Annotated in this window: 55 protein-coding genes and 1 tRNA gene (1 of these 56 running past the window's edge); 34 read left to right on the top strand and 22 right to left on the bottom strand. The window is 68.7% G+C overall.

The features are described from left to right. The first annotated feature begins 32 nt into the window (after positions 1 to 32). Positions 33 to 941, top strand: coding sequence for a DMT family transporter (locus ACEOAB_RS30170; RefSeq protein ID WP_413749116.1), 909 nt, complete (start codon positions 33 to 35; stop codon positions 939 to 941). Next, entirely contained in the window at positions 938 to 1,882 is a 945-nt protein-coding gene (locus tag ACEOAB_RS30165) for a glutaminase (protein ID WP_056600293.1), read from the top strand. The genes ACEOAB_RS30170 and ACEOAB_RS30165 overlap by 4 nt, the downstream gene beginning before the upstream one ends. A 13-nt stretch (positions 1,883 to 1,895) precedes the next feature. On the opposite strand, the gene ACEOAB_RS30160 is transcribed toward ACEOAB_RS30165, so the two are convergent. After that, positions 1,896 to 2,882, bottom strand: coding sequence for an SDR family oxidoreductase (locus tag ACEOAB_RS30160; RefSeq protein WP_413749115.1), 987 nt, complete (start codon positions 2,880 to 2,882; stop codon positions 1,896 to 1,898). A gap of 95 nt (positions 2,883 to 2,977) precedes the next feature. Here ACEOAB_RS30160 and ACEOAB_RS30155 point away from each other — a divergent pair, with 95 nt between their 5' ends. From ACEOAB_RS30155 to ACEOAB_RS30145, 3 genes are all read left to right on the top strand, one after another. Next, positions 2,978 to 3,934: a LysR family transcriptional regulator gene (locus ACEOAB_RS30155; protein WP_495653334.1), complete on the top strand. Its 957-nt coding sequence runs from the start codon at positions 2,978 to 2,980 to the stop codon at positions 3,932 to 3,934. Continuing rightward, positions 3,931 to 4,431, top strand: a complete 501-nt coding sequence (locus ACEOAB_RS30150) for a hypothetical protein (protein ID WP_413749113.1) — start codon at positions 3,931 to 3,933, stop codon at positions 4,429 to 4,431. The genes ACEOAB_RS30155 and ACEOAB_RS30150 overlap by 4 nt, the downstream gene beginning before the upstream one ends. Positions 4,432 to 4,608: 177 nt before the next feature. Then, complete coding sequence (locus ACEOAB_RS30145; protein ID WP_495653333.1) at positions 4,609 to 5,646, top strand: aliphatic amidase; 1,038 nt, start codon at positions 4,609 to 4,611, stop codon at positions 5,644 to 5,646. Positions 5,647 to 5,653: 7 nt separating this feature from the next. On the opposite strand, the gene ACEOAB_RS30140 is transcribed toward ACEOAB_RS30145, so the two are convergent. Continuing rightward, positions 5,654 to 6,547, bottom strand: a complete 894-nt coding sequence (locus ACEOAB_RS30140; protein WP_495653332.1) for a LysR family transcriptional regulator — start codon at positions 6,545 to 6,547, stop codon at positions 5,654 to 5,656. A 100-nt stretch (positions 6,548 to 6,647) separates the two neighbouring features. Between ACEOAB_RS30140 and ACEOAB_RS30135 the strand changes: the two genes are divergently transcribed. The 3 genes from ACEOAB_RS30135 to ACEOAB_RS30125 are packed head-to-tail and all read left to right on the top strand — an operon-like array spanning position 6,648 to position 8,901. Further along, positions 6,648 to 6,842 (top strand): YjiS-like domain-containing protein, encoded by a 195-nt coding sequence (locus ACEOAB_RS30135; protein WP_007837912.1) that lies wholly within the window; start codon positions 6,648 to 6,650, stop codon positions 6,840 to 6,842. 31 nt (positions 6,843 to 6,873) lie between these two features. Then, on the top strand, positions 6,874 to 8,544 hold the full coding sequence (locus ACEOAB_RS30130) for a hypothetical protein (RefSeq protein ID WP_495653331.1): 1,671 nt from the start codon (positions 6,874 to 6,876) through the stop codon (positions 8,542 to 8,544). 15 nt (positions 8,545 to 8,559) lie between these two features. Beyond that, on the top strand, positions 8,560 to 8,901 hold the full coding sequence (locus tag ACEOAB_RS30125; RefSeq protein WP_495653330.1) for a hypothetical protein: 342 nt from the start codon (positions 8,560 to 8,562) through the stop codon (positions 8,899 to 8,901). A gap of 12 nt (positions 8,902 to 8,913) precedes the next feature. On the opposite strand, the gene ACEOAB_RS30120 is transcribed toward ACEOAB_RS30125, so the two are convergent. Beyond that, positions 8,914 to 9,948 (bottom strand): LacI family DNA-binding transcriptional regulator, encoded by a 1,035-nt coding sequence (locus ACEOAB_RS30120; protein WP_413748944.1) that lies wholly within the window; start codon positions 9,946 to 9,948, stop codon positions 8,914 to 8,916. Positions 9,949 to 10,081: 133 nt separating this feature from the next. Here ACEOAB_RS30120 and ACEOAB_RS30115 point away from each other — a divergent pair, with 133 nt between their 5' ends. The 7 genes from ACEOAB_RS30115 to ACEOAB_RS30085 all read left to right on the top strand — a co-directional run bounded on the left by ACEOAB_RS30115 (position 10,082) and on the right by ACEOAB_RS30085 (position 17,123). Beyond that, the gene (locus ACEOAB_RS30115) at positions 10,082 to 10,948 is read left to right on the top strand and encodes a dioxygenase family protein (RefSeq protein WP_413748943.1); all 867 of its coding nucleotides are present in this window, start codon (positions 10,082 to 10,084) and stop codon (positions 10,946 to 10,948) included. A gap of 23 nt (positions 10,949 to 10,971) precedes the next feature. After that, a complete protein-coding gene (locus tag ACEOAB_RS30110) occupies positions 10,972 to 11,736 on the top strand; it encodes an SDR family NAD(P)-dependent oxidoreductase (protein WP_413748942.1) in 765 nt (254 codons plus the stop codon). Further along, positions 11,733 to 12,623, top strand: coding sequence for a beta-keto acid cleavage family enzyme (locus ACEOAB_RS30105; protein WP_413748941.1), 891 nt, complete (start codon positions 11,733 to 11,735; stop codon positions 12,621 to 12,623). Before ACEOAB_RS30110 ends, ACEOAB_RS30105 begins: the two co-directional genes overlap by 4 nt. A 345-nt stretch (positions 12,624 to 12,968) precedes the next feature. Continuing rightward, complete coding sequence (locus ACEOAB_RS30100; RefSeq protein ID WP_413748940.1) at positions 12,969 to 13,976, top strand: quinone oxidoreductase family protein; 1,008 nt, start codon at positions 12,969 to 12,971, stop codon at positions 13,974 to 13,976. A gap of 18 nt (positions 13,977 to 13,994) precedes the next feature. After that, on the top strand, positions 13,995 to 14,351 hold the full coding sequence (locus tag ACEOAB_RS30095) for a cupin domain-containing protein (protein WP_007832571.1): 357 nt from the start codon (positions 13,995 to 13,997) through the stop codon (positions 14,349 to 14,351). Between the two features lie 59 nt (positions 14,352 to 14,410). Continuing rightward, positions 14,411 to 15,400, top strand: coding sequence for a tripartite tricarboxylate transporter substrate binding protein (locus ACEOAB_RS30090; RefSeq protein ID WP_413748939.1), 990 nt, complete (start codon positions 14,411 to 14,413; stop codon positions 15,398 to 15,400). 1 nt (position 15,401) lies between these two features. Continuing rightward, positions 15,402 to 17,123 (top strand): amidohydrolase, encoded by a 1,722-nt coding sequence (locus ACEOAB_RS30085; RefSeq protein ID WP_413748938.1) that lies wholly within the window; start codon positions 15,402 to 15,404, stop codon positions 17,121 to 17,123. Here the strand turns inward: ACEOAB_RS30085 and ACEOAB_RS30080 are convergent. Beyond that, on the bottom strand, positions 17,096 to 17,689 hold the full coding sequence (locus tag ACEOAB_RS30080) for a uracil-DNA glycosylase family protein (RefSeq protein ID WP_056600252.1): 594 nt from the start codon (positions 17,687 to 17,689) through the stop codon (positions 17,096 to 17,098). The genes ACEOAB_RS30085 and ACEOAB_RS30080 overlap by 28 nt on opposite strands. A 6-nt stretch (positions 17,690 to 17,695) precedes the next feature. Further along, positions 17,696 to 18,526 carry an isocitrate lyase/PEP mutase family protein gene (locus ACEOAB_RS30075; RefSeq protein ID WP_413748937.1) on the bottom strand — a complete coding sequence of 277 codons (831 nt, stop codon included), beginning with the start codon at positions 18,524 to 18,526 and terminating at the stop codon, positions 17,696 to 17,698. Positions 18,527 to 18,640: 114 nt separating this feature from the next. Here ACEOAB_RS30075 and ACEOAB_RS30070 point away from each other — a divergent pair, with 114 nt between their 5' ends. Then, positions 18,641 to 19,099 (top strand): CopD family protein, encoded by a 459-nt coding sequence (locus ACEOAB_RS30070; RefSeq protein ID WP_413748936.1) that lies wholly within the window; start codon positions 18,641 to 18,643, stop codon positions 19,097 to 19,099. A gap of 24 nt (positions 19,100 to 19,123) precedes the next feature. Here ACEOAB_RS30070 and ACEOAB_RS30065 read toward each other — a convergent pair whose 3' ends face one another. From ACEOAB_RS30065 to ACEOAB_RS30040, 6 genes are all read right to left on the bottom strand, one after another. After that, positions 19,124 to 19,759, bottom strand: a complete 636-nt coding sequence (locus tag ACEOAB_RS30065; protein WP_413748935.1) for a dihydrofolate reductase family protein — start codon at positions 19,757 to 19,759, stop codon at positions 19,124 to 19,126. A 109-nt stretch (positions 19,760 to 19,868) separates the two neighbouring features. Then, positions 19,869 to 20,282 carry an organic hydroperoxide resistance protein gene (locus tag ACEOAB_RS30060; RefSeq protein WP_056600239.1) on the bottom strand — a complete coding sequence of 138 codons (414 nt, stop codon included), beginning with the start codon at positions 20,280 to 20,282 and terminating at the stop codon, positions 19,869 to 19,871. A gap of 56 nt (positions 20,283 to 20,338) precedes the next feature. Beyond that, positions 20,339 to 20,719 (bottom strand): helicase SNF2, encoded by a 381-nt coding sequence (locus tag ACEOAB_RS30055; RefSeq protein WP_235508145.1) that lies wholly within the window; start codon positions 20,717 to 20,719, stop codon positions 20,339 to 20,341. 244 nt (positions 20,720 to 20,963) lie between these two features. Beyond that, on the bottom strand, positions 20,964 to 21,392 hold the full coding sequence (locus tag ACEOAB_RS30050) for a VOC family protein (protein WP_056600368.1): 429 nt from the start codon (positions 21,390 to 21,392) through the stop codon (positions 20,964 to 20,966). 13 nt (positions 21,393 to 21,405) lie between these two features. Then, positions 21,406 to 22,644, bottom strand: coding sequence for a CaiB/BaiF CoA transferase family protein (locus ACEOAB_RS30045; protein ID WP_495653329.1), 1,239 nt, complete (start codon positions 22,642 to 22,644; stop codon positions 21,406 to 21,408). 5 nt (positions 22,645 to 22,649) lie between these two features. Beyond that, on the bottom strand, positions 22,650 to 23,849 hold the full coding sequence (locus ACEOAB_RS30040; protein ID WP_413749429.1) for an acyl-CoA dehydrogenase: 1,200 nt from the start codon (positions 23,847 to 23,849) through the stop codon (positions 22,650 to 22,652). Positions 23,850 to 24,029: 180 nt separating this feature from the next. Between ACEOAB_RS30040 and ACEOAB_RS30035 the strand changes: the two genes are divergently transcribed. Then, positions 24,030 to 24,950 carry a LysR substrate-binding domain-containing protein gene (locus ACEOAB_RS30035; RefSeq protein ID WP_495653328.1) on the top strand — a complete coding sequence of 307 codons (921 nt, stop codon included), beginning with the start codon at positions 24,030 to 24,032 and terminating at the stop codon, positions 24,948 to 24,950. Here the strand turns inward: ACEOAB_RS30035 and ACEOAB_RS30030 are convergent. Further along, positions 24,895 to 25,692: a zeta toxin family protein gene (locus ACEOAB_RS30030; RefSeq protein ID WP_413749428.1), complete on the bottom strand. Its 798-nt coding sequence runs from the start codon at positions 25,690 to 25,692 to the stop codon at positions 24,895 to 24,897. The genes ACEOAB_RS30035 and ACEOAB_RS30030 overlap by 56 nt on opposite strands. Then, positions 25,689 to 26,036 (bottom strand): hypothetical protein, encoded by a 348-nt coding sequence (locus tag ACEOAB_RS30025; RefSeq protein ID WP_413749427.1) that lies wholly within the window; start codon positions 26,034 to 26,036, stop codon positions 25,689 to 25,691. Before ACEOAB_RS30025 ends, ACEOAB_RS30030 begins: the two co-directional genes overlap by 4 nt. 120 nt (positions 26,037 to 26,156) lie before the next feature. Here ACEOAB_RS30025 and ACEOAB_RS30020 point away from each other — a divergent pair, with 120 nt between their 5' ends. Both ACEOAB_RS30020 and ACEOAB_RS30015 read left to right on the top strand, forming a co-directional pair. Beyond that, entirely contained in the window at positions 26,157 to 26,870 is a 714-nt protein-coding gene (locus ACEOAB_RS30020; protein ID WP_413749426.1) for a 2OG-Fe(II) oxygenase, read from the top strand. Between the two features lie 184 nt (positions 26,871 to 27,054). Next, a complete protein-coding gene (locus ACEOAB_RS30015) occupies positions 27,055 to 28,986 on the top strand; it encodes an adenylate/guanylate cyclase domain-containing protein (protein ID WP_413749425.1) in 1,932 nt (643 codons plus the stop codon). Between the two features lie 32 nt (positions 28,987 to 29,018). Here ACEOAB_RS30015 and ACEOAB_RS30010 read toward each other — a convergent pair whose 3' ends face one another. After that, positions 29,019 to 31,013: an acetoacetate--CoA ligase gene (locus ACEOAB_RS30010; RefSeq protein ID WP_413749424.1), complete on the bottom strand. Its 1,995-nt coding sequence runs from the start codon at positions 31,011 to 31,013 to the stop codon at positions 29,019 to 29,021. A gap of 100 nt (positions 31,014 to 31,113) precedes the next feature. Between ACEOAB_RS30010 and ACEOAB_RS30005 the strand changes: the two genes are divergently transcribed. Genes ACEOAB_RS30005 through fahA form a run of 7 tightly spaced genes read left to right on the top strand, consistent with a single transcriptional unit; the run spans position 31,114 to position 37,407 of the window. Further along, a complete protein-coding gene (locus ACEOAB_RS30005) occupies positions 31,114 to 31,866 on the top strand; it encodes a TetR/AcrR family transcriptional regulator (RefSeq protein ID WP_413749423.1) in 753 nt (250 codons plus the stop codon). Next, complete coding sequence (locus ACEOAB_RS30000) at positions 31,863 to 32,807, top strand: ABC transporter substrate-binding protein (RefSeq protein ID WP_413749422.1); 945 nt, start codon at positions 31,863 to 31,865, stop codon at positions 32,805 to 32,807. Before ACEOAB_RS30005 ends, ACEOAB_RS30000 begins: the two co-directional genes overlap by 4 nt. Beyond that, positions 32,804 to 33,661, top strand: coding sequence for an ABC transporter ATP-binding protein (locus tag ACEOAB_RS29995; RefSeq protein ID WP_413749421.1), 858 nt, complete (start codon positions 32,804 to 32,806; stop codon positions 33,659 to 33,661). The genes ACEOAB_RS30000 and ACEOAB_RS29995 overlap by 4 nt, the downstream gene beginning before the upstream one ends. Then, entirely contained in the window at positions 33,654 to 34,424 is a 771-nt protein-coding gene (locus tag ACEOAB_RS29990; RefSeq protein ID WP_056600204.1) for an ABC transporter permease, read from the top strand. The genes ACEOAB_RS29995 and ACEOAB_RS29990 overlap by 8 nt, the downstream gene beginning before the upstream one ends. Next, positions 34,421 to 35,215 (top strand): ABC transporter permease, encoded by a 795-nt coding sequence (locus ACEOAB_RS29985; protein ID WP_082572484.1) that lies wholly within the window; start codon positions 34,421 to 34,423, stop codon positions 35,213 to 35,215. Before ACEOAB_RS29990 ends, ACEOAB_RS29985 begins: the two co-directional genes overlap by 4 nt. 52 nt (positions 35,216 to 35,267) lie before the next feature. Continuing rightward, positions 35,268 to 36,074: a cyclase family protein gene (locus ACEOAB_RS29980; protein ID WP_007832619.1), complete on the top strand. Its 807-nt coding sequence runs from the start codon at positions 35,268 to 35,270 to the stop codon at positions 36,072 to 36,074. Between the two features lie 10 nt (positions 36,075 to 36,084). Further along, positions 36,085 to 37,407, top strand: coding sequence for a fumarylacetoacetase (gene fahA, locus ACEOAB_RS29975; protein WP_413749420.1), 1,323 nt, complete (start codon positions 36,085 to 36,087; stop codon positions 37,405 to 37,407). A 52-nt stretch (positions 37,408 to 37,459) separates the two neighbouring features. Here the strand turns inward: fahA and ACEOAB_RS29970 are convergent. From ACEOAB_RS29970 to ACEOAB_RS29960, 3 genes are all read right to left on the bottom strand, one after another. Then, positions 37,460 to 37,535 (bottom strand) — tRNA-Gly (locus tag ACEOAB_RS29970). A gap of 63 nt (positions 37,536 to 37,598) precedes the next feature. Then, positions 37,599 to 38,501 carry an NAD(P)/FAD-dependent oxidoreductase gene (locus tag ACEOAB_RS29965; protein WP_413749419.1) on the bottom strand — a complete coding sequence of 301 codons (903 nt, stop codon included), beginning with the start codon at positions 38,499 to 38,501 and terminating at the stop codon, positions 37,599 to 37,601. Next, positions 38,491 to 38,952 carry an RrF2 family transcriptional regulator gene (locus ACEOAB_RS29960; protein ID WP_413749418.1) on the bottom strand — a complete coding sequence of 154 codons (462 nt, stop codon included), beginning with the start codon at positions 38,950 to 38,952 and terminating at the stop codon, positions 38,491 to 38,493. The genes ACEOAB_RS29965 and ACEOAB_RS29960 overlap by 11 nt, the downstream gene beginning before the upstream one ends. A 106-nt stretch (positions 38,953 to 39,058) precedes the next feature. Between ACEOAB_RS29960 and ACEOAB_RS29955 the strand changes: the two genes are divergently transcribed. From ACEOAB_RS29955 to ACEOAB_RS29945, 3 genes are all read left to right on the top strand, one after another. Next, positions 39,059 to 40,177: an AraC family transcriptional regulator gene (locus ACEOAB_RS29955; protein ID WP_413749417.1), complete on the top strand. Its 1,119-nt coding sequence runs from the start codon at positions 39,059 to 39,061 to the stop codon at positions 40,175 to 40,177. Positions 40,178 to 40,271: 94 nt separating this feature from the next. Continuing rightward, on the top strand, positions 40,272 to 41,312 hold the full coding sequence (locus tag ACEOAB_RS29950) for an alpha/beta hydrolase family protein (protein WP_495653327.1): 1,041 nt from the start codon (positions 40,272 to 40,274) through the stop codon (positions 41,310 to 41,312). Positions 41,313 to 41,489: 177 nt separating this feature from the next. Then, a complete protein-coding gene (locus ACEOAB_RS29945) occupies positions 41,490 to 41,954 on the top strand; it encodes an adhesin (protein WP_413751276.1) in 465 nt (154 codons plus the stop codon). Between the two features lie 78 nt (positions 41,955 to 42,032). Here ACEOAB_RS29945 and ACEOAB_RS29940 read toward each other — a convergent pair whose 3' ends face one another. From ACEOAB_RS29940 to ACEOAB_RS29920, 5 genes are all read right to left on the bottom strand, one after another. After that, the gene (locus tag ACEOAB_RS29940; RefSeq protein ID WP_413751275.1) at positions 42,033 to 42,476 is read right to left on the bottom strand and encodes a MaoC family dehydratase; all 444 of its coding nucleotides are present in this window, start codon (positions 42,474 to 42,476) and stop codon (positions 42,033 to 42,035) included. Between the two features lie 10 nt (positions 42,477 to 42,486). Further along, positions 42,487 to 43,773, bottom strand: coding sequence for a benzoyl-CoA 2,3-epoxidase subunit BoxA (gene boxA / locus ACEOAB_RS29935; protein WP_495653326.1), 1,287 nt, complete (start codon positions 43,771 to 43,773; stop codon positions 42,487 to 42,489). A gap of 135 nt (positions 43,774 to 43,908) precedes the next feature. Continuing rightward, on the bottom strand, positions 43,909 to 45,336 hold the full coding sequence (gene boxB / locus ACEOAB_RS29930; RefSeq protein ID WP_056600176.1) for a benzoyl-CoA 2,3-epoxidase subunit BoxB: 1,428 nt from the start codon (positions 45,334 to 45,336) through the stop codon (positions 43,909 to 43,911). Positions 45,337 to 45,367: 31 nt separating this feature from the next. Then, positions 45,368 to 47,044 (bottom strand): 2,3-epoxybenzoyl-CoA dihydrolase, encoded by a 1,677-nt coding sequence (gene boxC, locus ACEOAB_RS29925; RefSeq protein WP_056600174.1) that lies wholly within the window; start codon positions 47,042 to 47,044, stop codon positions 45,368 to 45,370. A gap of 420 nt (positions 47,045 to 47,464) precedes the next feature. Next, the gene (locus tag ACEOAB_RS29920; protein ID WP_413750812.1) at positions 47,465 to 48,412 is read right to left on the bottom strand and encodes a helix-turn-helix transcriptional regulator; all 948 of its coding nucleotides are present in this window, start codon (positions 48,410 to 48,412) and stop codon (positions 47,465 to 47,467) included. 163 nt (positions 48,413 to 48,575) lie between these two features. Here ACEOAB_RS29920 and ACEOAB_RS29915 point away from each other — a divergent pair, with 163 nt between their 5' ends. The 5 genes from ACEOAB_RS29915 to ACEOAB_RS29895 form a co-directional block, all read left to right on the top strand. Next, complete coding sequence (locus tag ACEOAB_RS29915) at positions 48,576 to 49,061, top strand: DUF4863 family protein (RefSeq protein ID WP_413750813.1); 486 nt, start codon at positions 48,576 to 48,578, stop codon at positions 49,059 to 49,061. Further along, positions 49,061 to 50,611, top strand: coding sequence for a 3,4-dehydroadipyl-CoA semialdehyde dehydrogenase (locus tag ACEOAB_RS29910; RefSeq protein WP_413750814.1), 1,551 nt, complete (start codon positions 49,061 to 49,063; stop codon positions 50,609 to 50,611). Before ACEOAB_RS29915 ends, ACEOAB_RS29910 begins: the two co-directional genes overlap by 1 nt. 31 nt (positions 50,612 to 50,642) lie before the next feature. Further along, entirely contained in the window at positions 50,643 to 52,190 is a 1,548-nt protein-coding gene (locus ACEOAB_RS29905; RefSeq protein WP_413750815.1) for a benzoate-CoA ligase family protein, read from the top strand. Positions 52,191 to 52,344: 154 nt separating this feature from the next. Then, on the top strand, positions 52,345 to 53,160 hold the full coding sequence (locus tag ACEOAB_RS29900) for an alpha/beta fold hydrolase (protein ID WP_056600162.1): 816 nt from the start codon (positions 52,345 to 52,347) through the stop codon (positions 53,158 to 53,160). A 125-nt stretch (positions 53,161 to 53,285) separates the two neighbouring features. Next, positions 53,286 to 54,378, top strand: the 5' portion of a protein-coding gene (locus ACEOAB_RS29895; protein WP_413751048.1) for an ABC transporter substrate-binding protein. The gene runs 77 nt beyond the window's last position; only the first 1,093 of its 1,170 coding nucleotides appear in the window; it begins with the start codon at positions 53,286 to 53,288; the stop codon falls past the right edge of the window.

Below are 54,378 nucleotides of genomic sequence, written 5' to 3'. Positions count from 1 at the left end.
GCGGGCAATCCGCCGTGACTGACCGACCGCCAATGATCCAGCGCAAGACCCATCTCGACAGCCTCGCCATCGGCCTGCTCATTGCCTGCTGCGCCTTCTGGGGCCTGCAGCAGATCCTCATCAAGACCACCGTGACCGAGGTGCCGCCGCTGTGGCAGGCCTCGATCCGCATGACCGGCGCGGTCGTGCTGCTGTGGCTGTGGTGCGTGTGGCGGCGCGTGCCGCTGTTCGAGCGCGACGGCACGCTGTGGCCGGGACTGCTGGCCGGCCTGCTGTTCTCGGGCGAGTTCGCCGGCATCTACCTGGGGCTGCAGCACACCAGCGCTTCGCGGCTCACGGTGTTTCTCTACACCGCGCCCTTCTGGGTGTCGCTGCTGCTGCCACGCTGGGTGCCCGCCGAACGGCTGCGCGGCTTCCAGTGGCTGGGGCTGTTCATCGCGTTCTCGGGCGTGGTGCTGGCTTTCAGCGAGGGCTTCGGCCACATGAGTTCGTCGCAGCTCGTCGGCGACGGCATGGCGCTGGCCGCCGGCATGCTCTGGGGCCTGACCACGCTGACGCTGCGCACCACGCGGCTGGCCACGGCCAGTGCGGAGAAGACGCTGTTCTACCAGGTGGCAGTGACGGCGGCGGTGTGCCCGGTGGTGTCGCTGGCGCTCGGCGAGCACTGGAGTTTTTCGTACTCCAGCTGGGCCTGGACCTCCATCGGCCTGCAGACCGTGATCGGCGCCTTCGCCAGCTACCTCACCTGGATGTGGCTGCTGCGGCACTACCCGGCCACGCAGATGTCGTCCTTCACCTTTCTCACGCCGCTGTTCGCGCTGGTGTTCGGCGTGGTGCTGCTGAAGGAGCCGCTCACGGCGCAGCTGATGGTGGCGCTGGTCGGCGTGGCGCTGGGCATCGTGCTGGTGAACCGGCGGCCTGCGGTACAACGCAGCGCATGAGCAAGACAACCACGAATTTCCAGCCGGTACTCGACGAGATCGTCGCCACCCTGCGCCCGCAGCTCGGCCAGGGCGGCACCGTCGCCAGCTACATCCCGGCGCTCGCGCGCATCGACGCGCGGCAGTTCGGCATCGCGCTGCGCACCTGCGCCGGCGAGGAAGCCGGCGCGGGCGACTTCGAGACGCCCTTCTCGATTCAGAGCGTGTCCAAGCTCTTCACGCTGACGCTCGCCATGCAGCGCATGGGCGATGCGCTGTGGGAGCGCATCGGCCGCGAGCCTTCGGGCAACCCGTTCAACTCGCTGGTGCAGCTTGAGAACGAACAGGGCAAGCCGCGCAACCCCTTCATCAATGCCGGCGCCATTGCGGTGGCCGACCGGCTGGTGAGCCACGCCAAGGCCAACGGCGGCAGCGCCAAGGCCGACATCCTGGCGCTCATGACGAGCCTGTGCGGCGAGCCCATCGGCTTCGACGACGAAGTCGCGCAATCGGAGGCCGACACGGGCTTTCGCAACATCGCGCTGGCCAACTTCATGAAGAGCTTCGGCAAGATCGACAATGACGTCGCGCCCGTGCTCGATACCTATTTCCACCAATGCGCGCTGCGCATGAGCTGCCGCCAGCTCGCGCGCGCCGCCGCCTTCCTGAGCCGCGACGGCGCCCACCCGATCGCCGGCGAGCCCGCGATCACCGGCGAGCGGCAGACCCGCCGCATCAACTCGCTGATGCTCACCTGTGGCACCTACGACGCGGCGGGCGACGTGGCCTTTTCCATCGGCCTGCCGTGCAAGAGCGGCGTGGGCGGCGGCATCGTGGCCGTCGTGCCTGACCGGCTCACGCTGTGCGTTTGGTCGCCGGCGCTCGATGCCACCGGCAATTCGCTGCTGGGCATGAAGGCGCTCGAGATGTTCGTGGCGCGCACGGGGCTGTCGGTGTTCTGAGCGGCGCCGCGAGTCACACGGCCGCGGCCACGGGCGCCGTGGCCAGGCAGCCCATGCCGTCGAGCGATGCTTCCACAGCCTCTTCGAGCGGCGTGTGGGGCTCGCGGCCGAGAAGGGCCACCAGCTTCGCGTTGTCCATGCCCACGGGCGTACGCCACAGGTAGCGCATCTCGCGCATTTCCCGGAACGTGACGACGAAAGGCGAGGCCAGCGTCAGCAGCCACCACGGGAAGGCCGACACGCCGACCCTGGCGCCGGTGCGGCGCGCCACCACCTTGCGGATGGCGTCGCTCATGCGCGTGCCGTCGGCGTCCCAGTGGCCGGCCATGTGGAAGCGGGCGAAGGGTTCGAGCCGGTCGCGCCGCGCCAGCAGCTCGACCATGGTGCGGGCCACGTCCGGCAGGTAGGACCACTGGTGGCCGATGCCGGCACTGCCGGGGTAGCTCACACCCTTGACGGGTTGTCCCGCCTTCACCAGCCCCTGCGAGAACCAGTTGTTGCCGGCCTTCGGGCCGAAGAAATCCCCGGCGCGCACGATCAGCACACGGGCGCCCTGGCGGCTCGCGTCTTCGAGGCGACGTTCCATCTCGACGCGGATCGCGCCCTTGCGGGTGAACGGGTGCTGCGGCGAGTCTTCGGCCAGCAGCGGGAAGGCGTCGGGGCCAAAGTTGTAGACCGTGCCGGGCAGCACGACGGTCGCGCCCTCGGCCTTCGCTGCGGCGATGGTGTTGTCGAGCATCGGCAGCACCAGCTCCGACCAGCGGCGGTAGCCCGGCGGATTGACCGCGTGCACGATCACCGCGCAGCCCTTCGCAGCCTGCCGCACGGCCTGCGCATCCATCGCGTCGCCGGCCAGCCAGGTGATGCCGTCGCTGCGGCCTTCGGTCGCGCCGCGCTTGAGTGCGCGCACCTGCCAGCCCGCGTCGCGCAACTGGCGCGCCACCTCGCTGCCAATGCCGCCCGTCGCGCCAAGGACCAGAACCGTGTCGTTGCGTGCCATGAAATGCCCCAGAACAGTTGTCGATGGACGAATTCTGGATCTGACGAGGTTCAAAAGGAATTGCCGAATGTGAGCTAGCAGCTATACATTTCTGTATGACTTCGAACATCGGCTGGGAGTTCTACCGCACCTTCCTCGGCGTGCTGCGCGAGGGCTCGCTCTCGGGCGCCGCGCGCGCCCTGGGCATCACCCAGCCCACGGCCGGGCGCCATGTGGCTGCGCTTGAGGAGGCATTGGGCGTGGTGCTCTTCACGCGCTCGCAGGTCGGCCTGCTGCCGACCGAGGTGGCGCTGGCCTTGCAGACCCACGCCGAGGCCATGGAAAGCACCGCGGCCTCGCTGGAGCGCGCCGCCAGCAGCCATGGCGCGGGCGTGCGCGGCGTGGTGCGGGTGTCGGCCAGCGAGGTGATGGGCGTGGAAGTGCTGCCGCCCATCGTGGCGCGGCTGCGCGAAGCGCACCCGGCGCTGAAGGTCGAGCTGGTGCTGACCAACCGCGTGCAGGACCTGCTGCGGCGCGAAGCCGAAATCGCCGTGCGCATAGTGCGCCCGAAGCAGGAGCAGCTGGTGGCGCGCCGCATCGGCAACATCGAGCTGGGCTTTCACGCGCACCGCGACTACCTGGCGCGCCACGGCACGCCGCGCAAGCTCGAGGCGCTGGCCGCGCATGCGGTGATCGGCTACGACCAACCGTCGGCCTTCGTGCGCAACGCGGCCAAGGCGGGCACGGCGTGGCCGGGCTATGGCCGCGACGCCTTCTCGCTGCGCACCGACAGCGAGCTGGCCCAATTGGCGCTGATCCGCGCGGGTGCAGGCATCGGCATCTGCCAGGTCGGCCTCGCCCGGCGCAGCGACGCGCTGGTGCGCCTGATGCCACGCACCTTCTCGATGAAACTCGACACCTGGGTCACCATGCACGAGGACCTGCGCCACAGCCCGCGCTGCCGCGCCGCCTTCGACGCGCTGGTCGAGGGACTGCAACAGTACGTTGGCGCGCCGGATGAAGCCGGCACACAGGGGAAAATGGCCGGCGCGAGAACCCAGGCCACCGAATGACCGACCTTACCGAAACGAACGACCCCGACTCCCTCCCCCTGCAGGAAGACCGCCTCTGGCGCGACGACCGCTGGACCGCCCGCATCATCAAGAACGAGGAAGACGACGGCTGGGCCGTCGAGATGACCCGCCACGGCGACCCCGAGCCGGCACTGGTCGGCCCCTGGACCATGGGCCGCGACAAGAAGAACCCGAAGCCGCTCGACGGCCCCGCCTTCTCCACGCTGGTGAAGACCGCCGCCGAAGTCATCCGCCGCCACGAGCAGCAGCTTCACGCCACGCTCAACAAGAGCGTGACCGTCACCGCGCGCGACGACCGGCGCGTGCGCGTGGCGCTGGCCATCGTGCCCGACGAGGACAACCCCTCGGCCACGCTCAGCGCCTACGACGATGCCGACGACTCCGAGCTCGCCAGCGTGAACGTGTCGCCCGCGTTCAGGCTCACGGCCAGCAGCGCGAGCGCATGGATCGAATCCGGCTACGCGCGGCCGCGCTGACGCACCGGGTACCAGCGCAATCAGCGAAATGACGTATGTGCAGCCCGCGCTGAGTTGAGAACAATCGGCTTCGACGACACGAACCCATTGCTCCACCGGAAAGCCCGGATCGGTTGAACGCCGATCCGGGCTTTCTTGTTTGTTTTTCTTTCTCAACCATCCTTCAGGAGCAGCGTCATGAGACACGGTGATATTTCGAGCAGCAGCGATTGCGTGGGCGTCGCGGTCATCAACTACAAGATGCCCCGCCTGCACAACAGGGCCGAGGTGCTGGACAACGCCCGCAAGATCGGCGAGATGCTGGTCGGCATGAAGAAGGGCCTGCCGGGCATGGACCTGGTGATCTTTCCCGAGTACTCGACGCACGGGATCATGTACGACGAGAAGGAGATGTACGACACGGCCGCCACCGTGCCGGGCGACGAGACGGCCATCTTCGCCGACGCCTGCCGCCGCGCCAACGTGTGGGGCGTGTTCTCGCTGACCGGCGAGCGCCACGAGGAGCATCCGCACAAGGCGCCCTACAACACGCTGATCCTCATGAACAACAAGGGCGAGATCGTCCAGAAGTACCGCAAGATCATGCCGTGGGTGCCCATCGAGGGCTGGTATCCGGGCGACCGCACCTATGTGAGCGAGGGCCCCAAGGGCATGAAGATCAGCCTGATCGTCTGCGACGACGGCAACTACCCCGAGATCTGGCGCGACTGCACGATGCGCGGCGCCGAGCTCGTCGTGCGGTGCCAGGGCTACATGTACCCGTCCAAGGAGCAGCAGATCCTGGTGTCGAAGGCCATGGCCTTCATGAACAACACCTACGTGGCGGTGGCCAACGCGGCGGGCTTCGACGGCGTCTACTCGTACTTCGGCCACTCGGCGCTGATCGGCTTCGACGGCCGCACGCTGGGCGAGTGCGGCGAAGAGGAGATGGGCATCAACTACGCCGAGCTGTCGATGAGCCTGATCCGCGACGCGCGCCGCAACGGCCAGTCGCAGAACCACCTGTTCAAGCTGCTGCATCGCGGCTACACGGGCACCATCAACTCGGGCGACGGCGACAAGGGGCTGGCAGCCTGCCCCTACGACTTCTACGCGAAGTGGATCAACGACCCCGAAGGAACGCGCGAGATGGTGGAAGCGCTCACGCGCAGCACGGCGGGCACGCCGGAGTGCCCCATCGAGGGCATTCCGAACGGGCCGGCGCAAGGCCGATGAACATGGCTCAGGCCTGACTGAAGGTCTTCAGCACCTCGAGCACGCTCAGCGTCGCGCCGTCGAGCAGTGCATGCTGGCGATGCGCGATGCCCACGCGGCGCGTGAGCTTCGGGCTCACCGGCAGGATCTGCATGCGGTCGTTGCCCGGAACGATGTCGGTGGACTGCTGCAGCGGCAGGAGCGCGGCACCGTAGCCGGCCGCCACGAGGCTGCGCATGGCGGCGTCGTAGTTGAGCTCGATGCGCGCGCGCGGCGCGAAGCCGGCGGCGGCGAACCATTCCATCGTGAGGCGGTACATGTGCGTGGTGGCCTCGTTGAAGATCAGCGGCTGTGCCGCCAGCCACGCCGGCGTGACGCGCTTCGGCGCCTTCCAGCGCCGCGGCACGAAGGCCATCATGGGCTGCTCGCACCATGGCGTGACGACGATGCCGCGCAGCGGCGGCTGCGGAATGGCGACCAGGCCGATGTCGAGCGTGCCCGCCGCCAGCCGCTCCATGGCCTCGTAGGAGCCGCGGATGCTCACCTCGACGTCGATGCCCGAATGCTCCGCGCCCAGCGCCTCCAGCACCTGCGGCAGCAGGTCGACCAGCACGCCGGTCGAGGTGCCCAGCCGCACGCGGCCCACGCGCCCTTCGGCCTGGCGCTTGACGGCTTCGACCGCGTCGTCGGTGTCGCGCAGCAGCTTGCGCCCGCGCTCCACCAGCGCGGCGCCCGCCGCCGTCGGCGTGATGCGCCGGTTGCCGCGCACCACCAGCGGCGCGCCGAGGCGCGATTCGAGTTCGCTCATGTGCAGGCTCACCGTGGGCTGCGCGAGGTGCAGCGCCCGGGCCGCCGCCGAGAACGTGCCCAGGTCGACGATGGCGATGAGGGTGCGCAGCTGGTCGAGGTTGAGTTGTCGCATCGGTTCACATCAGGAAAGGTGATGGCAAGTTTCAGGAATCTCAACTTCCACAATAGCATGCGCCGCCTGAAGATGAGCGCTCCCAACCAAGGAGCCCATCGTGACCGCGCCAAAGCCATCGTCCTTCCATCAACGCCTGATCCATGCCCTGCGCGGCTGGCACCGCCGCGTGATGGATCGCCGCCGCATGCGCGCCGATGCATCGCAGCTTTCGCACATGAGCGATCACGAGCTGCGCGACCTGGGCATCGGGCGCAGTGAAGTGCCGCAGCTGCTGGACCGCGACCGTTACTGACACCGCCGGATTTGAGGTTCAAATCGGGGCCGTGCCCAAGCCAGTCCTTCCCGCCCTCCTTTCCATCGAACTCACTTCGCCGCAGTCGGTCAATGGCCGGCGCGCGGCTTTCCAGTCGCTCTGGCTGCTGGTGCGCATGCGGCATGCCCACGATGCCGCCGGCGTCGTGCGGCTGGCGGACCTGCGCGGCGAGGTGTCGGACGCAAGCACGCTGCGCATGGTCGTGAGCCGCGCGTTCCGCGACTTCAAGGCCTGGCGCATCGAGGTCGGCTGGGGCGAGGACACGCAGCGCGAGCCCCGCTTCCTCAATGCAGAGCGGCGCAGCCAGGGCCCGTTCTGGCTGCCGGCCGCCGAGGCGAAGCGCGTGCGCGTGCTGGTCGAAGGCCGCGCGGCCACGACGGCCGAGGTGGCGTCGTTCCTCGGGCTGCGTTCGCGTGGATCACAGGCCGCCCGGACCGCCGGCTCGCCGCCGCCCGATGCCGTGCACCTGCAGGACGCGGCTTTCTGGAAGCAGCTGGTCGCGTCGCAGCAGGCGGCGCGGCAGGGCCGGCTGATGGCGCCCGTGGCGGGCGAGAACACGGGTGGGAGCGCCCTCGAATCCATCCGCCTCGCCGGCACGCTGGCCGCCACCGACTTCCAGCGCGCACTGGTCACGCTCAACGAGGCCATGCTGTGGCGCCGCCTCGGCGACAACGAGCAGGCGCGGCGCCGGCTGCAGGCGCTCAAGAAGCAGCGGCTCGCGCACCACGTGGCGGGCAACGACTACCTCGGCGCGATGGAGTGCATCGTCTCGGCGTGGTGCGCCTACACCGCGCGCGACCTGCCACTGGCGCAGTCACTGCTGGGCGGCATGGCCGAGGACGCGGCGCGCGCGCTGGTGCTGCGGCACCACCCCGACGTGCGCTTCGAGTGGTGCAACCTGTGGGCGCTGGTGTGCCGCTCGCGCGCGCTGGCGCTGTCGGCCGACGACATGCCCGCGGCAGCCGCGCTCGCCGAGGAATCGCTGCGCCGCTTCGGCGAGGCGCTGGCGGCCGCCTTCGAGTCGCACTCCTTCGACGCGGCGCAGCACGTGGCCGCCAACATGGGCATGGCCGCATGGCTGTTCGACCGCGTGGGGCTGTCCGACCTGCCCGCGCTCGCGCACGACGGCAACGCCGACACCACCCGCCGCGCCGTGCAGTGGATCGCCTTCAGCGAATGGCTCTGCAGCCACACCGACGGGCAGGGCCGCTCGGCGTGGAACGCGATCTACCTGATGCGCATCGCGCGCGGCCACTGCAGGCCGGAGACCCGGCCCACGCTCGCGCAGTTCCGCGCGCAGAAGCCGCTGGACCCGGCCGCGGTTTCGGCGCTGGCCGGTCCGCTGGCCGACGCTTTCGACGCCGCGAATTGGCCGGCGCACTGGGTGCAGGTGGCGCAGGCGCGGCTGGCCGATCACCGGGCCGGGCAGCGCCGCTACCCGGGCCTGCAGCATTGCAGCCTGCTGTTCGAGCACGCCTGGTACGCGGCGCACGCGGGCGACCTGAAAGCGGCGGAGCAGTCGCTGGCCTCGCTGCGCGAAGCGCTGCCGCAGCTGGTGCCGAGCGACCGCGCCTACTTCACCGAATCGTGGAACGACGCGCTGCCGGCCGAACTGGTGCTGGAGGCGAAGCCGCCGCGTCGGCCGGCGGCGCGCAAGATGACTGCGTCGCGCGCGAGCTAGACTGGTTTCAGCAGCATGCCCGAGAACTCCAACGACCCCATCGACCTGGCCGCCCACCGCGAACGCCGCGCGCGGCAGCAGAAACTGCGCGCAGCAGCGCAGGCATCGCACGGCGCCGATGCACCAGCGCAGCCGGGGCCGGACGAAGTGCCCTGCATCCGTTGCAAGGAGCCCGTCTTCGGCTACGCGCTGCGCTGTCCCCATTGCGGCGTGCATTTCAGCGGCCGTGCCGAAGACTTCGCGCCGAAGGAAGGTCTGTCGCGGCGCGCGAAGGCGCTCGTCACGCTGGTCGCCGTGGCGCTTCTGCTCGCGGGCCTGAGCGACGACATCGCGGCCCTGTGGTGGCGGATGAAGTGAGTCCTGCCACGCTCAGCGCGCGGCGGACGGCTTGGCAGTCGACTTGCGCACCACCAGCTCCGGCCGCAGCACCACGGTCGAGGCCGACATAGAGCGCCCGTCGATCTCGTCGAACAGCATCTCGGCCGCGCGCCAGCCCAGCTCGCGGTGCGGCAGGCGGATCGTGGTGAGCGGCGGGTCGACCATGTCGACCAGCGGCATGTCGTTGTGGCCGGTGATGGAAATGTCCTTCGGCACGCGCAGGCCGGCTTCGCGCAGCGCGTCGTAGGCGCCCAGTGCCACGAGGTCGTTGCAGCACACCACGGCCTGCGGGGCGGCGCCGGCTTCGAGCATCTGCTTCATCGCCACCGCGCCGGCCTCGCGGCTGTAGCTCGCGCACTCGACCACGCGGAAAGGCTTCATGCGGTGGTCCCTCAAGGCCTGCTCCACGCCCAGCCGACGGCCCACGCCAGTGGGAATGTTCTGCGGGCCCGCGAGGTGGGCGATGCGCTTGTGGCCCAGACCCACGAGGTGATCGACCGCGAGTTTCATCGCCAGCCGGTCATCGCTGACCACCGCGGGCAGGCGGCCGGTTTCGTCGGCCCGGTTGACCAGCACCGCGGTCATGCCGGCCTGGGTGACGAACTCGATCAGCGGGTCGTCGCGCGTGGCGGTGGCCATGACCACCCCGTCGACCCGCTGCGCCAGCATGCGCTCCAGCACGGGCCGTGCGAGCGCGGGATCCACAACGTTGGTGACGAACACGAAGTACCCGCGCGCCGCCGCGCTGGCCTCGATGCCCTGCAGGATGGGCGGGAACACCGCGTTGGTGATGTCCGGCACCAGCACGCCGATGGTGTGGGTGCGACCCGTTCGCAACGCCGAGGCCGCGCGGTTGGGCCGGTAGCCCAGGCGCTGCGCCGCCTCCTCGACCACGCGCAGCACCTCGTCACTGATCAGCGAGCGCTTCTCGGGGCTGAGCGCGCGGGAGACGGTCGACACGTGCACGCCGGCAGCGCGGGCGACGTCGCGGATGGTCACGGGCGTGGAAGGTGGGCTGGTACTCATGGATTGATGCAAACGGTTGTCGTGCCGATCAGGGCTGCAAGGGGCTTTCTGTTATTCCTGACCTGCCGAATGGGGTCATTTTACTTTTCAGCGATTTGGACTAATATCGTGCAAACGATTGCACGAATCCGCCATGAACATCGCCACCTCCCCCGAATCGGTACTGAGCTTCACGCTCGATGCCATGAAACGCACGCCCGACCCGCGGTTGCGCACCGTGATGGAAGCCGTCACGCGCCACCTGCATGCCCTGGTGCAGGAAGTGAAGCTGACGGAAGAAGAGTTCGAGCAGGCGCTCGAATTCATCGTCGCCATCGGCCATGCCACGGGCGAGACCAAGAACGAGGTGGTGCTGGCGGCGGACATCCTGGGTGTGTCGACCGTGGTCGCGCTGCAGAACAACCAGGACCCGCATGGCGAATCGCCGGCCGCGCTGCTCGGGCCGTTCTGGCGCGCGAACTCGCCGGACTGCGCACTGGGCGAGAGCATCGCGCGCTCGGGCACGCCGGGCATTCCGCTCGAAGTGACGGGCACGGTGCGTGACGGCAAGGGCCGGCCGGTGGCCGGCGCCACGGTCGACGTGTGGCAGGCCTCGCCCATCGGTCTCTACGAAAACCAGGACCCGTCGCAGGAAGACATGAACCTGCGCGGCCGTTTCAGCACCGACGCCGAGGGCCGCTTCCACTTCCGCAGCGTGCGCCCTGCCGGCTACCCCGTACCGACCGACGGGCCCTGCGGCGTGCTGTTGCGCGCGCAGCAACGCCACCCGAACCGACCCGCGCACCTGCACTTCATGGTCAGCAAACCGGGGCACAAGGTGTTGATCACGCAGGTGTTCGCGGACGACGACGAGAACCTCGAGAGCGACCCGACCTTCGGCGTGACGCGCAGGTTGATCGGGCGCTTTGCGCTCGCACCCGACGGCAAGAGCGCGGCGATGCACCACGACTTCGAGCTCGAACCCGGCGAAATGAAGTTCCCACGGCCGCCCATTCCCTGAATCAACAACTTCTTCCAACACTTATGAGCTTCGATCCCGTCTCCAGACTCGACGGCAAGGTCGCCGTCATCACCGGCGGCCTCGGTGCCATCGGCTACGCCACGGCCACGCGGTTTGCCGCGCTGGGCGCGACCTGCGTGCTGCTGCACCGCAAGGGCGACGATGCGGCCGCCCGCGCCGCTGCGCTGCCTTCAGCCAACGGCCAGCGCCACACGGCGATCCGCGCCGACATCGTCGACTCGGCGAGCCTGAATGCCGCCGCCGCGGAGGTGAAGGCCACGCTCGGGCGCTGCGACATCCTCGTCAACAGCGCGGGCCACACGCAACCGGTGCCGGCCGGGGACCTCGATGCGCTGACCGACGAGCTCATCGACGACATCGTGCGCGCCAACTTCCGCGGCGTGTTCGCCACCATCCGCGCCTTCGCGCCGATGCTGAAGGCCAGCGGCGACGGGTTGGTGGCCAACATCTCTTCCATCGCGGGTTTCACGGGCGTGGGCAGCAACCTCGCCTACGTGGCCGCCAAGGCCGGGCTCGACGTGGTCGGCGACGCGCTGGCCAAGGCGCTCGCACCGGCGGTGCGCGTGGTGTCGGTGTCGCCGGGCGCGGTCGAATCGGGTTTCGTGCCCGGGCGCGGGGCGGAGTTCGCGAACAAGATGGCCAGCACCACGCCGCTGGGCCGCATTGGCTTGCCCGACGACGTGGCGGCCACGGTCGAAGCGCTGGCCACCACGCTGCGCTTCGTGACCGGCACGCGCATCGTGGTCGACGGAGGGCGCCACCTGTGAGCACCGCCAAGACACTCATCACCTGCGCGGTCACGGGCAACCTCGTGAAGCCGGAGCAGACACCGCACCTGCCGATCACGCCGGTGCAGATCGCCGACGAATGCCTCGCCGCGGCCGAGGCCGGCGCGGCGCAGGTGCACATCCACGTGCGCCATCCCGAAACCGGCAAGCCTTCGATGGAGGTCGAGCTGTACCGCGAGGTGGTCGAACGCATCCGCCGCGAGAACCGCGAGTTGATCGTCAACCTCACGACCGGGCCGGGCGGGCGCTTCATTCCGAGCGAGGACGACCCGAAGATCGCCGCACCGGGCACCACGCTGCTGCCGCCCGAGAAGCGCGTGGAGCACATCGCGCTCATCAGGCCCGACGTGTGCTCGCTCGACCTCAACACCATGAACTCGGGGCCCGATGTGGTCATCAACACGCCGAAGAACGTGAGGCGCATGGCGAAGGTGATGCGCGAGGCCGGCGTGAAGCCCGAGCTGGAGATCTTCGACTCCGGCGACATCAACCTCGCGCTCGACCTGATCGCCGACGGCACGCTCGACGGCCCGGCCATGTGGACCTTCGTTCTCGGCGTGAAGTACGGCTTCGCGCCCACGCCCGAGACGCTGCTCTATGCGCGCAACATGCTGCCGCGCGGCGCCTTCTGGAGCGCCTTCGGCATCGGACGCATGGAGTTCCCGATCGTCGCGCAGTCGTGGCTGCTGGGCGGGCATGTGCGCGTGGGCATGGAAGACAACATCTACCTCGAGAAGGGCGTGCTCGCCGAGAGCAACGCGCAGTTGGTGGCGAAGGCACGCGACATCCTCGTGAGCCTGGGCGGTGAAGTTGCGAATCCGCGTGAGGCACGCGCGATGCTGGGGTTGCCGGATGCCCGGAGCTAGCGTGGACTCCTGCATCTCTCCATCTTGTGCGCGGCGTCGTTCGGGGCGCGATCCCGCCGACGGGGTACCTTGCTCCGCGAATGTCCCCCGGCCTTCGGCCTCCTCCTTTATTTCGCTGCGCAAGGCACCCCGCCAGCGTGATCGATGGACGCGGTCGTCGATCGGCGGTTCACCAGCAGCGTGCCCTGTGCACAGGGCGTCGGGTGCTCCCCGCAGCGAAATAAAGGAGGAGCCGAAGGCGGGGGACATTCGCGGAGGGGAGTACCCGGCGGCCTGTGCACGCACCCCGAACAACAGCGCCAAGAACACAAGCACCCAGCAACACAGCACGCAGGAAATACCAAAATGAACGTCGCTGCCATGCACACGACCCACACCTCCCGCGCATTGCGCGTGAACGAGAAGGCCGCCAACCTCGACGCACTGCAGCTGCACGCCTCGCCGCAGGCCGAACCCACGCCGCCTCCAGGCCATGCCGTCGTCCGCATCGCCGCCGCTGCAGTGAACCCGAGCGACGTCAAGGCGACGCTGGGCATCATGCCGCAGGCCGTGTGGCCGCGCACCCCCGGCCGCGACTTCGCGGGCACCGTCGTGAGCGGACCATCCGAATGGATCGGCCGCGAGGTCTACGGCTCCGGCGGTGACATCGGCATCACACGCGATGGCTCGCATGCGCGTTACCTCGTGCTGCCCGAACAGGCATTGCGCGCCAAACCCCGCGGCATCTCGATGGACGAGGCCGGCGCGGTGGGCGTGCCCTTCGTCACAGCCTACGAAGGCTTTCGCCGCAGCGGCATGCCGCAGGCGGGCCAAACAGTGCTGGTGCTCGGCGCCAACGGCAAGGTCGGGCAGGCCGCGGTGCAGCTGGCGTCGCAGGCCGGTGCACGCGTGATCGCGGTACAGCGGCGCGCCGGTCCCTTCGAGGGCTTTGCCAGCGGGCCGGTGGACGTGATCGATGCGCGCCACCACGCCGACGTGGGCGCGCAGGTGCGCGAACTCACCGACGGGCGCGGTGCGCACATCGTCTACAACACCGTCGGCAGCGCCTACTTCGAGGCCGCCAACAAGGCGATGGCCAAGGGCGCGACGCAGATCTTCATCGCCACGCACGAGCGCGCGGTGCCCTTCGACATCTTCGCGTTCTACCGGGGCATGCACACCTACGTGGGCATCGACTCGCTGGCGATGGACTGCATCGCCAGCACCGCGCAGCTCGACGCCATGCGCGAAGGCTTCGAGCGCGGCACGCTGAAGCCCTTCCCCGTCGCACGCAGCTTCACGCTCGACGATGCGATCGACGCCTACCGGCTGGTGCTCTCGGGCAGCACCGACCGCGTCGTGCTGCGACCCTGAACCCTGGAGCACCCGACCATGCACGTCACCCGTTTCAACGAAGCGCCGCACTACGAGGCGCCCAACCACTTCGACATGCGCTGCCTGCGCCTGCAAGGCAAGGAGGCCGGGCCGTCCACGCAGATGTGGATGGGCGTGAGCCAGATCCTTCCCGGCGGCCACACCGGGCTCGACGGCTCGCCGATGGAAAAGCTGTATCTCGTGCTCGAAGGCCAGCTGCACGTGGTCGGCGAGATCGACGGCGCGCATCAGGAAGACGTGCTCGAGCCCTACGACAGCTGCCGCTTCGCGCCCGGCGAAAAGCGTCAGCTGGAGAACCGGAGCAACCGGCCGGTGCTGGTCGCGCTGGTGATGCCGAACGCGCCGCCGGCGTAGCGGCCTCCCCTCTTTCAGTCATTCATCGCTCATCGAACAAATCAACGGAGACAAGACGCATGAAGAAGACATCCTCATGGAGCCGCAGGCAGACACTGGCGGCGGCAGCAGCCTTGGCGGCCTGCGCGCTGACCGGCGCCTACGCACAGGGTCCGTGGCCGGGCACGCAGCCGATCAAGCTGGTCGTGCCCTTCACGGCAGGCAGCGGCACCGACATCGTCGCGCGCCTCGTGGCCGAGAAGCTCGGGCCCGCGCTGGGCACCAGCGTGATCGTCGACAACAAGCCCGGTGCGGGCGGCACGCTGGGCGCGGCCATCGCAGCCAAGTCGCCGGCCGACGGCTACACGCTGCTGGTGCATTCGGCCGGCCACCTTGTGAACCCGTGGATCTACAAGGGCCTGTCGTACGACACGATCAAGGACTTCACCGGCATCACGCCGATGGCCAGCCTGCCCAACGTGCTGGTCACCGCGCCCTCGCATTTCGCGAACGTGCAGGACCTCGTCGCGAAGGCCAAGGCCAAGCCCGGCAGCTTCAACTACGGCTCGGCGGGCAACGGCTCGGCCACGCACATGAACGCCGAGGTGTTCCGCCTCGCGGCCGGCATCGACGCGCAGCACGTGCCGTTCCGTGGCACGCCCGAGGCCATGACCGAGGTGATGGCCGGGCGCGTCGACTGGTTCTTCGCGCCGATGGTGTCCGCCCTGCCGCTCATCAAGACCGGCAGGCTGCAGGCACTGGCCGTGGGCACGGGCAAGCGCTCGTCGGCGCTGCCCGATGCGCCCACCACCGCGGAGGCCGGCGTGCCGGGCTCGGAGTACCTGTTCTGGGTCGGCCTGTTCGCACCCGCGAAGACGCCGCAGCCGGTGGTCGACCGGCTGCAGGCCGAGGTCGCGAAGATCATGGTGTCGCCCGAGCTGAAGGAACGGCTGGAGAAGCTCGGTGCCGAGCCGTTCACCATGCCGTCGGCGCAGTTCAACAAGTTCCTCGTGGACGAGACCGGCAAGGCGCAGCAGGTGGTGAAGGCCGCGAGCATCAAGGTCGACTGACATGGCACGCACGCTCTTCACGGCGGCGGCCCTCGCCGCCGGCTTTCTCATGCCCGGTGCCGCGCAGGCGCAACCGGCCGACCTCGTCGTGACCAACGCGAAGATCGCCACGCTCGATGCCGCCGGCACCACCGCGCAGGCGCTCGCCGTGCGCGGCGGCCGCATTGTGGCCGTCGGCAATGCCGCGCAGATGCGCGCGCTCTCGGGCTCCGCGACACGCACCGTAGATGCGGGCGGACGCACCGTCATTCCCGGTCTCATCGACTCGCACATGCACGCGGTGCGCGCGGCGTTGAGCTATTCGACCGAAGTCAACTGGATCGGCGCGGGCACCATCACCGAAGCCATGGCGCGCATCCGCACCGCCGCTACAAATGCCCGCCCCGGCGGCTGGCTGATCGTTGCAGGCGGCTGGACCGAACAGCAGTTCGCGGAGCGCCGACGACCCACGCTCGCCGAGCTGCAGGAGGCCGCGCCGGACCACCCGGTGTACGTGCAGCTTTTCTACGAAGCGGTGGTGATGACGCCCAAGGCACTCGAAGCACTCGGCGTGCCCGCCGGCACCCTGCCTGCGGGCATGAAGCCCTCGCCCGACGGCGCGCCGGGCTGGATGACCGGCGACATCGTCGGCATCTCGGCCCTTTTCGACAAGCTGCCCAAGCCGACCTACGACGACAACGTAGCGGGCACGCGCGCGTTCTTCAGCGAGCTGAACCGGCTCGGCATCACCGGCCTGGTGGACCCGGGCGGCTTCAGCATTGCGCCCTCGCAGTACGCGGCGCTGTTCGAGCTGTGGCGCGAGAAGGCGCTGACGCTGCGCGTGGCCTACAGCGTGTTCGCGCAGAAGCCCGGCGCCGAGCTGCAGGAGTTTCGTGACCTCACGCAGATGCTGCCCATGGGCTTCGGCGACGACATGCTGAAGTTCAACGGCCTGGGCGAACGCGTGACGCTCGCGATGTACAACAACAACTTCCCCGACGAAGCGGTGAAGGCGAAGTTCTATGAGCTCATCAAATGGGCGGCCACGAAGAAGCTCGCGGTCACCATCCATTGGCAGGAGAACGGCTCGGTCGATCATCTGCTCGGGCTGTACGAAAAGCTGAACGCCGAGGTGCCGATCAACGGCCTGCGCTGGTCCATCGCGCACCTGGACGATGCTTCGCCCGAGACGCTCGCGCGCATGAAGGCGCTGGGCATCGGCTGGACCATGCAGGACGCGATGTACTTCCAGGGCGACCGCGCGCTCGCCGTGCGCGGCGACGCGGCGCGCCGCATGCCGCCCATCGGCACGGCCCTGCGCGCGGGCGTGAACGTGGGCGCCGGCACCGATGCGCATCGCGTGGCCTCGTACAACCCCTTCGTCGCACTGCAGTGGATGCTCGACGGCAAGACCGTGAGCGGCAAGATGATGCGCGGGCCCGACGAGACACCCACGCGCGAGCAGGCGCTGCGGCTCTACACGGCGGGCAGCGCGTGGTTCAGCTTCGACGAGGGCAAGCGCGGCACGCTGGAGGTCGGCAAGCTCGCGGACTTCGCGGTGCTCGACCAGGACTTCTTCACCGTGCCGCTGGAGCGCATTGGCAAGACCACCTCGGTGATGACCGTGGTGGGCGGGCGCGTGGTGTATGCAGCGCGGCCCTTCGATGCGGCGACGACTCCGATGGCCAGGGCACCCCAGGGGTTGCAGGCGGCGATTCAGTCGGCCTCGGACGGCGCGCGCTGAAGCGCCCGCCGCACGCGCTCGCGCAGCACCGGCAGCACCTCGCTCTCGAACCACGGGTGGTGCTTGAACCAGCCCGTGTTGCGCGGCGAAGGATGCGGCAGCGGAATAAAGCGCGGTGCGTAGTCGGCAAAGGCCTCGACCGTCTCGGTCACGTTGGCGCGCGCGGTCTTGCCCAGGAAGTGGCGCTGCGCGTACTGGCCGATGAGCAGCGTCAACTCGATGCGCGGCATCTGCGCGAGCAGCCTGTCTTGCCACAGCGGCGCGCATTCCTTGCGCGGCGGCAGGTCGCCGCTGGTGCCGCGGCCGGGGTAGCAGTAGCCCATCGGCATGAGCGCGATGCGTGCCGCGTCGTAGAAGGTGGCGCGGTCGACGCCGAGCCAGCGGCGCAGCTGCTCGCCGCTCTTGTCATCCCACGGCACGCCGGTCTTGTGAACGGTGAGGCTGGGCGCCTGCCCGACGATCAGCAGCCGGGCGCTTGCGCTCGCTTGCACCACTGGGCGCGGCCCCAGCGGCAGGTGCGCCTCGCACGCGCGGCAGGCGCGGATCTCGGCGAGCAGCACATCCACGGCGCCTCAGCCGGCGAACGGGCGGAAGAAGGCGTCGAGTTCGGCGCCCTGCGCCGCGTCCGCGAAACCGTCGAAGCGGCCCTGCACGGCCAGCGTGCGCGCGGCGCGCATGAAGCCGCCCCAGGCCGCGCGCGCCATCGCGCCGCCCACGCTCACGCGGCGCACGCCGAGTTCGGCGATGTCCTGCATCGTGAGTTCGCTGGCCGCGCCGACCAGCAGGTTGACCGGCTTGGGCGCCACGGCCGCGACCACCGCCGCGATCTGCTCGCGGGTCTTGATGCCGGGCGCATAGAGACAGTCGGCGCCTGCATCCGCGTACGCCTTGAGCCGCGCGATGGCGTCGCCGAGGTCCGGGCGGCCGGCGAAGAAGTTCTCGGCGCGACCGACGAGCAGCACGTCGGCGCCCGACGCATCGATGGCCTTGCGCGCGGCGCGCATGCGTTCGACCGCGATGTCGATGGCGAAGAGCGGATCGGCGGCGTTGCCCGTTGAGTCCTCGATCGAGAGGCCTGCCACGCCGGTCTCGATGGCCAGACGCACGCTCTCGGCCACGCCTTGCGCGTCGGCGGCAAAGCCGTTCTCGAAGTCGGCATTCACGGGCAAGTCGGTGGCATCCACCAGCTCACGCAGATGGGCAAGGATCGATTCGCGCGACATCGCGCCGTCGGCCCGGCCGTGCGACCACGCGAAGCCCGAGCTGGTGGTGGCGAGCGCCTTGAAGCCCATGCCCGCGAGGAAGCGCGCGCTGCCCGTGTCCCACGGGTTCGGAATGACAAAACAGCCTTGTGCATGGAGCGCCCGGAAGTCGGCGCGTTTCTGGGCGATGGTGCGGGTCATGGGAACCTGGGCTTTCTTTCGGTATGCGCGACGGCGAGCTCCGCATTCTGACGCGGCCCTGTCCGCACGTCACGACGTTGCGCAGTCCGGCAATTCGGTGTCTGATCGCGCCCCATGTCCTACGTCATTGCGCTTTTCATCCACCTGCTCTGCGCCGCCTTCTGGGTCGGCGGCATGGCCACCATGCACTTCGCAGTGCGCCCTTCTGCTGTCGCCACGCTGGAGCCGCCATTGCGCCTGCGCATGATGGCCGCGACGCTGCGGCGCTTCTTCGTGGGGGTGGACGCATCGGTCACGCTGCTGTTCGTGACCGGCGTGACGATGATCCTCGCGGCCGGCGGCTTCCGCGCCGTGCACTGGCGCATCGAGGCGATGATGAGCATCGCGATCGTGATGGCCGCGATCTATATCTACATCCGCGCGTCGGTGTTCAGGGCGCTGCGGCGCGCGGTGGACGAAAGCGCATGGCCAGCGGCGGCCGCGCGGCTGAACACCGTGCGCCAGCTGGTGATCGTGAACCTGGCGCTGGGGATTGTGGTGTTCGGGGTTGCGACCATAGGACGGGCGGGGTAGGCAGCGCCCGCCACGCCCCCTGCCTCACGAAGCCTGGACGAAACGGTAGTCCAGGTGCGTCACCAGCGCCGAGCCGTCGGCGCGCACGGGCACCAGCTTCATCTCGCCGGGTGCGAGACCGTCGAGCAACCGCTTTCCCGCGCCCAGCAGGTTCGGCGCGACGTGGATCGTGCATTCGTCGAGCAAGCCCGCCCGGATGGCCTGGCGGACGGTGTCGACGCCGCCGGAGATGCGCACGTCCTTGCCGCCGGCCGCGGCCTTGGCTTGCGCCAGCGCGCTCGCGAGGCCGTCGGTCACGAAATGGAAGGTGGTGCCGCCCTGGCGCACCCAGGGTTCGCGCGGCGAATGCGTGAGCACGTACACGGGCGCGCGGAACGGCGGGTTCTCGGGCCAGCCGACCTCGCCTTCGTCGAACATGCGCCGGCCCATGACGTAGGCACCGGTGCGTGCGAACACATGCTGGACCCGCGCGTCGTCGGGCGTGCCCTGCTCGCCACCGCCGCCGGGAATGCCGAGGATTTCGCGGAAGGTGGCGGTCTGGAAGATCCAGCCGTGCATGGCGCGGCCGCCGTCGCCCATCGGATTGCCGGGGCTGGCGTTCGGGCCCGCCATGTACCCGTCGAGCGAGATGCCCACGTCGAAGAAGACCTTGCTGCTCATACGTCGCTTTCCGGCGGCGAAGCCGGCCTGGGTTGCAGAGAAGGCGGAGTCTATGCGCGAGCCCGCCCGCTGCAAACAGGGGGCGGGCCGCGCGTGTCGACGCAGAGGCTCAGACGAGGTTCAGCTCGACATGGATGTTGCCGCGCGTGAGCTTGGAGTACGGGCAGGTCTGGTGCGCGGTGTCGACCACGGCGCGCGCGGTCTCGCGGTCCAGGCCCGGCAGGCTCACGTTCAGGCGCGCCTGCAGCACGTACTGGCCTTCCTGCAGCACCAGGTCGACCTCGGCATCCACCGCCAGGTCGGCCGGCAGCTTGACCTTCAAGCCGCCCGCGGCCTTGCCCATGGCACCGATGAAGCAGGCCGACCAGCCGGCCGCGAACAGCTGCTCGGGGTTGGTGCCCGTGCCGTTGCCGCCGGGGGGCGACAGCTGGATGTCGAGGTTGCCGTCACTGCTGCGCGATGCGCCCTGGCGGCCGCCGGTGGTGTGGGTCTTGCCGGTGTAGAGAACTTGCTTGTCGGTCATGGTGCTTCTTCGGATGAGAGGGGATCGCGGTGAAGGTGGCGTTGTGCGGGCCGGGCTCAGAGGGCCAGGCGGTCGATGCCGTGGGCCGTGGCAACAGCCTGGGCGCGCACCGCGGCGCGGTCCAGCGTGCTGGTGAAGCGCTCGTCGGGGCCGGCGCCTGCACCGTCTGCGTAGATGTTGCCGGCGCGGGCCGCGGCGATGGCGCCGGCGCGGGCCTGGGCACGGTCGCTCAGGCCGGCCACGACGGCGGGCACGCCTGCGGTGGCGCCGTCGGCGTACGGGTCTGCACCGTGGGCGGCGACCACACCCGCGGCCTGCACGGCGGTACGGCTGGCGGACGACTGGAATTGCAGGACGCCCTGGTAGTCCTCTGCGCTGGCGCCGATGGCGAAAGCGGAAAGAGCGGCGGCGGCGATCAGGAGCTTGGTGGTTTTCATGGCAATGTCTTTCAAAGATGAAGGGTGAAGGAGTCGGTTGAACACCATCGCCTCCTCGGTGCATGTGTCGTCGGTGGCGATGTATGAATTACATCGGCGGGCTGTATCCACGATGTGTCGAGCCACCGGCAGATTTGCATGCGCGTGTGTACGCCGCGCCGGCCAGACACAGTGGCGTACAAATCGGAAAGGAAAGCCGGGGAAAGGCGGCCGCGCAGAGGGCAACCGACCGGCCGGGCTGCAGCTAGGCGGCCGGGCCCTTGAGCTCGACGGTGTTGCCGTCGGGGTCGCTCAGGTAGATCGACGGGCCGTAGCCCTCGGCGCCGAAGTTGTTCTGCACGTCGCCGTGAAGGGCCACGCCGTGGCGCGCCATCAGCGCGCGGATGCCCGCTTCGTCGAAGGGCTCGACGCGCAGGCAGAGGTGGTCGACGTTGCGGCCCTCGGCGCCGGGCAACGCACCGCCCTGGCGGCCCAGCGGGCCGTCGGGCGTGACGAGATCGATGAGGCTGGCGCCGGCGCGCAGGTGCACCAGGCCCAGGTCGTCGCGGCGCTTCTCGACGGTGCAGCCGAGCACGTCGACATAGAACGCGACGGCGCGTTCCATGTCCTTCACGCGCAGCACGATGTGGTCGATGCGCAGCACCGAGAACGGCGGGCGCACCGGGTTCGTCATGCCGGCCTCTTCTTCAGACGACGCCGGCTGAGCGCAGGGCATCGAAGCGTGCCGCATCGATGCCCATTTCCGCCAGCACTTCCTGCGTGTGCTGCCCCAGCGCCGGCGGCGCATGGCGCAGCACCGGCGGCGTGGCCGTGAGCCGCAGCGGGCTCGCCACGCCGGTGATGCTGGCGATGCCGTCGCCCGCGTCGCGCGGCTGGGTGACCTTCAGGCCGCGCGCCTGGACTTGCGCATCGTCGAAGGCCTGCGCGATGTCGTTGATCGGGCCGCAGGGCACGGCCTTGTCTTCGAGCAGCGCGACCCACGCGGCCGTGGTGCGGGTGCGCGTGAGTTCTTCCATCATCGGGATCAGCACCAGGCGGTGCTTCACGCGCAGCGTGTTGGTCGCGAAGCGCGCGTCGCTCGCCCATTCCGCGTGGCCGGCCGCTTCGCAAAAGCGTGCGAACTGCCCGTTGTTGCCGATGGCGAGCAGCATCGAACCATCCTGCGTCGGAAAGTCTTGATACGGCGCGAGGCTCGGGTGCGTGTTGCCCTGGCGGCCGGGCGCCTTGCCGGTGTTGAGGAAGGCGCTGGCCTGGTTCGCGAGGATGGCCATGCCCACGTCGAGCAGCGCCATATCGATGTGCTGGCCTTCGCCGGTGCGTTCGCGCACCTGCAGCGCCGCGAGGATGGCGGTGCTGGCGTAGACGCCGGTGAACAGGTCGGTGAGCGCCACGCCCACGCGCAGCGGACCGCCGCCGGGCACGTCGTCGGGGCGGCCGGTGATGCTCATCATGCCGGTCATGGCCTGGATCATCAGGTCGTAGCCCGCGCGCTCGGCGTACGGGCCGTCGTGGCCGAAGCCGGTCACGCTGCAGTAGATGAGGCGCGGGTTGGCCGCGCGCAGGCTCTCGTGGTCGAGGCCGTATTGCTTGAGGCCGCCGGTCTTGAAGTTCTCCACCACGATGTCGGCCTGCGCCACCATCTGCTTGAGCAGCGCCTGCCCGTCGGGCGTGGCCATGTCGATGGTGACGGAGCGCTTGTTGCGGTTGCAGGACGTGAAGTAGCTGGCCTGGTCGGTGTCGTTGCCGTCCGCGTCCTTGATGAAGGGCGGGCCCCAGGTGCGCGTGTCGTCACCGACGCCGGGGCGTTCGATCTTGACGACGTCGGCACCCAGGTCCGCGAGGATCTGCGTGCACCACGGGCCCGCGAGCACGCGGGACAGATCGAGGACCTTGATGCCGTCGAGTGCTGCGGGCTTCGTTGTCATGCGTGTCAGTTGGCGAAAGCTGCGATGCCGGTGATGGCGCGGCCAAGAATAAGCGCGTGGATGTCGTGCGTGCCTTCGTAGGTGTTGACCACTTCCAGGTTCACCAGGTGGCGTGCCACGCCGAACTCGTCGCTGATGCCGTTGCCGCCCATCATGTCGCGCGCCAGGCGGGCGATGTCCAGGGCCTTGCCGCAGTTGTTGCGCTTCATGATCGAGGTGATCTCGACCGAGGCCGTGCCTTCGTCCTTCATGCGGCCCAGGCGCAGGCTGCCTTGCAGGCCCAGCGTGATCTCGGTCTGCATGTCGGCCAGCTTCTTCTGGATCAGCTGGTTGGCGGCGAGCGGGCGGCCGAACTGCTTGCGGTCCAGCGTGTACTGGCGGGCGCGGTGCCAGCAGTCTTCGGCGGCGCCGAGCGCGCCCCACGAGATGCCGTAGCGGGCGCTGTTCAGGCAGGTGAAGGGGCCCTTGAGGCCTTGCACTTCGGGGAAGGCGTTTTCTTCGGGGCAGAACACGCCGTCCATGACGATCTCGCCGGTGATGCTGGCGCGCAGGCCGACCTTGCCGTGGATGGCAGGGGCGCTGAGGCCCTTCATGCCCTTCTGGAGCACGAAGCCGCGGATCGGGCCGACCGTGCCGCTTTCGCTGACTTCCTTGGCCCACACGACGAACACGTCGGCGATGGGCGAGTTGCTGATCCACATCTTCGAGCCGCTGAGCGAGTAGCCGCCCGGCACCTTCTTGGCGCGCGTGGCCATGCTGCCGGGATCGGAGCCGTGGTCGGGTTCGGTCAGGCCGAAGCAGCCGATCCATTCGCCGGTGGCGAGCTTGGGCAGGTACTTCTGCTTCTGGCCTTCGGTGCCGAACTCGAAGATCGGCACCATCACCAGCGAGCTCTGCACGCTGGCCATCGAGCGGTAGCCGGAGTCGACGCGCTCGACTTCGCGGGCGATCAGGCCATAGGCCACGTAGTTGAGGCCGGGGCCGCCGTACTGTTCGGGGATCGTGGGGCCGAGCAGGCCGAGCGCGCCCATTTCGCGAAAGATGGCGGGGTCGGTCTCGCCGGTGCGGAAGCCCTCGATGACGCGGGGCGCGAGGCGCTCCTGGCAGTAGGCATTGGCCGCGTCGCGGATCATGCGTTCTTCGTCGGTCAGTTGCTGGTCGAGAAGAAGGGGATCGTCCCAGTGGAATTGCGCTTTGGCGGCCATGTGCTGTCTCCGGAAGAGGAAAAGAGAAAAGAGGGAATGGAGCCGATGCTAGCCACGCAGGGGCCATGACGCAAACGAGGAATCCGCACCCAGATATGCGGCGAAAGAATGTCTTGCAAGATGTTGGCGAGGCACCTTCATTGAAGAGGACCTGATTCCAGTCATACACTCCCGGCATACATGCGCCGCAAGATCCCACCCCTGCAAACCCTCGTGTGCTTCGACGCCGCCGCGCGCCACGAGAGCTACACGCGCGCCGCGCAGGAACTCGCCCTCACCCAGAGCGCGGTGTCGCGCCAGATCGGCACGCTCGAAGCCTTCCTGGGCGTGGCGCTGTTTCGCCGCACGCGGCACGGCGTGGCGCTCACGGCGAGCGGTGCGGCCTATGCGCGGCAGATCACCAAGCGGCTCGAGGCGATGGAGCGCGACACGCTCGACGCCATGGCGCACCAGGGCGAAGGCGGTTCGCTCTCGCTGGCGGCCGTGCCCACTTTCGCCACCCGCTGGCTGATGCCGCGACTGAAGGGCTTCGCGGCGCTGCAGCCCGACGTGGTGGTGCACATCGAGACGCGCACCCGCCCCTTCCTGTTCGCCGATGCGGAGTTCGATGCGGCGCTGTATGCCGGCACGCCCGCACAGGTCGAGAACTGGGCCGGCACGCACGCGCTGCTGCTGATGCATGAAGACGTGGTGCCGGTGTGCAGCCCTTCTCTGCTGCCGCGCGGCAAGGCCGTGGCGCCGGCAGCCATCGCGAAGATGCCGCTGCTGCAACAGAGCACCCGGCCCGACGGCTGGCGCCAGTGGTTCGATGCGCAGCAGATCGACGCGCCCAATGCGCGCGGCGGCCCGCGCTACGAGCTGTTCTCGATATTGGCCGCGGCCGCGTCGCACGGGCTCGGCGTGGCGCTGATGCCGACGATGCTGGTGGCCGACGAACTGGCGCGCGGCGAACTGGTGGTGGCCTGCGCGCGGCCGCAGTCGGGCGAGCGCAAATATTACCTCGTGACGCCGGAGCGCGCCGACCAGCGGCCGCTGCTGAAATTCTTCAGCGACTGGCTGCTGGCGCAGGCACGGCAGGAGCCCGGGCGCGAGACGGCTTGAAGGGGCCGGCGACCTTCTCGAGCCACGGATCGCAGACGGCCCGCAATTCAGGGTCCATGTCGAACTTGGGATCGCGCGCATCGAACAGGACCGACTTCTTCGCCTGCGCCCGCACCAATGCGAAAGCGCTCTTCCCGGAACGGCTGTTGTCGAACATCAGCGTCATGTTCGCGATCTGCGCCGCATGGCCGACCGCCGCCTGCGTGCGGGGAAAGCGCTCGATCAGCTTCCTGCGGTCCACGTCGTGGCCGCCCTGCTGCTTGCGGGTGCTCACGCGAAAGATGGACATGTCCACCGAGACCAGGCCGACGAAAAGCAGCACGACGAAATACCCCGCCTCCTGCATCGCGCGGATGTCGTCCGCCTTCGACGCATGGCCGCCGCCGGGCAGCGGCTTCCAGTGGGAGAACACCGTCTCGAACGCAAACGGCATGCGCTGGTCCATCACCAGGCTCTTGAAGGCGCGCACGCCTTCCTGGGACAGGACCTGCCATTTCTCGTCGTCGTCGCGCAGGCGCTGGGCCCAGGCGGGGATGTGCCCGGTGGCGGGGTCGGCGTCCGGCAGGATGGACATCATCATCCGGTCGGCGTTGATCAGCGGCATCTGCAGCGATGCCGCCAGGCGCGAATACCAGAGCGTGGATTTTCCGGAGCCGTTGTGGCCCGCCAGGACGAAGGCCACCGGACGCGGGCCGCGCGTCTGCTCGAGGAGCTTCCCGAGCTTCGGTGGGCGGCGGCTCACGCCTTGCTCGCGCGGAACCTGCCGTCGACCAGGCGGCCAATGACCTTGGTGCCGTCGGCTGCTTCGCGAATGACCTGGGTCGGATCCTGCGGGTAGGCGGAGTAGGCGAATATCCGGGCCGCGTTGGGTCCGCGGAAGACGACCGACCTGTCGATGCCGGGCTTGTCGAGTGCGCGGGCCGCCTTCTTCAGCAGTTCCGTCGTGTTGTCCTCGGGGCGGACCACGGCGCGTGGAGCCTTGCCGATCTTGACCAGCGCCATGCCGCGCCCCAGGGTCGCCACCGATCGGCCCTGGACCATTTGCCCTGCCGAGCCTTCGCGTGCGATGGTTTTTGCTCTTGCCATGGCCGGATGATCGCTCAAAACGGAAGCCGCCCGCCACCTGCTGCGCCAAAGCCCGCACCGCCGCATACCCGCGTCCGGAAACGGCGAGCCTTGCAGCCCCGCAGGCGAGACACTGCGCGCATGACAGCCCCAGCCTCCCAGGTCGACGCCCTCGACTGGCCCCGCATCGAAGACGACCTCGCCACCCGCGGCTGCGCCACCACCGGCGCCGCGATCTTCACCCCGAAGGAATGCGCCGCCCTCGCGGCCATGTACGACCAGCCCCGCCACTTCCGCAGCCGCGTCGTCATGCAGCGCCACGGCTTCGGCCAAGGCGAGTACCAGTACTTCGCCAACCCGCTGCCGCCAAAGCTCACGGCATGGCGCAGCGCGCTGTACGAACGCCTCGCGCCGCTGGCCAATGCATGGGCCGCGGCGATGGGCCTGCCGGCCGACTACCCGCCGGACCATGCCGCCTACCTCGCGCGCTGCCACGCGGCGGGCCAGCTGCGCCCCACCCCGCTGCTGCTGCGCTACGACGAGGGCGACTACAACTGCCTGCACCAGGACCTGTACGGCGACCTGCAGTTCCCGCTGCAGCTCACCGTGCTGCTGAACCGGCCCGGCGAAGACTTCACCGGCGGCGAGTTCGTGCTGACCGAACAGCGCCCGCGCATGCAGTCGCGCGCCGAGGTGGTGTCGCTCGCGCAGGGCGAGGCGGTGATCTTCGCGGTCAACCAGCGGCCGGTGGCGGGCACGCGCGGCAGCTACCGCGTGACGATGCGCCACGGCGTGAGCCGCGTGCGCTCGGGGCGGCGGCATACGCTGGGCATCATCTTTCACGACGCCCGCTAAGGCGGCTCCCCGGCCACTGCGGCGCCGTGCAACGCCGCACGGAAAGCCGAAGTCGACGAAAATCACGCCCGCCTCCGGCGCCCACCAGGATCCCCGACACCAACGATCGAGGCCGTGAGCCCGCCGGAAGCCGGCCCGCGGCCTCGATGCAGCGGGCGCGCTCGAGTGGTCGTCAGGGAGCTGTATGAACAAGAAGTCGTCCGGGAATCCGGAAGCGGCGGGAAAGCCGTCGATCGAATCCGCGGCCGCGCCGGCCGCACCGCCCGGGCGTTCGCGCCGCTTCAGGGTGGACGTGGGCACCATCGTCAGTGCCGTGGCGCTGACACAGTCGCTGTTGCTGGTCTCGCTGGGTTACTGGGGGTCGCAGCGGCTGGTGTCGCGCATCGGCGTGTCCGCGCACAGGGCCAACCACCACCGCACCGAGGACAAGGTGCTGGCCTTCCTGCAGAAGGCCGAGTCGGTCGTCAACGCCGTGGGCACCGCCCCCAGCCTGCGGCCAGCGGGCGAACACGCCGAAAGAACGGCCGAGCTGCTGTGGACGCTGCTGCAGCAGTCGCCCGAGCTCGACAGCATCTACGTCAGCAACGAGAAGGGCCAGATGCTGATGGCGCTGCGCTACCCGGTGCCGGCCATGCGCCACATCGAGCGCGGCGCGAGGTTCACCACCGAGACGTGGCAGTACATGCTGCCGCTGGACGCCGAGGCCGACGTGCAGCAGCGCTACGCCACGCAGCGCGTCGCATCCTTCCGCAGCAGCTACGACCCGACGCAGCGCGGCTGGTATTTGCAGGCCCGCAAGGCACAGGGGCCGGTCTGGACGCAGCCGTACGTATTCGCCGCCGCGCAGGAGCTGGGCGTGACCTACGCGCTGCCGAGCCAGCGCAGCTATGCGGACAACGCAGCGCAGGCCATGGTGGTGGCGGGCGATGTGTCGCTGGGACGGCTGTCGGAATTCGTGCGCCAGTTCAGCAGCGACGGCTACGGCGACAGCGCACTGCTGAGCGCCGACGCCCGCGTGCTCGCGCGCAGCGACATGCCGGGCGTGCTGCACCAGCTGGAGCCGCCGACCGGCGTGCTCGGCGCCTTGCACGCGAACACGGTGATCGGCGGCACGGCGGGCAGTGGCTCGAACAGGAAGTTCTCCTTCACCTACGAAGGTCGCCGCTACCTGGTGCAGGCCTCGCGCATTCCCAGCACCGGATGGCAGCTCGTGAGCTGGGTGCCCGAAGACATGCTGCTGGGCGAGCTGCACCGCGCGGTGCTGTGGGGCCTGTTGCTGGCGCTGGCCTTCCTGGCGATCGCGCTGTTCATCTCGCTGAAGCTGTCGAAGCTGGTGACCTCGCCGGTGGAGAATCTTTCGCACATCGCGCGCAGCATCGGCCTGCTGGAGCTCGACAACCTGCCGCGCGAACCGAGCCGCGTGCTCGAGATCCAGCACCTGGACCAGGCCCTGGACGACTCGGCGCGCAGCCTGAAGGCCTTCAGCAAGTTCGTGCCGGTGGACGTGATCAACCAGCTGATCGACGCGGGCCATGCGCTCGCGCCCTCCGGTTCGTCGCGCCGCGTGACGGTGATGTTCACCGACGTGGAGGGCTTCACCTCGATTTCGGAATCGCTGGACACCGACGTGCTGGTGAGCATGCTGACGGAGTACTTCAACCTGGCGGCGGGCGTGTTCGCACGGCACGGCGGCGTGGTCGACAAGTTCATCGGCGACGGGATCATGGTGCTGTGGGGCGCGCCCTCCGACCTGAAGGACGCGGAATACCAGGCCTGCGTGGCCGCGCTGGAGCTGCACGTGGAGATGGGCGAACTCAACCGCAAGTGGCACGAGCAGGGGATGCCGAGGTTTCGCACCCGCATCGGCATCCACACCGGCATGGTGATCGCGGGGGTGCTCGGTTCGAACGACCGGCTGTCCTACACCGCGTTCGGCGACGCGATCAACGTGGCGAGCCGCATCGAGGGCATCAACAAGCAGCTCGGCACGCAGACGCTGATTTCCGAGGCCACCTTCGCGGGGCTCGGCGGCCGGCTTCACGCACGCCGCATCGAAGAATTGGTGGAGCTGCGCGGCCGGCAGACGCGCATGGTGCTCTATGAGCTCACGGCCTGAACTCACTCGTGGGCGCGAAGCTCACGCGCCCCTCATGCGGAGGCACGCTGCGCGGCAAAGGCCACGAACCAGTCGAGGCTGCCGGGGTTGGCCATCGCCTCGCGGTTCACCACCTTCTCGATCGGCTGGCCCAGCAGCAGCTTCTTGATCGGCAGCTCCTGCTTCTTGCCCGAGAGCGTGCGCGGGATCTCGGCCACCCGGAAGATGTCGTTGGGCGCGAAGCGAGGCGACAGCGAAGTCTTGATGGCATTGTTGATCTTCGCGCGCATCGCGTCGTCGAGCGCCACGCCGGGGCGCAGCACCACGAACAGCGGCATGTAGCTGTCGCGGCCCAGGTATTCGAGATCGACCACCATCGAGTCGAGCACCTCGGGCAGGCCCTCGACCGCGCTGTAGATCTCGCTCGTGCCCATGCGCAGGCCCTGGCGGTTGATGGTGGCGTCGCTGCGGCCGTAGATGATGCAGCCACCGTCGGTGCCGATCTTGATCCAGTCGCCGTGGCGCCAGACGCCGGGATAGGTGTCGAAGTAGCTCGACAGGTAGCGCGCGTTGCCCTCGTCGCCCCAGAAGTAGAGCGGCATCGACGGAATCGGCTTGGTGCACACCAGCTCGCCGACCTCGCCGACGACGGGCTGCCCGTTGTCGTTCCAGGCCTCGACCGAATGGCCCAGCTCGCGGCACTGCATCTGGCCCGGCACTTCGGGCAGGTCGCGGTTGCCGCCGACAAAAGCGCCGCAGAAATCGGTGCCGCCGGAGATGTTGCACCACCACACCTCCTTCGAGCCCGCATCGAGGATCTGCTGCGAGCCCCAGCGCTGCACCTCTTCGGGCAGCGGCGAGCCGGTGCTGCCGAGCGCACGCACGCGCGAGAGATCGCCGCATTCCTTCGCGACGAGGCCCGACTTCATGCAGTTGGTGAAGTAGGCCGCGCCTGCGCCGAAGAAGGTGACGCGGTGCTTCGCGACGAAGCGCCACAGCACGCCCCAGTCGGGCTTCTCCTTGCTGCCCGCCGGGTTGCCGTCGTAGATGCAGATGGTGGCGCCGAAGGCCATGCCCGAGAGCTGCGAGTTCCACATGACCCAGCCCGTGGAGCTGTACCAGTGGTAGCGCTCGCCGAAATTGTTGGCGCCGTAGCTCGCGCCCACGTCGTTGTGCAGGCCGCAGGCATGCATGGTGAGGATGATGCCGCCCTGCCCGTGCACGATGGGCTTGGGCAGGCCTGTGGTGCCGCTCGAATAGACGATCCAGATCGGATGGTCGAAGGGCAGCCATTCGGGCTCGAAGGCGGCGACCTCGGCGTCGTTGCGCGCGATGGCCTGTGTCCATTCGACGTCGTGCGGCACAGCGCTGGCGGCATACGGCGACTTCACGAGCAGCAGCTTCTGCACGCTGGGCAGCTGGCCGCGCAGCTCCTGCAGCACGGCGCTGCGGTCGAGCGGCTTGCCGCCATAGTGCACGCCGTCGACGGCGATCAGCACCTTGGGTTCGATCTGGCGAAAGCGGTCGGCCACGGCGGCCGTGCCCATGTCGGGCGCGCACACGCTCCAGATCGCGCCGATGCTGGAGCACGCGAGGAACGCGACCATGGTCTCGGGCACGTTGGGCATGTAAGCCGCGACGCGGTCGCCGCGCTGCACGCCGAGCGACTTGAGCATGAGCGCGACCGACGCGACCTGGCGCCGCATCTCCGGCCACGACATCTCGCGCACTTCGCCGCGCTCGTTGTCGCTCACGATGGCGGGCATGCCGGCCGCGTGCGCCGCGTCGACATGGCGCAGCACCTCGCGGGCGTAGTTGACCTGCGCGCCGGGGAACCAGCGCGCGCCGGGCATGCGCGACTCGGCGAGCACGGCCGTGTGCGGGGTGGGCGACTCGATGCGGGCGTAGTCCCAGATGCTCTGCCAGAAGGCGTCGAGCTCAGTGACGGACCAGCGCCACAGGGCGTCGTAGCTGTCGAAGCGCAGGCCGCGCGTCTCGCGCAGCCAGTCTCGATAAAGGCGGATCTGAGGGATGTTGGGGGCGGGCATGGCACGAGCGTAGCGCCGCGAACGAGCGTGCTCAATGGGGGTTGACCTCAGGGTTTGTACGCGTGTTCAATGTTTTTGTACAAGCGTTCAATACGCCCCGATGAGCACCCGCACACCCACCGCAAGGCGCGGCACCTCGCGTGCCGCGACGCCAGCCCCCGCCGCAGTCACCATCGAGACCGCGCGGCCCGACCGCAAGCAGGCGATCCTGCTGGCGGCCGAGAAACTTTTTGCGCAGCACGGCTACCACGTGGTGACGATCCGCCAGATCGCCGAAGAGGCCGGCGTGCCGCTGGCGCTGGTGGGCTACTACTACGGCCAGAAGCACGAGCTGTTTCACGCGATCTTCGAACACTGGAGCCATTCCATCGAGGCGCGGCTCGCAGGACTGGCCGCGGTGAACGTCGACCCCGACGACGCGCGCACGCTGCCGCGCATCATCGATGCCTTCACCGCGCCCGTGCTGGCGCTGCGAGCGAGCGCCGAGGGCGAGTACTACGCGCTGCTGGTGGCGCGCGAGCTCTACCACGCCACCGAGGAAGCCGACCGCGTGCTGCGCAGCTACTTCGACCCGCTGGCCGAGGCCTACATCGACGCGCTGCACCTCGCGCTGCCGCACGCCACGCGCAGCCAGGCGGCATGGGGCTACCAGTTCGCGCTGGGCGCGCTGCTGCACCACCTGAACGACAGCCGCATCGAACGCCTCACGCGCGGCGAGAACAGGCGCGCCGACCCGGCCGTGGCGCCGATGCTCGTGAACTTCATCGTCGGCGGCCTGCGCGCCGCACTGCCGCGCCCGAAGACCGCCAGAACCCCACGCACGAGAACCACCCCCAGGAGACAAAAGACATGATGAAACGACGCACCCTGCTGTCGGCGCTTGCCGCGGCATCGGCCGCCGCCGCACTGCCTTCGCGCGCCCAGTCCAACCCGAAGATCGTGTTCGGCTACACGGCCGTGACCGACTTCGCCTCGGTGTTCGTCGCGGCCGAAGAGGGCTACTTCAAGAAGCGCAACCTCGATGTCGAGCTCAAGTTCATTCCGCTGAATTCGACGATCCCGGCGGCGCTGCAGTCCGACTCGCTGCAGATTGGCGGGCCCACGCCCTCGGTCTTCCTGCAGGCGGTGGACGGCGGGCTCGACCTCGTGCTGGTGGCCGGCGGCGGCCTCACCTCGAAGACGATCACCGGCTTCGGCCTGGTGGCGCGCGCGGGCTCGGGCATCAAGGGCCCGCAGGACTGCGTGGGCAAGAAGATCGGCGTGCCGGGCCTCGGCGCCTTCCTGCACGTGACCTTCCGCGCGTGGCTGAAGGACAGCGGCGTGGACTACCGCAAGGTGAACTTCGTCGAGGCCGCGTTCCCGCAGCACGCCGACCTGCTGCGCGGCGGCTCGGTCGATGCGGTGGTGTCGGCCGACCCGTTCATGAGCCGCATCACCGAGAGCGGTGCGGGCTACGTGGCCTCGTACTACTCGACCTTCCTGCCGGAGAACAACCAGACCATCGTGCATGCGGCCAAGCGCGAGTGGGTGGCGAAGAACCCGGCCGCCGCGCGCGCGTTCCGCGAGGCGCTGGTCGAATCGGCCTCGTTCATGCAGCAGCCGAGGAACGACGCCAAGGTGCGCGCGGCCATCGGCAAGTACATCAAGCTCCCGCCCGAGGTGCTGGCCAAGGTGCAGATCTCGCCGCCCGGCCCCGTGGTGACGGAAAAGCAGCTCGCCTACTGGACCGGGCTGATGAAGGAGCAGGAGATGCTCAAGACGAGCATCGACGTGGCGAAGCTGGTGGCGAAGTGATCGCAGCACCCGCCCCCGTCGCCGCGCGCGCCGCACTGTCGGCGAGCGCCTTTCGTTCGCCGACCGTCCCCGCGATGCAGGCCACCCCCTTCCTGCGCTTCGACGGCGTGACCATCCGCCTCGGCGGACGCGAGATCCTCTCGCCCACCTCCTTCGACGTGGCGCGCGGCGAGTTCGTCTGCATCGTCGGTCCGAGCGGCTGCGGCAAGACCACGCTGCTGCGCGCGGCCAGCGGGCTCGTCAGCGCGAGCGCGGGCGAGGTGCGGCGCAACGGCGCGAAGATGACCGAGCCCTCGCGCGAAGTGGCTTTCGTGTTCCAGGACTACGGCCGCGCGCTGCTGCCCTGGCGCACGGTGGAAGGCAACGTGAGCCTCGCACTGGAAGCGGCCGGCGTGCCGGCAGCGGAGCGCGCGCCGCGCATTGCCGACGTGCTCGCCAAGGTCGGTCTCGCGAAGCATGCGCAGAAGTTTCCGGTGCAGTTGTCGGGCGGCATGCAGCAGCGCGCGCAGATCGCCCGCTGCCTCGCACAGAAGCCCGAGCTGATGATGATGGACGAGCCCTTCGGCGCGCTGGACGCCCTCACGAGGCAGAGCCTGCAGGACGAACTGGCGCGGCTGGTGCGCGACGACGGGCTCACGGTGCTGTTCGTGACGCACGACCTGGAAGAGGCCATCTACCTCGGCGACCGCGTGATCGCGCTGCAGGCCAACCCTGGCCCCGGTCGGCCGAGCCTCGCGCGGATGATCGACGTGAAGATTCCGCGTCCGCGCGACCAGCTCTCGACCAAGGAGCACCCTGAGTACCTGCATCTGCGGCGCGAACTCTTCGCCTTCATCGAGCAGGGCCATGACTGACAGCCGCCTCTACCGCTGGCTGCGGCCGTGGGTGTTTCCCGTCGTGCTGGTCGGCGCCTTCGAGTGGTACGCGCGGCGCGCGGCCGCACTGGGCAGCGACGCGCTCGCACCGCCCAGCGCTGCGGCCAAGGCCTTCATGGGCGCAGCGACGGACGGCTCGCTCTGGACGGCCACCGGCTTCACGCTGGGCACTGCCGCGCTTGGGTTGCTGCTGGGCGCGGTGCTCGGCATCGCATTGGGCGTGGTGCTCGGGCTCTCGCGCCGCGCGGCGCAGTTGGGGTCGGTCTCCATCGAAGTACTGCGCCCCGTGCCTTCGGTCGCGCTGATTCCGCTCGCCATGCTGACCTTCGGCTTCGGCGTGCGCATGGAGCTGGCCATCGTCGCTTTCGCCACCTTCTGGCCGCTGCTGGTGCTGGTGCAGTCGGCGGTGCAGCAAGTCGAGCCGCGGCTGCTCGAGGTGAGCCGCGTGCTGGGCCTGTCGTCGCGCGAGCGGGCCTTCAAGATCGTGCTGCCGGCCATCGTGCCGCGCCTGTTCGTCGCGCTGCGGCTGGGCGTGGCGGTGGCGCTGGTGGTGGCCGTGACGGTGGAGATCGCGGCCAATCCGAACGGCATGGGCTACGCAATGATGATCGCGCAGCAGAGCTTCGACCCGGCGCTGATGCTCGCGTGGCTGGTGTGGATCGGCGTGGTGGGCTTCGCGGTGAACGCCGGCATGGTGCTGCTGCAGCGCGTGGTGTCGCGGCGCATGGGGGTGCAGCCATGAACGGCAACGGCAACAAGGACCGCATCGGCCTGAACCGGCTCGGCTCGCTGGGCGTTCTGCTGGCGCTCGTCGCGCTGTGGTGGGTCGCGAGCAACGCGGGCTGGGTCAGCCGCGTGTTCCTGCCGACGCCGCAGGCCACGTTCGCGAGCCTTCTCGAAGGACTGAATCTCGCGGGAGGCGATGGCAACGGCGAACTGCTCGGCTTCACGCAGGCCACGGTGGGCCGCATGATCGAAGGCTGGCTGCTCGCGTCGCTCTTCGGCGTGCTGCTGGGCGCGGCCATCGGCGTATCGCCCCAGGTGCGCGCGTGGGTGCAGCCGACGCTGGAATTCATCCGCCCGCTGCCCGCCTCGGCGCTGCTGCCGCTGGCCATCTCCATCTTCGGGCTGAACCCCGGCATGGTGCTCTTCGTGGTCGCATTCGGCGCGATGTGGCCGGTGCTGCTGGCCACGGTGCACGGCTTCGCGGCCGTGGAGCCACGCCTTTCGGAAGTGACGCGCTGTCTGCAGATGTCGCGCGCGGCGTATATCTGGAAGATGGGCCTGCCCAACGCCATGCCCGACATCCTGGCCGGCATGCGGCTCGCGCTGACCATCGCGCTGATCGTCGCGGTGGTGGGCGAAATGATCGCCTCGCAAAGCGGCCTGGGCCAGGCCATCCTGCTGGCTGCGCGCGCCTTCCGCGCCAGCGACCTGTTCGCCGGCATCGTGCTGCTCGGGCTGATCGGCTTCGTGAGCAACGCGCTGCTGGCCCTTGCCGAGCAACGGCTGCTGCGCTGGCAGCGCCCCTGACTCCCCCGATTGCTTCTCCCCCAAACACGAACACCTCACAAGGAGCCTCTTCATGCCACGCAAATTCGTCGACCTCTCGATCTTTCTCGAGAACGATGTGCTCTCCGACCCGCCGGCCTTCGCGCCGAAGATCCAGTACTTCACGCACGAGCAGACCTACGAGCAGATCGAACCCTTCTTTCCCGGCTTGAAAAAGGAAGACCTGCCCGACGGCGAAGGCTGGGCCGTGGAACTGGTGCAGCTGTCGACGCACAATGGCACGCACCTCGATGCGCCCTATCACTTCCACTCGACCATGGACAAGGCGCTGGGCGAGAAGAAGCCCGCCATCGCCATCCACGACGTGCCGCTCGAATGGTGCTTCCAGCCGGGCGTGAAGCTCGACTTCCGGCACTTCGCCGATGGCTACGTGGTCACGGCCGACGACGTCGAGGCCGAACTCAAGCGCATCGGCCACACGCTGAGCCCGCTGGAGATCGTGGTGGTCAACACGCGCGCCGGTTCGCGCTACGGCCATCCCGACTACGTGTCGGCCGGCGCGGGCATGGGCTACGAGGCGACGATGTACCTGCTGGAACGCGGCGTGCGCCTCACGGGCACCGACGCATGGAGCTGGGACGCGCCCTTCGTGCACACCGCGAAGAAGTACGGCGAGACGCACGATGCCTCGCTGATCTGGGAAGGCCACAAGGCCGGGCGCGACATCGGCTATTGCCACATCGAGAAGCTGCACAACCTCGAGGCGCTGCCGCCCACGGGCTTCTTCATCAGCTGCTTCCCGCACAAGATCCGCGGCGCGTCGGCCGGGTGGACGCGCGCCGTGGCGATCTTCGACGATGCGTTGATGGCGTCGGTGTGAGGGCCGGTTCATGAACGCGCTCAACCGCACGCACGACGTCCACGCACGCAGCTGGGTCGAATCGGCCAATGCGGCAGGCGGCGACTTCCCGATCCAGAACCTGCCGCACGCTGTGTTCCGCCGCGCCGGCAGCGCCGAGCCGTTTCGCGGCGGCATCGCCATCGGCGGCGAGGTGCTCGACCTCGCCGCGCTGGTCGCGCGCCAGCAGCTCGACGGCCTGGCGCTCGACGCGGCGCGCGCCGCCGCGTTGCCGGCATTGAACGACTTCTTCGCGCTCGGCCACTCCGCATGGAAGGCGTTGCGCCACGCGCTGTTCGACCTGCTGAAGAACGACGCGCCCGTGGCCACGGTGCAGGCCGTGCGCGAATGCCTGGTGCCGCAGGCCGAGGTCGAATACACCGTGCCCGCGCGCATCGGCGACTACACCGACTTCTACACATCGATCGACCATGCGCTGAACATCAGCCGCCTGATGAACCCCGACGGCGACGTGACGCCCAACTTCCGCTGGATTCCGACCGCGTACCACGGGCGCGTCTCGACCATCGGCGTGAGCGGCCAGCGCTTTCACCGGCCGATGGGGCAGGCGATGGCGCCAGGCGCGAAGGCGCCCACGTACCAGGCCTGCGCGCGGCTCGACTACGAACTGGAGCTCGGCGTGTGGATCGGCACCGGCAACCCGCAGGGCGAACCCATTCCGCTCGAACGCGCGGACGAACACATCTTCGGCATCTGCCTGCTCAACGACTGGTCGGCGCGCGACATCCAGTTCTGGGAGATGGCGCCGCTCGGGCCGTTCCTGGCGAAGAACTTCGCGACCACGATCTCGCCGTGGATCGTGACGATGGAAGCGCTCGCGCCCTACCGCCAGGCCTGGACGCGGGCGGCCCACGAGCCCCAGCCGCTCGCGTATCTGGAAAGTGCGGCGAACCGCGAGAGCGGCGCGCTCGACATCCGCCTGGAGGTCTGGCTCGAAAGCGAGAAGGCGCGCAAGGACAAGGCCGGGCCGTCGCGCCTGTCGTCCACGAGCTTCAGGCACCAGTATTGGAGCGTCGCGCAGATGGTGGCGCACCACACGATGGGCGGCTGCAGCCTGAACCCGGGCGACCTGTTCGGCAGCGGCACGATCTCGGGGCCCGGCGCGGGCGAGGCTGGCGCGATCATCGAGCTGACGCGCGCAGCGCAAAGCCCGGTGACGCTGGCCAATGGCGAGCAGCGTGGTTTTCTTGAAGACGGCGATGCGGTGCTGCTGCGCGGCTGGTGCGAGAAGCCGGGGCATGCGCGCATCGGTTTCGGGGAGAGCCGTGGAACGGTGCTGCCGGCCAGGCGTTGAGCAGAAGCACCAAAGAAAAAGGCCACCCGATGAGGTGGCCTTTTCTTTAATTTGGAGCGGGAGAAGAGTCTCGAACTCTCGACCTCAACCTTGGCAAGGTTGCGCTCTACCAACTGAGCTACTCCCGCGTGGAGCCCTCGATTATAGGGTGAATTTAGATCGGTTTTACCGAGCCCGAGAAAAAAGTTCGTTCAAGCACCGAATACCAGCGACCGATGCATCGATACGCCGGCCATCAACCCATCGGCCGAGGCCAGCGTGGCATTGCTGAACGCCATGGCGAGGTCGCCTGCCGCATAGACGCCGGGCACCGTCGTCATCTTCATCGCGTCGACGCGCAGCACGCGGCCCATCGGGCCGTCGTCGAAGGCGCAGCCGAGTTGTTCGGCGAGCGGACTGGTCGGGCGCGTGTGCGGCGCCACGAACATCGCCTCGACCGGCACGAGCCGGCCATCGTAGATGCGCACGCCGGCCAGGTCCGTCCCTTGTCCTTCCAGGCCGGCGATGCGTCCCGGCTCGATGGCCACGCCGCGCGACCGCAGCCTCGCACGCACTTCGGCGTCGGGCCCTTCGCCGCCATTGAGGAAGAGCGTGGTCGAGCCCCACTCGGCGATCAGCAGCGCATGGTCCGCCGGCGCGCCGCTGTGGAAAAGCAAGCCCAGCGAGCGGCCGCCGAACTCGTAGCCATGACAGTAGGGACAGTGCAGCACGCTCTTGCCCCAACGCTCGCCGATACCGGCGATGTCGGGCAGGCCGTCCTGCACGCCGAACGACAGCAGCAGCTTGTGCGTCGAGATCTTTTCCCCGCCGTGCAACGACACCGTGAAGCCATCGGCGCCATCCGCACTCGCGGCCACCACACTGCCCTTGATGAACTCGACGGACGGATAGGCGAGCAGCTTGTCGCGCGCGTCGGCAATCATCTTCAGCGGCGGCGTGCCGTCCTGTCCGAAGAAGCCGTGCGACGCTGCGGCGAAGCGGTTGCGCGGCGCGCCCGCGTCGACGACGCACACGTTCCTGCGCGCGCGAGCCAGCTGCATCGCAGCCGAAAGGCCGGCAAAACTGCCGCCCACGATCATAGCGTCATGACGCATGTTCAATGTCCTTCTGCGTGAAGCCGCCGCCTGTCATGCGGCGGTGGAAGTCCCCGGAAAGATCGGCCAGCGTGATGCTGTTGAAGCGCTTCAGCAGCAGCGCCTCGGCGTCCTGGAGGGCGCCGTCGAGCGCCGCGTTCACGGCCTGCTCGACGATGCAGCCCGGGCTCTCGGTGCGGTTGCCCATGGCCAGCAGCGCGGGCGCGCCGACGGCGTTGTGGATGTCGCCCAGCGTCACCGCCGCCAACGAGCACGACAGCACCCAGCCGCCGCCGTGGCCCTTGGCCGAACTGACGAACCCCGCCTGCCGCAGGCCGGCCATGACGCGGCGCACGACAACCGGGTTGGTGTGCATCGCGGCCGCCAGCGACTCGGACGTGACGGGGGCGTTCATCTCGGCCATGTGCAGCAGCACATGGAGAACGCCTGAAAGCTTGCTGTCTCGTTTCATGCAACATTATTAGTTGCATAAGTTTTCCATGGCATGCCGAAGGGTCTTCGGGAGTTCGGCATGCCGCATCGTTTGTCACGGCACAGGCACGAGAATCGACCCCGCCATGACGTCCACACCGACCACCCTGCTCGACGCCGTCCTGCGCGGCGTGCTGCTGGCCCTGCTGCTCGTGCTCGCGCTGGTCCTCGGGCGCGACCGCCCTCGCCTGACGGTCGCGCGGGCGGGCGTACTGCTCGCGCTCGGCCTGTGCATGCAGGCCATCGGCTCCGCGCCGCTGTTCGAAGCGCTCGTGCCGCGCGGGTGGCAAGCGCCCTTTGTCGCGGTCTCCGTCGGCAATGCCGTGCTGTTCTGGGTGTTCGTGCAAGCGCTGTTCGACGACGACTTCCGGCTGCGGCCGCTGCACGTCGCCGCGTGGCTCGCGGTGGCTGCGCTGGCGGCACTCAATTGCGCGGTCGTGGCAGGCAGCGCCTCGGTGCTCGCGCCGGTGACGATGGGCCTGCAGCGCGCGGTGCCGCTGGTGTTCGCGGTGCTGGCTGCGATGGCGGCGGCTTCGCAGTGGCGGGCAGACCTGGTGGAGGGACGGCGTCGGCTGCGCGTGTTCATCGTGGTGGCGGGCGTCGGCTACAGCATCGGCATGCTGGCCGTGCGGCTGGCCTCGCCGCAGGGCCGGCTGTCGAACCTGTCGGCGACGGCCGATGTGGCGATGCTGCTGCTGATCGTGGCCGTGGTGGCGTGGCGGATGGTGCGGCTGGCGGGATCGGAGCTGTTTCCGGCTTCACGGGCGCCCGTTGCGATTCCCGCGCACGAGGCCGTCGCACCAGTCCCTGTCGCGCCTGCGGAACCCGAGCCCGAACAAGCCCCCGACCCCGCCGAGGACCGCCTCGCGGAATCCTTGCGGCACGCCATGGCGGTGGAACATGCCTACCGCAGCGAAGACCTGAGCATCGCCAACCTGGCCGCCCGGCTGTCGGTGCCCGAGTACCGCCTGCGCCGCCTCATCAACCAGCGGCTGGGCCACCGCAACTTCAACGCCTTCGTCAACGGCCTCCGCCTGGCCGAAGCGATGGCGGCGCTGGCCGATCCTTCCAAGCGCGAACTGCCGGTGCTCACCATCGCGTTGACCGCGGGCTTCCAGTCCATCGGCCCGTTCAACCGCGCATTCAAGGTCGCCACGGGCCTCACGCCCTCCGAATTCCGCAGGCAGAAGCTGGCCGAATCCTGAAATCTCTCGCCAAAACCCGCACTTGCGGCTTTCGGCAAGACGCGGCAGCGGCGCCCCGGCATCGTGCGGGCCTTCAAAGGCAAGGAACCACCCGATGCGACGTTTTTCTTTTTCCTCTCTCTTCTTCCTGCTCCTGGCGCTTTGCTGCGGCTGGGCGCAAGCCTCCATGGGCATGGTGGAACTTCCCGCCGCGCCCGGCGACGGCCCGGTCACGGTGTTCTATCCGTCCACCGACGCGCCCCAGCCGACCCGGCGTGCCCGCTTCACGCTCGACGTGGCCGCGCAGGGCGAGCCGGCACCCGGCAACGGCCGGCTGGTGATCGTCTCGCACGGTTCGGGCGGCGCGCCGGGGGTGCATGCGGACATCGCGCGCAGCCTGGTCGAGGCCGGTTTCGTCGTCGCCATGCCCGAGCACAGGGCCGACAACTACAAGGACGACAGCGATCCCGGCCCCGACAGCTGGACCATGCGCCCGGCCGAGGTGTCGCGCGCCATCGACGCGGTGGCGCGCGACCCGCGCTTCGCGCCGCTGCTGCGGCTCGACAAGGTCGGCATGTACGGCATGTCGGCGGGTGGCCATACGGCCCTGAGCCTCGCGGGCGGGCGCTGGTCGCCGGCCGCGTTCGCCCGGCACTGCGAGGCCGACCTGGTGAACGACTTCCAGTCCTGCGTAGGCCTCATCACGCGGCTGACCGGCGGGCCGCTCGACGGCATCAGGAAATGGGCCGCATTGCTCGTCATCCGCCACCGCTTCGGCGACGACGCCGCGCCGCGCGAGCACATCGATCCGCGCATCGCGGCCATCGTGGCGGGCGTGCCCTCTTCCGCCGATTTCGACCTGGCCTCGCTCGCGGCGCCGCGCGTGCCGCTCGGCCTGATCACCGCCAGGCAGGACCGCTGGCTGATCCCGCGCTTCCACAGCGACCGGGTGCTTGCGGCCTGCCTGCCACGCTGCGAGCTGATCGCGGACATGCCGACCGGCGGGCACGGCTCGCTGTTGTCTCCGCTACCGCCGGACCTCACGGGACTGGTCGGCGACATGCTCAACGACCCGCCGGGTTTCGACCGCGCCAGCGTGTTACCGGAAGTTAACCAGAAGACAACGGCCTTCTTCAGCACGCATCTGCTGCCATGATTCGCACCGCGGGGGCAACGTTCGAGCCTCCTGTTTCGCCGACAGCCAGTTCCCACACGCGTGGGCGACTGTTGCGCACATGGCGACAAAGGTCGGCCCGGCCATGGTTGCACCCGAGTCGACCGAACCCCGGTCGGTTCTTGAAATCGTGACCAGCTACGAAAGGAAAAGTCACCCATGAAGCAACAGCAACACAACCGCATCTTCCTCGGCGCCGTGCTCGCAGGCCTCCTGGCCGTCGGCGGCGCAGCCCAGGCGCAAGGCGTCGGGGTCGGCGTGGGGGTCAATGCAGACGTGAACACCTCGGGCGCTGCAGGCGCCGGCTCCACCCATGGCGGTGCCGCGGCACGCACAGGTGCGGCCGCAGGCGCGAACACGAATGCCGGTGCTGCCACGTCCGACACGGCCGGCAGCGCGACAGGCGGTGTGGGCAGCGCCGTCGGTGGCGTGCTGGGCGGTGCCACTGGCGCGGTCAGCGGTGCCACGAATGCGGCAGGCGGCGTAACGAACACCGTAGGCAGCACGCTGAATGGTGCAACCGGCGCCGTGGGTTCGGCCACCAATGCCGTGAAGCCGTCGAGTGCTGGCGCGAAGGCGAGCGGCAAGGCCCAGGGCTCGGGCGCCATCGACATCAAGAAGTAATCAATCGGCCCGCCGGCCCAGGCCGGACAAAAAGCCCGCAGCGCTCGCGCGTTGCGGGCTTTTTTTTGGGCGAACGCCTCAGTCGGCTGGCTTGAGCTTGAACAGGCTGGTGACCGCCACGTCGAGCACCATCAGCTCGCGCTGGTTGAAGAGCCGCCAGCGCCAGCGCAGGATGCCGAGCGTCGGGCGCTTTTCGGAGCGGCGCACCTCGGTCACGTCGGCCACCAGCCGCAGCGCATCGCCGGGCCGCACGGGATTCGGCCAGCGCACGTGGTCGAGCCCGGGCGAGGCGAACGATTCGGAACCGGCAAGCGCTGCATCGACAGCCAGCCGCATCGCGATCGAGCACGTGTGCCAGCCGCTGGCGATCAGCCCGCCGAAGGAGCTGCCGGCCGCCGCCTCGGCATCCGTGTGGAACCACTGCGGGTCGTAGGCCCGCGCGAACTGCAGGAGCTCCGTTTCGGTGAGCACATAGGGCCCGGCCTCGATGACCTGGCCCGCATGGAAGTCGGCGAACTTCATCCGCCGCAGCCTAGTACGTTTCGAGGTGCAGGCGGCCTTCGCGCTTCAAGGCGGCGCCGACCGTGTCCCAATCGAGCCCCGCTTCCTTCGCCACGTCGCGCAGTGCGAGCACCACGCCCTCTTCCATGCTCTTCAGGCCGCACACATAAAAGTGGCTCGCGCCATCTTTCAGCAGCGCGGCCAGGTCGGCGGCACGCTCGCGCATCAGGTCCTGCACGTAGCGCTTGGGGCTTCCCGGCGTGCGCGAGAACGCGAGGTTGATGTCGATGAAGTCCTTGGGCAGCGACTGCAGCGGACCGAAGTACGGCAGCTCCTGCTGCGTGCGCGCGCCGAAGAACAGCATCAGCTTGCCGCCCTCGAACTTGCCGCTCTTGCGCAGGCGGCGGCGCCATTCGGTCATGGCACGCATCGGCGCGCTGCCGGTGCCGGTACAGATCATCACGATGTGCGACTTGGGGTGGTTCGGCATCAGGAACGACGAGCCGAAGGGCCCGACCACCTGCACCGTGTCGCCCACCTTCAGGTCGCACACGTAGTTGGAGCACACGCCGCGCACCGGGTCGCCTTCGTGGTCCTCGGTCACGCGCTTCACGGTGAGCGAGACGTTGTTGTAGCCGGGCCGCTCGCCGTTGCGCGGGCTGGCCACCGAGTACTGGCGCGCATGGTGGCGTTTGCCGATGGCATCGACACCCGGCGGCACGATGCCGATCGACTGGCCTTCGAGCACCGGGAACGGCACCACGCCGAAGTCGAGCACGATGTGGTGGGTCTCGCTGTCGAAGCCCGCCTCGGTGCAGTTGAAGTTGCCGACCACGGTGGCGGTGGTCGGCGTCTTCGGCGGGAAGAGATTGGTGTACGCGTGCGCGGCCGACCAGGGCGGCACGGTGGCGCCGTATTGCGCCGAATTGAAGGCCGGCTCGATCGATTCGGCGGCCGCCTGGGCTTGCGTCTGGGCGGGCAAGGCGGCCGCGGGGTCGCCGGCCACTTCCGCGGACACGCCGGCGGCTTCGAGCTCTTCCGACGAGAGTTCGGCGGGCAGCGATTCCCAGGTGAGCTGTTCCTCGATCGAGTACGCGCGCACCACCGGCATCGTGCGCCAGTTGTCGATCGAGCCCGTCGGGCACGGCGAGATGCAGGCCATGCAGCCATTGCAGACGTCCGCGCGCACGACGTAGTTGTTGTCGTCGTGCGTGATCGCGTTGACGGGGCAGATGGCCTCGCAGGTGTTGCAGCGGATGCAGATCTCGGGGTCGATCAGGTGCTGCTTGATGATCCCGGCTTCAACGGCCATGTCCATGTTGTTCTCCTAGAGCCCTCCCCCTCTGGGGGAGGGTTGGGTGGGGGCAAACGGCCTCTGTCGTGGGCGCTATCGCCGCGTGCCCCCATCCCAGCCTTCCCCCAGTGGGGGAAGGAGCAATACCGAAATACCCGATCAGCCGAAACGCACGTACTCGAAATCCACCGGCTGGCGGTTGATACCCATCACCGGCGGCGAGATCCAGCCGGCGAACTTGCCCGGCTCGACCACGCGTCCCATCAACGATGCCACGAAAGCGAAGTCCTCGGAACTCGGCAACCATTCGTCGCGCTTGGCGGCCCATTCGATGTCGTTCACCACGCGGCCTTCGGGCGACATCTTGATGCCGGCGAGCGCACCGATCTGGCGGTTGAAGGCCTTGTGCGGCACGGTCAGGCGGGTCGGGATGCCAGCCTTCTCGAGCACCTTGTTCCAGCGGCCGACGCCGGCCACGGAGTCCTTGATGAAGTCGTCGCGCAGCACTTCGTTCAGCGCGTTGAGCATCGGCACGTCCTTCTCGACGAGCTGGCCGTCCTTCACCTCGAGCACCTTGTAGGTCTGGCCCTTGAGCACGTGGTCGTCGTCGCGCTTGCCTTCTTCGTAGCGGCCCTTCAGGCCCGAGCTGTAGAAGATGGCGGCGTTGCTCGACTGGTCGGCGCCGAACAGGTCGATGGTCACGCTGTAGTGGAAGTTCAGGTAGCGCTGGATGGTGCCCAGGTCGATGCAGCCGGCGGCGCGGATCTTCTGCGCGTCGTCGGTCTTGAGCTCGTTCATCACCTGCGCGGTGCGCGCGATGACGCGCGACACGCCGCTCTCGCCCACGAACATGTGGTGCGCTTCTTCGGTCAGCATGAACTTCGTGGTGCGCGCCAGCGGGTCGAACGCGCTCTCGGCCAGCGCGGCCAGCTGGAACTTGCCGTCGCGGTCGGTGAAGTAGGTGAACATGAAGAACGCGAGCCAGTCGGGCGTCTTCTCGTTGAAGGCGCCCAGGATGCGCGGGTTGTTGGCGTCGCCCGAGGTGCGCTGCAGCAGCGCGTCGGCTTCTTCGCGGCCATCGCGGCCGAAGTGCTTCTGCAGCAGATAGACCATGGCCCACAGATGGCGGCCTTCTTCCACGTTGATCTGGAACAGGTTGCGCAGGTCGTACATGCTGGGCGCGGTCAGTCCCAGGTGGCGCTGCTGCTCGACCGATGCGGGCTCGGTGTCGCCCTGCGTCACGATGATGCGGCGCAGGTTGGCACGGTGCTCGCCGGGCACGTCCTGCCAGGCTTTTTCACCCTTGTGGTCGCCGAAATGGATCTCGCGGTTGGCGTCGCCCGGGTTCAGGAAGATGCCCCAGCGGTAGTCGCGCATCTTCACGTGGCCGAACTGTGCCCAGCCCTGCGGATCGACGCTCACGGCCGTGCGCAGGTACACCTCGTGGTTGGTCGAGCCCTCGGGGCCCACGTCGTCCCACCAGTTGATGAAGTTCGGCTGCCAGCCTTCGAGCGCGCGCTGCAGCGTGCGGTCTTCGCCGAGGTTGACGTTGTTGGGGATCTTCTCGCTGTAGTTGATCGTGCTCATCGTTGTTCCTTGGGTTGTTCAGGCTGCCAGTTCAAACGCGGTTCATGTCGAAGCCGGCCTTCTCGCCGGTGCCGTAGACCTTCAGCGCACCCTTTTCACCGACGGCGTTGGGGCGGTTGAAGATCCAGTTCTGCCAGGCGGTGAGCCGGCCGAAGATGCGGGTGGCCATGTTCTCCTTGCTTGCGAAGCGCAGGTTGGCTTCGAGGCCGGTGAGCGCGTCGGGCGACATGGCGGCGCGCTCTTCGATGGCGATGCGGATCTCGTCGTCCCAGTCGATGTCGTCGGGCGCGGCGGTCACGAGGCCGAGCTTCAGCGCCTCGTCGGCGTCGAGCGGCTTGCCGGCGGCGGTGCGCGCGGCCTCGAGCGGCGCGGCTTCTTCATAGAAGCGGCGCTGCAGGCGGCTCTGGTCGTTCACCATCGGGAAGAAGCCGAAGTTGAATTCGTTCAGCGTGAGCTTCGGTGCCCGATCGGCGTCGTCAGGCAGCGCGAGCATGTAGGTGCGGTCGGCCGCGAAAGCCAGCTCGGCCAGCGTGCCGGCGAAGCACGAACCGGCCTCCACCAGCGCGAACAGGCTGCGCGACGACACGTCCAGCCGCGCCAGCGTGCGGCGCAGCGCGCCGATGGTTTCGCGCACCAGCCAGTGGTCCTTGTTGGCGAGCATCACTGCGTCCGACGCGAGCACGGCGGCAGCGTCGCCCTCGGTCTTGAGCAGCCAGGTGCCGATGTCGAGCTCGTTGGTGCGCAGGTTGAGGATGGCGTCGTCGAGTTCGCGGCACATGGCGAGCGGCCACCAGGCGGCACCCGCAGCTTCGATGGCGGCGATGTCGGTCGGCTGCGCGCCGGTGGGCGCCTTGATGGTGATGGTCGCGGTGCGCTTGCTGCGGTCGATCTGCACGTTGACGTTCGAGTACGCGATGCCGTCGGCGCTGTCGGTGCGTTGCAGGCGGGTCAGCGCCACGCCCTTGCCGTTGGCCGGGCGGTCGCTGCCGGCCGCGAGTTGCGAAGCGCGCTCCTGCACCGCGGCGGCGAACTGCGCGGGCTTGGCCACCGCGTCGACCAGGCGCCAGTCGACCGCGCGCTGCCCGCGCACGCCTTCGACGCTGGTGCAGAAGATGTCGGCCAGGTCATGGCGCACGTGGCGCTTGTCGGTCACGCGGGTCAGGCCGCCGGTGCCGGGCAGCACGCCGAGCAGCGGCACTTCGGGCAGCGAGACGGCGGAGGAGCGATCGTCCACCAGCAGGATCTCGTCGCAGGCCAGCGCCAGTTCGTAGCCGCCGCCGGCGCAGGCGCCGTTCACGGCCGCGAGGAACTTGAGGCCCGAGTGCTTCGAGGTGTCTTCGATGCCGTTGCGGGTCTCGTTGGTGAACTTGCAGAAGTTGACCTTCCAGGCATGGCCGGAGACGCCGAGCATGAAGATGTTGGCGCCCGAACAGAAGATGCGGTCCTTGCCGCTGGTGACGATCACGCTGCGCACTTCGGGGTGCTCGAAGCGCACGCGGTTGAGCGCGTCGTTCAGTTCGATGTCCACGCCCAGGTCGTAGCTGTTGAGCTTGAGCTTGTAGCCGGGGCGGATGCCGCCGTCTTCCGCGATGTCGAGCACGAGGCGCGCGATGGCGCCGTCGAAGCTCAGCGACCAGTGGCGGTATCGGCCGGGCTCGGTGCGGTAGTCGACGCGCGGGGGCGCCTGGAGCGTGGTGATGTCGGTCATGCGGAAGTCTCCTGTGGGGCAGTGTTCGGAAACCGTGAACAGGAAAGATAATGCACTTTACTGCTCCGATGACATGCATCATGCTGCATGTATTCAGGCAAGTCAATGCCTGTTGTGCTTTTTTTCAGATTTCGGGCTGGGCTGAGGATTCGGGGAAGTGCGCAGGCCACCGGGTACTCCCCTCCGCGAATGTCCCCCGCCCTTCGGGCTCCTCCTTTATTTCGCTGCGGGGAGCACCCGATGCCCTGCGCACAGGGCACGCTGCGGGTTCGCAGCCAATCAACCAGTGCTCTGAACGCTCACGACGGCGGGGTGCCTTGCGCAGCGAAATAAAGGAGGAGCCCGAAGGGCGGGGGACATTCGCGGAGCAAGGTACCCCGTCGGCGTGAGCGCGCCCTGAACATGCACCCCCGGTGCGTATCAGCCGCCCAGCCCCATCGATTGGCGGGTCGCGGCCCGCAGTGCCTGGAAGCTCTGCGCCAGCGTCTTGCCGCTGGTGTCCACTGACAGGTCCGCCTTCGAATAGAAGGCGGCGCGGCCGTTCAGGATGCGGCGCAGGTCTTCCATCGCTTCCTTGCTCGCGGCCATCGGACGGGTGTCGCCCTGTGCGGCCACGCGGCCCATGTGCTCCTCGGGCGCGGCCTGCAGCCACACGGTGGTGCAATGCGCGAGCAGCTCGTTGAAGGTGGCCGGGTCGGACACGATGCCGCCCGGCGTGGCGATCACCACTTCGCTGTAGATCTGCACCGCCTCTTCCAGCGCGCGGCGCTCGTAGCGGCGGTAGGCGTTGGTGCCGTACAGGTCGTGGATCTCGCGCACGCTGCAGCCCGCGAGCTTCTCGATCTCGCGGCTCAGCTCGATGAAGGGAATTTCCAGGTCTTCCGCCAGCATCTGCCCCAGCGTCGACTTGCCCGCGCCGCGCAGGCCCACGAGCGCGATGCGGCGGTGCCGCGCCGGATCGACCGAGGCGGTGCCCAGCAGTTCGCCGAGCGCCACGCGCACGCGGCGCAGGTCGGCTTCGCTGCGGTGTTCGAGCAGCTCGCGGATCAGCAGCCACTCGGGCGAGCTGGTCGTCACGTCGCCCACCAGTTCGGCCAGCGAGCAGTGCAGTGCGCCGGCCACCTGCTGCAGCACGAGGATCGACGCGTTGCCGATGCCGTATTCGAGGTTGGCGAGGTGGCGCTCCGACACCTCGGCTGCGACGGCCACGGCCTTGCGCGTGAGGCCGCGCTGCGCGCGCAGGTTGCGCACCCGATCGCCCAATGCCGCCAGCAGCGGGTTCTTCGCCTCTCCTGCAGGCGCAACGCCGTTGCCGGGGCCGCCACTTTCCGGCGCGGTGGCCAGCACCGCGTCTACATGCTCGTTCATGCAATTCCTCGTTCTTCGCCGGAATTGTGCGCGCTCAGGGTAAACACCATAGATGCACTATATTGCTTGACACTCATTGTCTCGCTGCTTATCGTTCGGGCACACGCAAGATACTGCACGCGCAGCGATTCTGCAAGGTAGTTCAAAAGCTCGAGGCCCCACGATGTCCGACCGAAGCACCGCCGCCACAGGCAAGGAAGCATTTCACCAGCTGATTGCAGGCTTGACCGCCGAGATCGCCGGCAGGCCGCTCGACAGCGCGCTCGACCAGTGGCTCAACGCCACCCACGGCGCAGGCAGCGCCCGCTTCGAGCAGCTGCGCCAGGCCTGCATCGGCGGCGTCGCCGAAGGCTGGCTGTGCGAGCGCGAGGGCGGCGGCATCCGATACGGCCGCGTCTTCAAGGCCGAGGACGCGCTGCACCGATTTTCGGTCGACGTGGTCGACATGCAGGACATCGCCGGGCCGCACCACACGCATCCGAACGGCGAGATCGACCTGATCATGCCGCTGGAGAGCAGCGCCACCTTCGACGGGCGCCCCGCAGGCTGGTGCGTCTACGGGCCCGGCACCGCGCACCGCCCGACCGTGGCGCAAGGCCGCGCACTCGTTCTCTATCTGCTGCCCGAAGGGCAGATCAAGTTCTCCTGATGACCGAACTCCTCCAAAACCACGTCGCCGGCCGCTGGCAAAGCGGATCGGGCGCCGGCACGCCCCTGTTCGACCCGGTGCTGGGCACCGAGCTCGCACGCGTCGACGCCACCGGCCTCGACCTGCCCGAAGCCTTCGCCTTCGCCCGCGAACAGGGCGGCAATGCGTTGCGCGCCCTCACCTACCGCCAGCGCGCCGGGCTGCTCGCAGCCATCGTGAAAGTGCTGCAGGCCAACCGCGACGCCTACTACGACATCGCCACCGCCAACTCCGGCACCGTGAAGAACGACTCGGCAGTCGACATCGACGGCGCGATCTTCACGCTCGGCCAGTACGCCAAGTGGGGCGACACGCTCGGCGACGTGCGTGCATTGCGCGACGGCGACGCAGTCAAGCTCGGCAAGGAGCCGGTGTTCCAGTCGCAGCACCTGCAGGTGCCGACGCAAGGCGTGGCGCTGTTCATCAACGCCTTCAACTTTCCGTCGTGGGGCTTGTGGGAAAAGGCCGCGCCCGCACTGCTGTCGGGCGTGCCCGTGATCGTGAAGCCCGCTACGGCCACCGCGTGGCTCACGCAGCGCATGGTGAAGGACGTGGTCGATGCGGGCGTGCTGCCCGCCGGCGCGCTGTCCATCGTCTGCGGCAGCTCGGCCGGATTGATGGATGCGCAGCAGCCCTTCGACGTGGCCTCGTTCACCGGCTCGGCCGAGACGGCCGCGGTGATCCGCTCGCACCTTGCGGTGGCCGAGCGCTCGGTGCGCGTGAACATCGAGGCCGACAGCCTCAACAGCGCCCTGCTGCTGCCCGGCGCCGCGCCTGGCAGCGAGGCCTTCAACCTGCTCGTGCGCGAAGTGGTGCGCGAGATGACGGTGAAGTCGGGCCAGAAGTGCACCGCCATCCGCCGCATCCTGGTGCCGGCCGAGGTGTACGACGCCGCGGCCGAAGCCATCGGCGCCAAGCTCGCGGGCATCACGGTGGGCAATCCGCGCAACGAGAGCGTGCGCATGGGCTCGCTCGTGAGCCGCGCTCAGCTGAATGCGGTACGCGACGGCCTCGACGCGCTGGCCACGCAGACCACCGTGCTGCACGACAGCCGCAACAAGCCGCTGATCGATGCCGACCCGAAGGTGGCCGCCTGCATCGGCCCCGTGCTGCTGGGCGCGCGCGACGCCGATGCGGCGCAGCGTGTGCACGATGTGGAAGTGTTCGGGCCGGTGGCCACGCTGCTGCCGTACCGCGATCTCGCGCACGGCATCGCACTTGCGCACCGCGGCCAGGGCTCGCTCGTGACCTCCCTGTATGGCAGCGACGACGCCGCGCTCGCGCAGGCCGCGCTGTCGGTCGCACCGAGCCACGGCCGCGTGCACGTCATCACCCCCGAGGTGGCGCAGGCCCACACGGGCCACGGCAACGTGATGCCGATGTCGCTGCACGGCGGTCCCGGCCGCGCGGGCGGCGGCGCCGAACTGGGCGGCCTGCGCGCGCTCGATTTCTATCACCGCCGAAGCGCGGTGCAGGCAAGCCCCGGCGTGCTCACCGCACTCGGCCTCTAGAACGAGAGACACGGCTGAAGGAGACAAGACCATGACCCTGCCCACACGATTCAACTTCGCCGAGCACCTGTTCGCCCTCAATCGCGGCCGCGCCGATCGCACCGCCTACATCGACGACCGCGGCACGCTGAGCTACGGCCAGCTCGAAAACCGCGCGCGCCGCCTCGCCGCCGCATTGAAGGCGGCAGGCATCCACCGCGAAGAGCGCGTGCTGCTGCTGATGCTCGACGGCAACGACTGGCCGGTGAGCTTTCTCGGCTGCCTCTATGCCGGCGTGGTGCCCGTGGCCGTCAACACGCTGCTCACGCCCGACGACTACGCCTACATGCTCGATCACAGCCGCGCGCAGGCCGTGCTGGTGTCCGGCGCACTGCTGCCGACGCTGCAGCAGGCGATGGCGCGCGGCGGCCATGAAGTGCAGACGCTGATCGTGTCGCAGCCCACGGGTGCGCTGCCTGAGGGCGCACAGGAATTCGAGGCCGCGCTCGCCGCCGCCCCGCCCCTGGCATCGCCGGCGTCGACCGCCTCCGACGACCCCGGCTTCTGGCTCTACTCCTCCGGCTCCACCGGCAAGCCCAAGGGCACGGTCCACACGCACGCCAACCTGTGGTGGACGGCCGAGCTCTACGGCAAGCCCGTGCTCGGCCTCACCGAAAACGACGTGTGCTTCTCGGCCGCCAAGATGTACTTCGCGTACGGGCTCGGCAATGCGCTGACCTTCCCGCTGTCGGTCGGCGCCACCGTGGTGCTGATGGCCGAGCGGCCCACGCCCGACGCCACCTTCCGCCGCTGGGTGGAGCACAAGCCCACCGTGTTCTTCGGCGCGCCCACCGGCTTCGCTGGCATGCTCGCCTCGCCGAAGCTGCCGGCGCGCGAAGCCGTGGCCCTGCGCATGTGCTCCTCGGCCGGCGAGGCGCTGCCCGGCGAGCTCGCGCAGCGCTTCAAGGCGCACTTCGGCTGCGAGATCATCGACGGCATCGGCTCGACCGAGATGCTGCACATCTTCATCTCCAACCGCCCCGGCGACGTGCGCTACGGCACCACCGGCCGGCCGGTGGAGGGCTACGAGGTCGAGCTGCGCGGGGAGGACGGCCGCCCCGTGGCCGACGGCGAGGTGGGCGACCTCTACATCCGCGGCCCGAGTTCGGCGCTGATGTACTGGAACAACCGCGAGAAGTCGCGCGAGACCTTCCAGGGCGGCTGGACCAAGAGCGGCGACAAGTACACGCGCGACGCCGACGGCTACTACACCTACGCCGGGCGCAGCGACGACATGCTGAAGGTCAGCGGCATCTACGTGTCACCGTTCGAGGTCGAGGCCACGCTGATGCAGCACCCGGCGGTGCTTGAGGCCGCGGTGATCGGCAAGGAGGACGCCGAAGGGCTGACGAAGACCAAGGCCTTCGTCGTTCTGAAGGACGGCGCCGCGGTGACCGAGGAAGAGCTGAAGGCCTTCGTCAAGGAACGCCTCGCGCCGTACAAGTACCCGCGGTTCCTGGAGTTCGTGAGCGAGCTGCCGAAGACGGCGACGGGGAAGATCCAGCGGTTCAGGCTGCGCGAGCGGGAAAAGCAGGCGTGATACGCACCCCGTCTTCCTCTTTCCCCCTCCCCCGCTGGGGGAGGGCCGGGGTGGGGGCATCGGCCTTCATGCACGCGCAGCCCTTGCAGGCGCCGCTTGCCCCCATCCCAACCTTCCCCCAAAGGGGGAAGGAGCAACAGCCGGAGGCCGCGCAATGACCCCCCACTTCGCCACCATCGACTGGCGCGGCCGCCCCGTGCAGATCGAGTGCCAATGGATCTCCCCCGAACGCACCAATGCGCCATTGATCGTCTTCCTCCACGAAGGCCTCGGCTCCATCGCCATGTGGAAGGACTTCCCCGCGAAGGTCTGCGAAGCCGCCAACGCCCGCGGCCTCGTCTTCTCGCGCCCGGGCTACGGCCGCTCCACCCCGCGCGCCCGCGACGAGACCTGGGACGTCGACTTCATGCACCGCCAGGCGCATGAAGTGCTGCCCGCCCTCTTCGCCGCGCTCGACCTCGACGACGAGAAGCCCTGGCTCTTCGGCCACAGCGACGGCGCCTCGATCTCGATGCTGTATGCGGCGCGCTTCCCCGAGCGCGTGGCCGGCCTGGTGCTGCTGGCGCCGCACATCTTCGTCGAGGACGTGACGGTGGCCAACATCGAGCAGGCCCGGTTGGCCTACCTGGAGACCGACCTGCCGAAGAAGCTGGGCCGCTATCACGACGACGTCGATTCGGCCTTCTGGGGCTGGAACCGCGTCTGGCTCCATCCGCCTTTCAGGCAATGGAACATCGAAGCCGAGCTCGATGGCATCCGTTGCCCGATTCTTGCTATGCAGGGTATCGACGATGAGTACGGCACACTCGCGCAGATTCGCGGCATCGCCAGGCGCGTGCCGGGCACCGAGCTGCTGGAGCTGCCTGACTGCGGGCATTCCCCGCATCGCGACCAGCCGGAAAAAGTGATAGTGGCGACCGTTTCATTCGTGGAGGACCGTAATCCCCGGTCAGGGAAAACTCGTGTTTGAGAGATAAATGATTTACCCTTAAAGTATCTGTGCCAGCGGCAGCGCGTCGTGAAGACACGCGCCCCAACCCGTCGCCCGTCTTCAAGCCGTTCCCCTTTTATTTCAATATCACGCCAGGAGATCACATGAGCACCCGCATCGCCCGCACCACCCTGACGGCCCTCGCCCTGGCCTGCATCGCCACGCTGGGCCACGCCCAGCAAGGCAAGCTCAAGGTCGGTCTGATGCTGCCCTACAGCGGCACCTACACCGCCCTGGGCGTGGCCATCGAGAACGGCTTCAAGCTCTACGTGGACGAGCACGGCGGCAAGCTCGCCGGCCGCGAGATCGAATACTTCAAGGTCGACGACGAGTCCGACCCTGCCAAGGCCACCGACAACGTCAACAAGCTCATCAAGCGCGACAACGTCGACGTGATCGTGGGCACCGTGCACTCGGGCGTCGCCATGGCCATGGCCAAGGCCGCGAAGGAAAGCGGCACCGTGCTGATCGTGCCCAATGCCGGTGCCGACGCGGTGACCGGCCCGATGTGCGCGCCCAACATCTTCCGCAGCTCGTTCAGCAACTGGCAGCCGGCCTACGCCATGGGCGAGGTGGCGGCCAAGCAGCAGGGCAAGAAGAAGGCGATGACCATCACCTGGAAGTACGCGGCCGGCGACGAGTCGGTTGCAGGCTTCAAGGAAGGCTTCGAGAAGAACGGCGGCAAGGTCGACAAGCAGCTCACGCTGCCCTTCCCCAACGTGGAATTCCAGGCGCTGCTGACCGAGATCGCGGCGGCCAAGCCCGACGCGGTGTACGCCTTCTTCGCCGGCGGCGGCGCGGTGAAGTTCGTGAAGGACTACCAGGCCGCCGGCCTGAACAAGACCATTCCGCTGTACGGCCCCGGCTTCCTGACCGACGGCACGCTCGACGCGCAGGGCGAATCTGCACAGGGCATGCTGACCACGCTGCACTACGCCGACGGCCTGAACACCACGCGCGACAACACCTTCCGCGTCGGCTATGCCAAGGCCTTCAAGCTGCAGCCCGACGTGTACGCGGTGCAAGGCTACGACGCGGCGCAGATGCTGGGCGTGGGCCTTGCCGCCACCAAGGGCGACATCTCGAAGAAGGCCGAGTTCACGGCCGCCATCGAGAAGGCGAAGATCGACAGCCCGCGCGGCACCTTCACGGTGAGCAAGTCGCACAACCCGGTGCAGGACATCTACCTGCGCAAGG

The sequence above is a fragment of the Variovorax sp. Varisp53 genome, assembly GCF_059491555.1.
This window is presented reverse-complemented; position numbering and strand designations above follow the sequence as displayed.

Coding starts and splice junctions, on each gene's coding strand:
- ACEOAB_RS30010 (WP_413749424.1), bottom strand. CDS start 31,013: ATGCCCGCCCCCAACATCCCTCAGATCCGCCTTTATCGAGACTGGCTG.
- ACEOAB_RS30150 (WP_413749113.1), top strand. CDS start 3,931: ATGACCGACCTTACCGAAACGAACGACCCCGACTCCCTCCCCCTGCAG.
- ACEOAB_RS30140 (WP_495653332.1), bottom strand. CDS start 6,547: ATGCGACAACTCAACCTCGACCAGCTGCGCACCCTCATCGCCATCGTC.
- ACEOAB_RS29985 (WP_082572484.1), top strand. CDS start 34,421: ATGAACGGCAACGGCAACAAGGACCGCATCGGCCTGAACCGGCTCGGC.
- ACEOAB_RS29945 (WP_413751276.1), top strand. CDS start 41,490: ATGAAGCAACAGCAACACAACCGCATCTTCCTCGGCGCCGTGCTCGCA.
- fahA (WP_413749420.1), top strand. CDS start 36,085: ATGAACGCGCTCAACCGCACGCACGACGTCCACGCACGCAGCTGGGTC.
- ACEOAB_RS30040 (WP_413749429.1), bottom strand. CDS start 23,849: ATGGCCGCCAAAGCGCAATTCCACTGGGACGATCCCCTTCTTCTCGAC.
- ACEOAB_RS30025 (WP_413749427.1), bottom strand. CDS start 26,036: ATGGCAAGAGCAAAAACCATCGCACGCGAAGGCTCGGCAGGGCAAATG.
- ACEOAB_RS30020 (WP_413749426.1), top strand. CDS start 26,157: ATGACAGCCCCAGCCTCCCAGGTCGACGCCCTCGACTGGCCCCGCATC.
- ACEOAB_RS30085 (WP_413748938.1), top strand. CDS start 15,402: ATGGCACGCACGCTCTTCACGGCGGCGGCCCTCGCCGCCGGCTTTCTC.
- ACEOAB_RS30120 (WP_413748944.1), bottom strand. CDS start 9,948: ATGAGTACCAGCCCACCTTCCACGCCCGTGACCATCCGCGACGTCGCC.
- ACEOAB_RS30100 (WP_413748940.1), top strand. CDS start 12,969: ATGAACGTCGCTGCCATGCACACGACCCACACCTCCCGCGCATTGCGC.
- ACEOAB_RS30110 (WP_413748942.1), top strand. CDS start 10,972: ATGAGCTTCGATCCCGTCTCCAGACTCGACGGCAAGGTCGCCGTCATC.
- ACEOAB_RS30000 (WP_413749422.1), top strand. CDS start 31,863: ATGATGAAACGACGCACCCTGCTGTCGGCGCTTGCCGCGGCATCGGCC.
- ACEOAB_RS30160 (WP_413749115.1), bottom strand. CDS start 2,882: ATGGCACGCAACGACACGGTTCTGGTCCTTGGCGCGACGGGCGGCATT.
- ACEOAB_RS29920 (WP_413750812.1), bottom strand. CDS start 48,412: ATGAACGAGCATGTAGACGCGGTGCTGGCCACCGCGCCGGAAAGTGGC.
- ACEOAB_RS29980 (WP_007832619.1), top strand. CDS start 35,268: ATGCCACGCAAATTCGTCGACCTCTCGATCTTTCTCGAGAACGATGTG.
- ACEOAB_RS30125 (WP_495653330.1), top strand. CDS start 8,560: ATGCCCGAGAACTCCAACGACCCCATCGACCTGGCCGCCCACCGCGAA.
- ACEOAB_RS30070 (WP_413748936.1), top strand. CDS start 18,641: ATGTCCTACGTCATTGCGCTTTTCATCCACCTGCTCTGCGCCGCCTTC.
- ACEOAB_RS29905 (WP_413750815.1), top strand. CDS start 50,643: ATGACCCTGCCCACACGATTCAACTTCGCCGAGCACCTGTTCGCCCTC.
- ACEOAB_RS29950 (WP_495653327.1), top strand. CDS start 40,272: ATGCGACGTTTTTCTTTTTCCTCTCTCTTCTTCCTGCTCCTGGCGCTT.
- ACEOAB_RS30005 (WP_413749423.1), top strand. CDS start 31,114: ATGAGCACCCGCACACCCACCGCAAGGCGCGGCACCTCGCGTGCCGCG.
- ACEOAB_RS29915 (WP_413750813.1), top strand. CDS start 48,576: ATGTCCGACCGAAGCACCGCCGCCACAGGCAAGGAAGCATTTCACCAG.
- ACEOAB_RS30060 (WP_056600239.1), bottom strand. CDS start 20,282: ATGACCGACAAGCAAGTTCTCTACACCGGCAAGACCCACACCACCGGC.
- ACEOAB_RS29900 (WP_056600162.1), top strand. CDS start 52,345: ATGACCCCCCACTTCGCCACCATCGACTGGCGCGGCCGCCCCGTGCAG.
- ACEOAB_RS30170 (WP_413749116.1), top strand. CDS start 33: ATGATCCAGCGCAAGACCCATCTCGACAGCCTCGCCATCGGCCTGCTC.
- ACEOAB_RS29965 (WP_413749419.1), bottom strand. CDS start 38,501: ATGCGTCATGACGCTATGATCGTGGGCGGCAGTTTTGCCGGCCTTTCG.
- boxC (WP_056600174.1), bottom strand. CDS start 47,044: ATGACCGACATCACCACGCTCCAGGCGCCCCCGCGCGTCGACTACCGC.
- ACEOAB_RS30145 (WP_495653333.1), top strand. CDS start 4,609: ATGAGACACGGTGATATTTCGAGCAGCAGCGATTGCGTGGGCGTCGCG.
- ACEOAB_RS29990 (WP_056600204.1), top strand. CDS start 33,654: ATGACTGACAGCCGCCTCTACCGCTGGCTGCGGCCGTGGGTGTTTCCC.
- ACEOAB_RS30015 (WP_413749425.1), top strand. CDS start 27,055: ATGAACAAGAAGTCGTCCGGGAATCCGGAAGCGGCGGGAAAGCCGTCG.
- ACEOAB_RS30155 (WP_495653334.1), top strand. CDS start 2,978: ATGACTTCGAACATCGGCTGGGAGTTCTACCGCACCTTCCTCGGCGTG.
- boxB (WP_056600176.1), bottom strand. CDS start 45,336: ATGAGCACGATCAACTACAGCGAGAAGATCCCCAACAACGTCAACCTC.
- ACEOAB_RS30050 (WP_056600368.1), bottom strand. CDS start 21,392: ATGACGAACCCGGTGCGCCCGCCGTTCTCGGTGCTGCGCATCGACCAC.
- ACEOAB_RS30055 (WP_235508145.1), bottom strand. CDS start 20,719: ATGAAAACCACCAAGCTCCTGATCGCCGCCGCCGCTCTTTCCGCTTTC.
- ACEOAB_RS30115 (WP_413748943.1), top strand. CDS start 10,082: ATGAACATCGCCACCTCCCCCGAATCGGTACTGAGCTTCACGCTCGAT.
- ACEOAB_RS30075 (WP_413748937.1), bottom strand. CDS start 18,526: ATGACCCGCACCATCGCCCAGAAACGCGCCGACTTCCGGGCGCTCCAT.
- ACEOAB_RS30035 (WP_495653328.1), top strand. CDS start 24,030: ATGCGCCGCAAGATCCCACCCCTGCAAACCCTCGTGTGCTTCGACGCC.
- ACEOAB_RS29940 (WP_413751275.1), bottom strand. CDS start 42,476: ATGAAGTTCGCCGACTTCCATGCGGGCCAGGTCATCGAGGCCGGGCCC.
- ACEOAB_RS30045 (WP_495653329.1), bottom strand. CDS start 22,644: ATGACAACGAAGCCCGCAGCACTCGACGGCATCAAGGTCCTCGATCTG.
- ACEOAB_RS30065 (WP_413748935.1), bottom strand. CDS start 19,759: ATGAGCAGCAAGGTCTTCTTCGACGTGGGCATCTCGCTCGACGGGTAC.
- ACEOAB_RS29955 (WP_413749417.1), top strand. CDS start 39,059: ATGACGTCCACACCGACCACCCTGCTCGACGCCGTCCTGCGCGGCGTG.
- ACEOAB_RS30090 (WP_413748939.1), top strand. CDS start 14,411: ATGAAGAAGACATCCTCATGGAGCCGCAGGCAGACACTGGCGGCGGCA.
- ACEOAB_RS30095 (WP_007832571.1), top strand. CDS start 13,995: ATGCACGTCACCCGTTTCAACGAAGCGCCGCACTACGAGGCGCCCAAC.
- boxA (WP_495653326.1), bottom strand. CDS start 43,773: ATGGACATGGCCGTTGAAGCCGGGATCATCAAGCAGCACCTGATCGAC.
- ACEOAB_RS29960 (WP_413749418.1), bottom strand. CDS start 38,952: ATGAAACGAGACAGCAAGCTTTCAGGCGTTCTCCATGTGCTGCTGCAC.
- ACEOAB_RS29910 (WP_413750814.1), top strand. CDS start 49,061: ATGACCGAACTCCTCCAAAACCACGTCGCCGGCCGCTGGCAAAGCGGA.
- ACEOAB_RS30165 (WP_056600293.1), top strand. CDS start 938: ATGAGCAAGACAACCACGAATTTCCAGCCGGTACTCGACGAGATCGTC.